Raw genomic sequence first — 55,000 nt, forward strand, 5'->3', positions numbered from 1 at the left:
CCTTGGCGCCGTTTTCGCAAAACTCGAACGGACGAGGCTCCGCTGGCTTGGCCCATGAGCAGGAAACGCACATATAGCCGTCCGGTTTGTTCTGCCGCAGCAGGGTGTTCCAGATACCGGACATCAGCAGCCCCTCGGCCCTCGCCCGACGGATCAACGACTTTAGGGAACCCCATCCGCCCGTGGGATGATCATATTTTGCGATTTTGACGTGGTCGGTGGTGGAGGGATTCATGGCTGTGCTCGCGAACGCTCTTAGGCCTGCAACAATTGCGAGGAGGGTAAGTTCCTTCGGAGAAATCGGGTCCTTGGCGCCGTGGTTCACGACTTGGTGATGCCGCGCAACGAAGCCGAAAGTTCAGCCCGCCTGTTCGCTAGCGGCCGACCGTTCCTTTTCAATCTTTTCCGGTTCCTTGTCGTCGATCTCCGTAACATCGTCACTCGCGGTGCTGGTCGCCCGGATGAGCTCATCCAACTTCGCCTGCAGGGCTTGCGTGTCGCGATGCTCCGCCCGCTGAATGAAGAGTGTCATCGCCCAAGTGACCAGAGTGGCAACGCCGTGCCAGTCGAACGTCTCACGCTCGAAGATGATCCAACTGACGGTGAAGGCGGCAAGGATCAAAAAGGCCGAGGGCCGCGAAGTGAAGACGCCGCCCAAGGTTAAGGCTTCTCGAAGCGCGTGTTTGACCATCACCCCGAACGTGAGCGGAACCCCCAGGTTCCTTTTTGGCGAACAAGAAGCTCAAGAAAAGCGCGCGGAACGAACCATTTGTGTTGGCGGTTGTTGGAGATCAAGCCGCTCACCTAAAACGGAGGTCACCATGGAACGCGACATATTGCTTTGGCTACTTGGAGTTCCAATCCGATCATCCTCCTGATCATGCTTTTCGCGCGACAGGAGGATTCGATGAGTTCCGCTATCTCGCCAATCGAGGTCACCGAAGAATCCTCGTCCACCGCCGTGAGACCTATCTCGCCCAACTGGGCGCTACACGAACGGGGCCTTTCCGAGACCGATGCCAAGGCGCATGTCGATGCCGTCATTGCAAAAGTCGAGGATGCAAAGACAAAGGCGAAGCAGGCGGCCGACAGTGCGAGGAAGCCGCAGCCGCTTTCGCCTTCCTCGGTGCCTTCCTCGCTCGTTAGCCCAAGAGCGCTTCATTACTCCGGCCCGGGCTCGTCTTGAGGCGAGTTTTTCTTTTCATCAGCGCCGACAACAACATTGGAGTCACTAGGAACCAGTGGAATTTGGCCGAGTTGGAACATTAAAGAACGGTTCGAACCATGTCTCGGGATCAAGATCAAAGCGACGGCCTTGCGAAACTGCTGAGAAAGCAGTTCGCCAACGAAAGAATGCGGCGGCACTTGCGCGGCCTGCCTCTTTTCAAAGTTGAAAGATGGCTTCCCGACGGACTCCGAGAAATTCTCGATCGTTTGGGAAAGAGCGGTGGAAACAATAAACGTCAGTGACGGAGACCTCGGCTCTGTTCACGGCGCCAGCCTGCGCTACCGCTCGCCTTGGGTCTTGCGAGCAGTTTCGGCCTCTTCAACGGTAATGGCGCAGACCAGCCGGCCAGCTTCGTCCCGAACACGCGCCAGCCAGCCCGACAGATCGCCTATGCCGGGTTGACGATCGAACAGGACATTGCGGAGCGGACGGCTTCCTCGCGCGCCGCCTCTCGCTTCGGCATTCTGGATGGAGGAACCAGGCGGCTGCCATCGCCGTCGCGGTACTCGAAATCATAACTTCCGCCTTCGTCCTCCGCAGCGCCCAATATGACCTGGTCGAAATTGCCGTTGCTTTCGGCGTCATAGGCGTTGGACGCTATATCGAAAGTAGCCGTCTGAACCAGGATGGCTTCGCACGCTCTAAGGCGGGTGCGTGATTGCCCCCTTGTAGCCATCTCAACGGTAACGCATTCGCCTCCCTCGCCACGGAAGTGCACAAGCTGTATCAAATCTCCGGTCTGGGAGGTGGCTTCCTCGAACTTCAGTTCGCGTTAGTTGCATTCGAGCCTCCCTGTGCCGACAACAACCCTGTCATAGTTTGACCGCCATTTCCCGGCTCCAAAGACGCAGCTTGCGGCACGATTCCAGAAAGCCGGCAATCGCCTTCGGATCGTCGAGAGCGATCATGCCTTCGTCGGCCTCGGGGCCGACGCCCGCTTTCTGCAACAAGGGCATGGCGCCGGCTGTGAAGGCTATGAATTTGCAATGCGCAAACGCGTCGGCAACGAAGTCGCGCGCGCCAGCCTCGCCGGTCAGGCGCTCGGCGCCATCTTCGGTCAGGACAAGGGCGACCGCATCGAACAGAACGGAGGGACCACCGTCGATCATGTGCCGGCCTTCAATCCAGCTGCCGTCGCCGGCTTCGACACCGCCGACCTTCGGAGCGATAACCTCCATGGTGGCGCCTTCCTTTTCGACGGCCGTTTGTAGGCGCTTGAGAAGCATCGCATCAGCTCCTGCGCTGACGAGCGCACCAACCTTGCGGCCTGCAAAACTCTTTGGCCCATTCTCGACGATGCTCAGCGCCGGCGACGGCTCCAGATCGTTTCTTGTGGCGACGGCAGCGTCAGCAGCCTTCGGCAATTCCTTGATCCCGAGCCTGTCCGCAACCGTCACCGCCAGCCCTTCGTCGATGTTGATGAGATGCGCGATCATTCGCTCGCGGATAGCCGGCGTCTCGACCTTGCTGAGTTCGAAAGTCAAAGCCATCGCGATATGGCGCTGCTCCGGCGGTGTCTGGCTGTTAAAGAACTGCCGCGCCTGGCTGTAGTGGTCGGCGAAGCTTTCGGCGCGCAGGCGGACCTTTTGACCCTCTTCCACCTCGGCGAAAGAGCGAAAACCACGCTCCGGCGATTCCCGCGGACCCTCGCCAAATGAGTTTGGCTGGTAGTTTACCCGTCCAGTCGGATTGCGGATCGCCATGTGCCCGTCCTGCTGGAAATGATGAAACGGACACTTAGGCGCGTTGATAGGAATGTGCGTGAAGTTGGGGCTGCCCAGCCGCTTCAGCTGCGTGTCGAGATAGGAGAAGTTACGGCCCTGCAGCAGCGGGTCGTTAGAGAAGTCGACGCCGGGCGGTACATTCTGCGTCATGAATGCCACCTGCTCGGTCTCGGCGAAGAAATTGTCGGGCATGCGATCGAGCACCAGCCGGCCGACCGGGATCGGTTCGAGCTCTTCCTCCGGAATTATCTTCGTCGGATCCAGCACATCGAAGGCGAAGCTGTCAGCGAAATCCTGGTCGAATAGCTGAACGCGCAGCTCCCATTCCGGGAAATTGCCGGATTGGATGGCCTGCCAAAGATCGCGGCGATGGAAGTCGGGGTCCGCCCCATTGATCTTCACCGCCTCGTTCCAGGCGACAGACTGCAGACCCAGTTTCGGCTTCCAGTGGAACTTGACGAATGTGGATTCGTCCTTGGCGTTCAGGAAGCGGAAGGTGTGAACGCCGAAACCCTCCATGAAACGGAAGGAGCGTGGTATCGCGCGGTCCGACATGACCCACATGATCATGTGCATCGACTCAGGCGTGAGTGAGATGAAGTCCCAGAAATTGTCGTGCGCGGACTGGGCCTGCGGGAAGGCCCGGTCGGGCTCCTCTTTGACGGCATGGATCATGTCGGGGAACTTGATCGCGTCCTGGATGAAGAAGACCGGGATATTGTTGCCGACGATGTCCCAGTTTCCCTCCTTCGTATAGAGTTTGACCGCGAAGCCACGGACGTCGCGCGCCAGATCGAATGAGCCCTTGGAGCCGGCGACCGTGGAAAAGCGGACGAAGGCCGGCGTCTTCTCGCCGGCGCGTTGGAAGATGTCGGCGCGAGTGTATTTGGCGAGCGACTCGTAGGTCTCAAAATACCCGTGTGCGCCATAGCCGCGCGCATACACGACGCGCTCGGGTATGCGCTCATGGTCGAAATGGAAGATCTTCTCGCGAAAGTGGAAGTCCTCAAGGACCGTCGGTCCACGCGGGCCGATCCTGAGTGAGTTCTGATCGTCCGAAACCGGACCGCCTTGGGCAGTGGTAAGGACATCATCGTCCCCACTGGCTCGCTGATGCAGTTCGCCGCCTTCGCCGCGTACCAATCTTTGGTCGTGGATAACGGCCTCATTTGTCACGCGGCGGGGCGACTTGGTCATCACTCAATCCTTCTTGCTCGAAAAGGGGTGGCTCGGTGCGCAAACGACATGCTTCGCGCCGCATTGCGTTCGGCTCCGGGAGCGGCGATCTCGGCGCGCGATCGGTCAGCCTTCACACGTCGGCTGGCGTCCCAGTTGCCCATCCGATTCCTGTTTTTTGAATCCCGCTTTCCTTCAATCCGGGAGCATGCCGTGCGTTCCGGCCGAAATATTTCGTGATCGGGACGGGGCTCCGAGGAATACGGAGGAGAGGGTGCGCCGCCCTACGCCATGAAGCGGCAGGGCCTTGGAACATTCTTATGCATCGGCAGTTCAGCGCTAAAGGAAACGCAAGATGAAATGCTTGGCAGGCCTCATCGCCGGATGCAGCGATAACGGCGTCGATAGCTCGAACATGAGTTCGGTGAGCAACCAACCCCGGATCAGAACCCTCAGGCCGACCAGGATCCGACCGCGAAATCGAGCACTGGCGGTGACCAGCAACGTGCACAGGCCCCCAAGCCCGCAGCGCCGAAGCAATAGGAAGATGTTATGGCCGACAGATCGATCGATCGTTCGAAATCGGATCGCCCACCCGAGCGCGACGCCGAAGCCCAGTCCGAGAAACGTCACAAGGGCGGCAAGAATGACGGTGTCGTAAGCGCCGATCCACGCGTCATCTCAAGGAAGAAGGATGGCGACGCGACGTTTCCGATCAATAAGGAAAAATGACGCGTCCGAGACGTCTGCGGGGTCTGTGCGATCTAAACGCCAGCAAAGCTTCTCCGTCAGGGAAAACAGCAATGCCCAATTTTCGGTTCGAGGTGGTCACTGGCGGTCGGTCCAACCTGATCGACGAAGAGCTTGCGAGCACCGACCTGGCCAGCCCCAAGGCTGTGGAATTGGCGAAGGCTGCAGCCAGCACTTCTCCAGATGCTGACCATTCGGAATCCCAGGTCAAAGTCTATGACGACGCCGGCTATCTGATCGCGACCGTCAATTTCTCCGATGTCTTGCGGGACAGTCCTCCAGAGGACCTGCCCACTGAGGAGCCGGGTGCGATGCGCTCCGGCTGAGTTTCGATCATCCCGCACCTGTAACAGGAAAAACCAATGCCCACTGCCTTTGCCCTCAATTGTTCGCTGAAAGCATCCGACGACAAGGAGAAGTCCTCCACACACAAGATTCTAGCCGATATGCTTTCCGCGCTCCAGGCCCATGGAGTGAAGGGTGAGACCGCGCGTGCCATGGATCACCACATAAAGCCGGGCGTGCTTTCGGATATGGGAAAGGGCGACGACTGGCCGAAGCTGCGCAAGAAGATTCTGGCCGCCGATATCTTTATCCTCGGCACGCCGATATGGCTGGGCCAGCCTTCCAGCGTCGCCAAACGTGTGATGGAACGGATGGATGCTTTTCTCGACGAGACGGACGACAAGGGCCGAATGCCGGCCGCCGGAAAAGTTGCCCTGGTCGCTATCGTCGGCAACGAGGACGGCGCCCATCATTGCCACGCTGAGTGCTATCAGGCGCTGAACGACGTCGGCTTCACGGTGCCAGCCAACGCCGGCGTCTATTGGGTGGGAGAGGCGATGGGGGACGTAAACTATGTTGATCTGCCCGATGCTCCCGACAAGGTCGCCAAGGCCATCGAGATGGCTGCTGCCAACGCGGTTCATCTGGCCGGACTGTTGGCAGGCAGCAATTATCCGGGTGTCAGCGAAGACTGAAGTGCATAGCGCATTCCTTCTAGGCCGGTAAGGAAACCAGCCGCTTGATTTTTTCTAGCTTGAGCAAAGTCAGCTTCCTCAGCGACTTCTCATAGCCGGCCTCACCGTGATCGATAACGAAAACCAGTGTCACAAAGTCGAGCATGAATTCGTCGATTGCAGTGGTTCGATCCTGCGACGTTCTAAAACGCGCAAGCAACGCTCGAGCGCGTTCGGCGCTATCGGCCTGCGCGGCACTGACCAACGCTTCGATTTCTTGGAAAAAGTTCAACTGTGCTCCCCCTGTCGCCGTGAACTAGCCACGAGGAATTCCGTTCCAAGTCAGTTCCGCAAAGACGATGGGCCAAGGTGCAAGCCGGCGCGCCTAGCTGCAATTGTTGCCTGCCGTTGTCGCGCGGGCGTCGCCGCGCGATCCAACGCAAAGGAAGGATTGGGTTGGATGAGGCACGCGGGCGTTTGGGAGGGGCTATCATGCAACGGCGCAGACGGCTGAACGATCCCACGATGCTTTCGCCCCAAACAGACGGCGGGAACGAGTATGTGGCAGGAACTTCACCTTCTTACCGGGTTGCCCTGACGGAAATTTGCGGCGAATGGCGCATCACCATTCGCGAAGACGGAAAGAGTGGTCGCAGTTTTGAGTCAGAGCAATATGCATTGAGCTTGCGGAAGGCCAGAAGACCCGGCTCAAGCATGACAGATGTCCGCATCTGACTGCGCTTATGTTGGACCGAGGTGGAGAATATCAAGCTCACCCGCAACTGATTGGTTCAGGAACCGACAGGCTCTCCTGATGTTGTAGCCGCAAGCGGCATTGCAGGAGACGCCACTCGATGACTCGTATTGAACAAGGCCGTTGCTTCTGCGGCAAGGTTTCAGCGGAATTTGCCGGAGAGCCATTCTGGATCTGCTTCGATCACGACGACGATTGCCGGCGGGCGATCGGCAGCCCGCTTACCGTCTGGATCGGATACCGGCCGGACGACGTGAAATGGACAGGCGCGGACCCCAAGACATTCTCCAAGACCAGAGGCGTGGTCCGATCGTTCTGCGAAGAATGTGGTACCTCTATCGGCTACGCCGATCAGGGCCTCGCGGACGAGTTCTATGTCTCGATCGGTTTCATGGATGCGCCTGAGAAGTTTGCGCCGCAGGCCCAGGCCTATTGGGAAATGCGGCTCCCCTTCATCGTCATGGACGACAGCTTGCCGCGCGTGAATGGCTATACCCGCCGACGCGACCCCTCACTTGGAAATCCGCGCGATCGTTCGTGAGGGCGCATATTAACTCACGCTATTGGGCCGACGTCGGGCAGGCTTGCGCGTCTCCCTCATCTTCAAGGCGTTAAGGAAAGCAACGGCGCCCATATCGCAACCGTGCTTGGACGGTCCATTGGAACTGATGACAATCTTGGCTTGCGCCAGCGTCAAACCATGTTTGTCCGCAAAGGTTTGCGGGTCGTAAGCGCCGTGCCACGTATCGATTGGTTTTGACATGCAGCCTCCCTGGTCGATTTGAACGCACCGAACCGTGATCGGTTGCAGCCGAAGCGCAGTTGTAAGTACCGCTCTTCAGGGAGCAAACCTGGTATGCGCTGTTCGTGCCTTTTGGCCTGAGCACCCGGTCACCTACGCGTTGTCGGTCGCCGCCATCATCGCCGGCGTAGTGCTGGTTCAGGGCTTTCGCGACACTGCGGCGATCCATGCCAAGTTCGACGAGATCGCCGTCGCCTTGAAGGAAACGCGCAACGAAGTCGTCGGGCTGGAGCACGAGGATCCTGACCGGATCAAGACGGCGGTCGACAGGATCGAGAAAGAAGCGGCCGCGGGCGCAACAAGATGCGAGAGGCGCCGTTCCTGATATGCCGGCAGTTGCCGGTTGCCGGGAGTCCCTCAACCTGGCAGAGAGCCCGTCTTGCCGAGGGGCGGGCTCTCACATGCCATTGCAGCCAATAACACCCGCTTCGCCGTCCGACAGGTTGATTTAGGATGGACCTGCAGGCGTAAACACCGCCCCAGCCGCTTCAAACGCATGGCGGATCGATAAGACCTTTTCCGCCCGCGTTTCCAGTGCGAGCACCGTCAAAGGATACCGGCCGTCGGAACAACAGGCCGGCGGCACTGTTTCCGTTGAACGACAACGGAGAAGAGCGATGCCTACCGAATATGAAAACGGCGCACGAAAGCCCGTAACCAAGGACCGGCCGGATCCGAACGACGCCTTCTCGCAGGAAGCAGCGGCCAACAAGAAGCCATCCGGCGGGATGGGCCTGACACGGCCGGTCGAAGAAGTTCAAGACCGGAAGCATCAGCGCGACGGACAGAACCAGCGGCAACCGACACCCAGCCCGTCGACCGAGAAGACGTCCGGCGCCGGGCCCGCCGTCTCGGAACACTCGAAAGACACCAAGGCGCCAAAAACGGGCCGCCAGCCTGGAGCTTATGTGAAGGAATAGCCGTGCCTGGCCTAGCCGACCTTTCGCCAGACGGGGTGACATGGTGAAGTTCGTCAAGGACAACGGCCTGCTGATCGCGGTGTTCTGCATTTTCCTGGGCTGCCTGATCGGGCAGTCGATCGCCGGCTATTTTGCCGACCAGCAGGATCGACTGATGCATGGCCTCTCCAGCCGGCCGTTCGTCTCTTTCCTCGGATCAGGCGAGTTCCTCGAAAGCGTCTTTGAGAACTGGGAAAGCGAGTTCCTGGAGAAATGGGCCTATGTCTTTCTGACCGCTTATCTGGTGCAACGGGGCTCAGCGGAATCGAAGGATCCAGACGCCGACTCGCCCGAGAACGACGATCCGAAATTGCATAGGCGCGATCCCAATGCACCTTGGCCGGTAAGGCGAGGCGGCGCGGTGCTTTGGGCATACTCTCATTCGCTTGGGTTCGTCCTCTTGCTGATTTTCGCGTTCACCTTCATGATCCACCTTTGGCAAAGCACGCGTCATGCGAACGAACAGGCGATACAGCATGGGCAGCCGGTGGAATCCCTATTAGCCCATCTCGCTTCCGGCCAATTCTGGTTCGAGAGTTTCCAGAACTGGCAGAGTGAATTCCTATCGACGGGCGTGCTGGTTTTGCTGGCCATATGGCTGCGGGAGCGCGGCTCGCCGGAAAGCAAGCGGGTCGCCGATCCCCACGACAAGACCGGCCATTGAGCGGAGCCGTTTCTAATCGGCGCCCGGCAAGACCGAGCTCAAAACCTGTCTGACCGTACTGTCGACGACTTTCGCCTCACTGGGGTCGCCCTTGGCCAGCGCGGTGGCGAAATTCTTGACCTGCTTAAGTGTGAAGTGCGGCGGCAGAGGCGGAACTTCCGGGTCGGTTTTGACCTCGAGGACGACCGGCACATCGGAGAACAGGGCGTCGTCCCAGGCCTGGCCGAGATCGGCGGACCGATCGACGAAAATACCCTTAAGACCAATGAGTTCCGCGAAGCGGTGATAAGGCACATCGGGAATGCGCTGCGAGGCTTCGAATTTCGGATCGCCTTCCATCACGCGCTGTTCCCAGGTGACCTGGTTGAGGTCTTCGTTGTTGTAGACACAAAATGACGAAACGAGGGTCGTCCCAGTTCTTCCAGTATTTCTGCACGGTAATCAGTTCCGCCATGTTGTTCATCTGCATGGCGCCGTCACCGACGAGGCCGACGACCGGGCGGTCGGGATGGGCGAACTTGGCCGCGATGGCGTAGGGAACCGCGGCGCCCATGGAGGCGAGGCCGCCGGACAGCGAGCACATCATGCCGCGCCGGATCTTGACGTCGCGAGCGTACCAGTTGGCGCAGGAACCGGAGTCGCTGGTGAGGATCACATCGTCCGGCAAGCGGGTTGAAAGCTCCCAAGCCACGAGCTGCGGGTTGACCGGACTGGCCTTGGCGTGGGCGCGCTTGCCGAGCAGCTTCCACCATTTCTCGACGTTTCGCTCGATATCGCCGCGCCAATCGCGCTTCCTTTTTTGCTTAAGGAGAGGCAGTAGCGCGTCGAGCGTTTCCGCTGCATCGCCGACAAGGGTGACATCCATGGGATATCGCAGCGACATCATTGCGGGGTCGATGTCGATCTCTATGCCGCGTGCCTGACCTTCCTTCGGCAGGAACTCAGAATAGGGAAAGCCCGATCCGATCATCAGCAGCGTGTCGCATTCCTGCATCAACTTCCATGACGGCTCGGTGCCAAGCAGGCCGATCGATCCTGTCACCCAAGGCAAGGCATCGGGCAGAGCTGCCTTGCCGAGAAGCGCCTTGGCGGCGCCGGCGCGCAACCGATCCGACACGGCAATGACCTCGTCGGTCGCCTCGAGCGCTCCCGCGCCCACGAGCATGGCAACGCGCTCGCCACTGTTCAGGATGTCGGCGGCGGCTTTCAGATCGTCCTGATGGGGAATGACCTTCGGTCGCCGGTAGCCGACGCCGGAATGCACCGTGCCATGGACACGCCCCGGTTCTTCGTAGGGCAATTCCTGAAGGTCGTTGGGCAGGATGAGCGCGGTGGCGGTCCTCTTTGCCAATGCAATCCTCACGGCTCGATCGACGAGGTGGCGGACCTGGGCGGGCACGGAAGCCTGATGGACGAATTCGCCGGCAACATCCTTGAACAGCGCCGCCAGGTCGACCTCCTGCTGGTAGTGGCCTCCGATCGCCGCGCGTGCCTGTTGGCCGACGATGGCGAGAACCGGCTGGTGGTCCATGCGCGCATCATAGAGACCGGTGACCAGATGGGTGGCTCCTGGCCCGGATGTGGCGATACAGACGCCAAGCTCGCCGCCGAACTTGGCGTAGGCGGATGCCATGAAAGCGGCCATTTCCTCATGCCGCGCCTGGATGAATTCGATCTTGTCCTTGGCCCGTCCCAGCGCTCCGAAGACGCCATTGATGCCGTCGCCGGGGTAGCCGAACATCCTGCGCACGCCCCAGCTGTGGAGCCGGGAAACCAGGAAATCTCCGACAGTTTTGGCCATGGTGGACCTCCGCGCGCAAAGGCAGAAGCGAGAGCCGCCTCCTGAGGCGGCTCCAATATTGTCAGATGCTTACTTGTTGAGACCGTTGGCCATGTCGAGGTGGTGCTGGAGATGCGGCAGCGTCGCCGCCGCCCACGCCTTGAGGTCCGCCTGCTCACCTCCATCGCCGTAGCGCTTGAAAAGATCGACGGCATCCTCGTGGGCATCGACCTGTATCGAGTGGTACCGCTTGGTGAAATCGGCGCCCTGCAACGCTTTGAGGTCTTTGAGCGTCGACTGCTGCTTGTCCGTCATCGCACCCGGCAGCGTTGCCTTGACCTTCCCGCCGGTTACCAGGCGGTTGAGGTCGGCCGTGGTCTTCTCATGATCGGTAACCATCTGTTGCGCGAAAGCCTTCGTCGCGTCGTCGGAGCGTTCGAGCGCGAGCTTGCTCGATTCGATTTCGAACATGTCGCTGGTCGCCGCTTCCGTGACGAAATCCTGCGTGGAGGGTGCAACGCCCAGCACCGAATTGACCCCGGTCTTTTCCGTCGTGGATGGAGCAGGCGCGTCGGTTTGAGCGAACGCCGAAGTGGCGAGAAGGGCAGCCGCGAGGGCTAAAGGCAAGCGTACCATGAATGTCTCCTGTGATGCTAGCTCAACCGGGCATCACAGGCTTTGTTCCTCCTCGAAACGAATAACCTAATCGAGATGTCTATATCTCGTCGAAACGGGTGCCTTCCTTGGAAGGATCGCGCGACAGCACCCGTTCCTCCTCATCGTCGGGCAGGGCTTCGTCGCTCTCCTGATCGGGATTATCGTCATCCTCCTCGGGTAAGGCACCCTCGGTCTCGCGCAGATCAGGGCCGTTCTCAGTCACCGCACTGTCGGGAAGCACTTCACTGCCCTCGAAGGAATCCCAGTCCTGTTGCTCGATGGTGGGGGCTTCGGCTTCATCCTGCTTTTCGGATCGCTTGCTGCGGGGGTCCATGGCGTTCTCCAATGCTGAGAGCTTCCGTTGACCAATCCCCCGCAAGACCGTTGGTTCCACTGACGCATTGTTCGGCAGGCTTGCATCTGCACTGGAGCAAGGGAACGCCAAAGCCGGGTTCTGACTTATCGTGCGAAACCGGGAACGTTCATGCCTCGCAAGCTCGATCTTAGGAGCGGCACGCCTGTCTGGTCTGCCTATCGCCCACCTTCTGTGCCGGTGGATCGCCTGATGCGCGACGTGAAAACCGACGTGCTTATCGTCGGTATGGGCATCAGCGGCGCAATGATGGCCGAGGCGCTGACCCGCGACGGCCGTTCCGTCATTTGCATCGACAGACGCGGGCCGCTGAGGGGATCAACCGCCGCGACGACGGCACTCGTCCAGTTCGAGATAGATCAGCCGCTGACAAGACTGTCCAGGATGATGGGAAACAGTGCCGCTCGCGAGGCCTGGCGACGCTCCCGGCTCGCGGTCATAAACCTGCGCGGCCGCATTGGCGAACTCGGCATCCATTGCCAGTGCGTGTCCACGCCATCGCTCTATCTCGCGGGCGACAGGCTCGGCGCCTCGGACCTGCGCCAGGAAGCCGAGGCACGGCGGCAGGCAGGCATCGCGGCGTCCTTTATGCCCCGCAATGAGCTGCGCAGCGCGTTCGGTATCGATCGCGCTGCGGCCATTCTCAGTCACGACAATCTCGCGCTCGATCCGAGAAAGCTCACCTCTGGTTTGCTGCTTCACGCACTGGAGCGGAAGGCCCGCTTTTACGCGCCCGCTGAAGCAACGACCCTGGAGGACAATCGCCTGGGCGTGACAGTTGGGACGCGGCAGGGCCCGAGCATCAAAGCGAGGCATCTGGTCCTGACTACGGGCTACGAACTCCTCGATGTCGTGCCGGCGACAGACCATCGCGTAATTTCCACATGGGCGATCGCGACCAGGCCGCAGCCCAACAAGATATGGCCGCAGGCCGCCATGATCTGGGAGGCCTCCGATCCCTATCTCTATCTGCGTGCCACCTCTGACGGGCGCGTGGTCTGCGGGGGTGAGGATGAGGATTTCACCGACGAGGAAAGGCGCGATGCGTTGACGCCGGAAAAGACCGAGCGCTTGGAGAAGAAGCTTGCGCGGATTTTTCCGATGCTCGACACGACAGCGTTTTTTGCCTGGAGCGGCACGTTTGGCGCCACCGGCACCGGCCTTCCCATTATTGGCAGCGTGCCCGGTCATCCGCGTATTCATGCGGTAATGGGCTATGGCGGGAACGGGATCACATTTTCACAGATTGCTTCCGAGATCGTTTCCGCTTCCATTGCCGGCGCACAGGACGCGGACGCAGATCTCTTCGCCTTCAAAACGTGAGCTCGGGCACCATCGCGCGAGCGGATTGAAAACTATTCGATCTGCTCGAACGTACACTGGCGCGGCGCTTTATCCGGCCGCCAGCGCAAGAGCTTGGTCCCGTGCCGGAAGCGATCGCCGGTGACGTGGTCGAAACGGACTTCGACGACCAGTTCCGGCCGAACCGGCTCCCACTCTCCGCTGCGCTCGGTGCTCCAGCAGCTCGGACCGCCCGGCGCCTTGCCGGTGAAGCCGGGTCCGCCGCGCAACTTCTCGAGTCTCTCGGTGAGAGCAGCCCGCTCGTCATTGGCGATGGTCGAGGTGAAGCCGACATGATCGAGCTGCCCGCCGTCATTGTAGAGGCCAAGAAGCAGCGACCCGACTTGCTGCCTGCCATTAAGATAGCGAAAGCCGCCGATCACGCAGTCGGCCGTGCGCAGCCGTTTGACCTTGATCATCGCGCGTTCGCCGGGTCGATACGGCTCGTCGAGCGGCTTGGCGACGACACCGTCCGTCGAACCATGGCCCGAGCCTCGCAGCCATTGCTCGGCAATCGCAATATCGGTGGTCGACGGCGATAGCCGCAGCGCCCTGCCAGCGTGGCCGGACAAGAATTCCTCCAATGCCCGGCGCCGGCCCGCCAAGGGCGCCTCGAGGAGGATCCTGCCGCCCGGCGCGACGAGCATGTCGAAAAGGATCAGCCGCGCTGGCGTCTCGATGCTCAACTTGCGAATGCGGCTTTCCGCGGGATGAAGCCGCATCTGTAGCGCGTCGAAGGAAGCGCGACCGTCGATCTCGATCACGATTTCGCCGTCGACGACGAAATTCCTGAGGTTGAGGCTTTGAACCACGGCAACCAGCTCCGGGAAGTAACGACCAAGCGGCTTGCCGGATTTCGCTCGAAGATCAACGTCGACCTTGCCCTTGAAGCCAAGGCAGCGGAACCCATCCCATTTCGGCTCATACTGCCAAGGCCCGTTCTCCTTCGGCAACACTTCCGCAGTTCGCGCTTCCATCGGCGGCGTATCCAGGGGCAAGGGAAAACTGTTCGCGCGCGCCGCTACCATCGCTCTTCCGTATCGCGATCTGGCAAGTCGATGCCGCAGCAGACCCAACTGAGCCGCTGCGAGGATCCGTAGTTGTATTGCGGCTCGAGATCCGCAGGATCGTCGAAGCTTCCGACATGCAGCGCGATCTCGTTGACGGCGGCGTCATATGCCAGCGCAAGCGGAGAGCCGCATGTCTGACAGAAGCCGCGTTTGGCGAGAGGGGATGACCGCCGGAAGCAAGGCTCCTCGCTCAGCCAAGACACGTCGGCAGAAGGCAGCCACGCGAGCACCGCGAAGGCGCTGCCCGTCGCACGGCGGCACATATCGCAATGACAGTAATGCACGCGTGGGTCGCCGGTCACACGATAGCGGATCTTGCCGCAGAGGCATCCGCCTGAACGTTCGCCAGTCGCCGGGGTGGTGAGAGTCTGTGTTGCATTCATCCAGCTTGAACGCGCTTCGCGGACTGTGGTTTCCGTCGGGAACAGCCGACAAAGCTGGGCGTTGTCCAACATTCCGAGGATCAGGCCTTGAGTCCCAATCACCGCTGCTGCTCGTTGTCCTATGCGCTCTTCCGTTTCATCCCGCTTCACTCGGGCAGAGTTGGGCGGGCATTCTGATGTCGGCTCCGGGCTTGACCTATGGGCCGCTTGGCGATCGCTGCGCGCATCTTTGCGTCGACATGCAAAACCTGTTCGCGCCACCGTCGGAATGGGCAACCCCCTGGATCACCCGGGTCGCTCCGAAAATCACCGGGCTGGTCGAAAGAAAGACCGAGCAAACCATCTTTACCCGCTTCATTCCTGCGATGAGGGCGGGCCAGGGCGCCGGCACCTGGAGGCGTTATTACGGGCGCTGGGCCTCGATGACGATCGAGGCCGTGGGTCAGGAGATGGTGGATCTCCTGCCTGAGCTGCGGGCATTTTGTCCGCCGGCGCAAGTGATCGACAAGCATGTCTATTCGCCTTGGCCGGAAGGCAGGCTGCAGAGCAAGCTCGCCGCCCGCCGGATCGACACGTTGGTGATCACCGGCGGCGAAACCGATGTCTGCGTGCTCGCCACTGTCCTCGGCGCGATCGACATCGGCTACCGAGTCGTGCTGGTGACAGATGCACTTTGCAGCTCGTCAGACGCCACCCATGACGCGCTGATGACCGTCTACCATCAACGGTTTGCCCAGCAGGTCGAGACGGTCGAGATGGAGGTCGTTCTCTCGGCCTGGAATTGAGAGAGGCGCCGCTACGTATCGAGGTCGATCAGCGCAATGCCAAGCTCGGACCGCTTCCTGCGGCGCAGGTGGCCGGGCGATTCCAGCACCGTGACTTCCAGCGTGGGCTGCACGAAACCTTCAAGCAGATGCCCGCCGCGCGTCGACCCGTCGCCGAGACCAAGCACGGCATGCACGTGAAGACTGGATTTGCCACTGTCGTCGACAGCGATGTCGCCGATCGCACTCAGGACCTCACATTGTTCCGGGACAGGGATTCTCCGGTAGGATTTCGACTGGACATCAAACCAACCCACCACCGCCTTCTCGAACGCCCCGATCGCAGTCAGCGACGCCGCGGTAATGCCCTGCTCGGTCGCAAAGGTGGTCAGACGGGCGAAAGCTTCTTCGCCCGGTTCTAGCACGACCACAAAGGTCTTTTGTCCTGACGTTTCCGCCACCAGCTTCGATTTCATGATCAACACCACTTCAACTGTCTCGATCCCAAACTCGAAATCGGGCTCGTGTGTTCCGTGTTTGATGCCGAGGCCGTTGAGCACCTTTTTGTGAGTGTCGGCGGTTTCGCGGCTCAATTGGGAACAATGCTTCGGCTCGGTGGTTAGCGCGAATGACCAGCCAGCGACGGAGCGAGCCATGTCCTACCCTTCAGCCTCCCATGCTACCGGTCTCAACCGACGAAATTTCATGACAGGTACGGTGTCTGCCGCCGCAGCCGTGCCTCTGCTGGCCTCATCGGCGAAAACCGAAGTAGTCAGACCGTCTGGCGCGCGACTAAGGGAGCCGATTGTCACAACACTTCGGATCAACAAGCAACGTCACGAGCTTTCGCTCGATCCCAGAACAAGCCTGCTTGACGCCCTGCGCGACCATGCCGGGCTCACCGGCACGAAAAAGGGCTGCGACCATGGCCAGTGTGGCGCCTGCACGGTGCTGGTCGACGGTAAGCGAGTGCTCTCTTGCCTGAGCTTCGCCGTAATGAACAACGGCAAGGAGGTGACAACCATCGAGGGGCTGGCGTCGAGCGACGGCGCTCTGCATCCAATGCAGCAGGCCTTCGTCGATCATGACGCATTCCAGTGCGGCTACTGCACGCCGGGCCAGATCATGTCGGCAATCGGCTGCGTCAACGAGGGCCATGCGCAATCCGAAGACGACATCCGCGAATATATGAGCGGCAACATCTGCCGCTGTGCCGCCTATCCCAACATTGTCGCCGCCGTCTTGCAGGCACGCGACGAGATGAAGGGAGCCTGATATGCGCCCCTTTGTCTATGAACAGCCAACCGACATCTCCGCGGCGGTCGCTGCAGCGTCCCGCTTTACGACTCGCGATGACCAGCCGACACAAGCGAACGCGCAGTTCATCGCCGGCGGTACCAATCTGGCCGACTATATGAAGCTCGGAGTCGCTGAACCGAACCGTTTGCTCGACCTTAACCACCTCAAGGAGCAAGAGCTCAGGGAGATCCGGGTAACGGAAGACGGCATCCGGTTCGGCGCTCTAGTGCGCATGGGCGAAGCCGCCGATCATGGCGAGGTCAAGCGGCGCTATCCGGTCATTGCCGACAGCTTGCGGCTGGCCGCGAGCGGACAGATCCGCAACATGGCAAGCCTTGCCGGCAACGTCCTGCAGCGCACACGATGCGAATATTTCCGCGAGACGTCTTGGGCCTGCAACAAGCGGGTGCCCGGCTCGGGCTGCGCGGCGATTGAAGGTTTCAACCGGCAGCATGCCGTGCTGGGCGCTGGCGAGGCATGTATCGCTACCTACCACGGTGATTTTGCGCAGGCGCTTATCGCGCTCGATGCCGTTGTTCGCGCAGAAGGCTCGCGTGGCACGCGAAAGATCCCGCTGGCCAAGCTGCACCGGCAGCCCGGCGATACGCCCCATATCGAGACCGATCTCGCCGCAGACGAGATCATCACCGCGATCGACGTGCCCGCCATTCCGTGGGCGCGGCGTTCCCTCTACTTGAAGATCCGCGACCGGGAATCCTATGCCTTTGCGTTGGCCTCCGCTGCCGTCGCACTTGATCTCGATGGCGACAGCGTTCGCGAAGCGCGGATCGCGCTGGGCGGCGTCGCCACGGTGCCTTGGCGAGCCAGCAAGGCCGAGGACGCACTGCAAGGAAACAAGCTCGACGAGGCGGCGGCGGGGGCAGCGGCCGACGCCGCCTTCGCCGATGCTCAACCGCGCCAGCACAACGCATTCAAGATCGAGTTGGGCAAGCGAACGTTGGTACGCGCTCTACTCGAAACCCGCGACATGAAGGTGTGACCATGGACGCTACCGCTCCAAGACCCAAGGACAATCAGGGCGAACCGCTGCCGCGTGTCGATGGACGGCTGAAAGTCACTGGCCAGGCCCATTACCCGGCCGATCTGCCGACCGCCAACATTGCCTATGGCGCGTTGGCCACAAGCAGCATCGCGAAGGGGAAGGTGACGAAGCTTCATCTCGACGATGCCCGCGCCGTGCCGGGGCTGCTCGATATCGTGACCTACGGCGATATGGACAAGGTCGAGAGGCCCAAATTCGGCAATTCCGGCGCGACGTCTGTGGGACCTTTGCATGACCGGACCATTTTCCATGATGGGCAAATTATCGCGCTCGCCGTTGCCGAGACATTCGAGGCGGCCGAAGAGGCGGCGCAACTGATCCGCGCCGAGTATGAAGACGAGAAGCCGACCGCGACCTTCGACTCCCCGGGTACGACGACTATTCCCGCCGCCGGCAAGAGTCCTCTGTTCAAGGAAGACGTGAAGGCCGGCGATTTCGACGCCGCCTATGCCCACGCCGCGGTCAAGATCGATCAGCGCTATTCGACACCCACTCAGCATCACAACCCGATCGAGCTGTTCTCGACCACAGCGTTGTGGCAAGGCGACCAGCTTGTCGTGCACGAGCCATCGCAGAACGTGACCGGCTGGAAGGTGGAGCTTGCCCGGCAGTTGAAGATGGACCCCGCGAAGGTTCGCATCGTCAGCCCATTCATCGGCGGCGCTTTCGGGTCGAAGGGGCCGATGACGCCGCGCACGGCAATCGTCGCGGTGGCCGCAAAGCGCCTTGGCCGTCCGGTGCGCTGCGTGACCAGCCGCATGCAGGCCTTCGGCACCCAGACCTATCGGGCTGAAACCAGACATCGCATTCGGATCGGCGCCGGCAAGGACGGCCGCATCACCGCCTTCGCGCATGAGGGCTGGGAAGTGACGTCGCGTCCGGATCCCTATGTCGTCGGCGGCACATCGGCGACCGGTCGCATGTATGATTATGGCTCCGTTCTAACTCACGTGTCGCTGGTGCAGACGGACCGCAACACGCCGGGGTACATGCGTTCGCCGCCCGAGACGCCCTATGTCTACGCGCTGGAAAACGCCATGGACGAGATGGCCGTGGCGCTTGGCATGGATCCAGTCGAGTTCCGCCGCATCAACGAGCCCAAGGTGGAGCCGATCGGCAAGAAGCCGTTCTCCAGCCGCTCGCTGATCCAATGCTACGACCAGGCAGCGGAGGCCTTCGGATGGGCCAAGCGCAATCCGAAGATCGGCGCGATGCGCGAAGGCGACTGGTTGGTCGGCATGGGTTGCGCAACGGCGATTTACCCAACGGCCGTCGCGCCATGCGCGGCGCGGGTGCGCCTTACCGTCGACGGCGATGTGCGGCTGCAATGCGGTTCGCACGAGATCGGCACCGGCGTGCGCACCGTGGCCGCTCAGATGGCTTCCGAGCGGCTCGGCGTCAGCATCGCACAGATCAGCGTCGAAATGGGCGATAGCAGCCTGCCTCCCGCGCCTGTCTCAGGCGGCTCGATTTCCACGGCAAGCGTCTGTTCGGCGGTGCTGAAGGCCTGCGATGCTATCCGCACCAAGCTTTACGAAGCGGCGACCGCGGAAGGCGCCCCGCTGGCCGGATCGCATAACGAGGAATTTGAGCTTACTGACGGAAAGATCGTGGCCAAGAGCGGTGCCTTCGCGAAGGTCGAGGACGTCTTTAAGGCCATGCAGGTTGGCGCGATCGAGGAATATGCCGAGTTCGCGCCCAAGGGCGCGACGCCGGAGGCACTGAAGAAGCTCTATGCCGGGATGCCGGAATTCCACGGTGGCGAGCAGGACAAGGATTCGGTGAAATATGCCTTCGGCGCCGAGTTCGTCGAAGTTCGCATCAACCGCTACACCAGGGAAATCCGCGTGCCGCGCATTGTCGGCGCATTCGCGGCCGGTCGCATCATGAACACGCGCACGGCGCGAAGCCAGTTGATGGGCGGCATGATCTGGGGCATCGGCCAGGCGCTGCACGAAGCGACCGAAGTCGACCGGCGCTACGCCCGCTATGTGAATCGCGACCTGCAGGACTATCTTGTGCCCGTCAACGCCGACATCAAGGACCTGCAGGTGATCCTGGTTCCGGAGGTCGACCATGCGGTCAACCCGGCCGGCGTCAAAGGCCTCGGCGAACTCGGCAATGTCGGCACGGCCGCCGCCGTCGCCAGTGCGGTCTACCACGCCACCGGCAAGCGCATCCGCGATCTGCCGATCAGAATTGAGCAGTTGCTTACCTGAGCAGGCCCCACGGCGAACACGCATAGATATCTCCTTGACAGGAGAGGCCCATGTTTCACATCGGCATGTGGATGCTGCCCATTGCGGGCATACCTCTGATCCTCCTTCTAATCTGGATGTATTTCCTTGCCAGGCGCCGAAGCCGACGGCTGGCGGAGCGGAGGGGTCGGCCGACACAGCTGACGGAGCGGCGGCGGCGCACTGACTTGGAAAGCTGAGACACGGAAAGCTAAAGGCCGGTTGCCTGACCCTTCAACCCGCCGGTAACGCGTAGGCGATGACTTCATCGCCGACCTTGGTCTCCATGAAATGATGGCCGCCGGGCGCGATGACGATGTATTGCCTGCCATCGACCTCATAGGTCATCGGCGTCGTCTGGCCACCTGCGGGAAGATCGGCTTGCCAGACCTGTCTGCCGGTCTTGATGTCGATCGCGCGCAACTTGTCGTCGGTAGTCGCGGCAATGAAGATCAGGCCGCCGGCCGTCACCAGGGGGCCGCCGTTGTTCGGGGTTCCGATGGTAAGCGGCAGCATGGAGGGAATGCCGAATGGTCCGTTATTGTCGGCGCTGCCGAACGGCTCGTCCCACAGCGTCTTGCCGGTCTTGAGGTCGATGGCGCGGATGTGGCCGTAAGGCGGCTTCGAGCACAGCAGCCCTGTGGGCAGGCGCCAACCGGCATTGACGGCGATGGCGTATGGCGATCCGGCCTGAGGGTCGCCGATGTCCTTGGCTTTCTTCGAACTGCCGCCCTTGTCGATCGGCCTGAAGCCCATCTGGTCCGCCTTCTCGCGCGGAATGAGCTGATTGAAATTAGGCATGTCGTTGTAATTGGCGATCAACACGCCGCTGTCGGTATCGACAGCGACGCTGCCCCAGTCAGAGCCGCCATTGTAGCCGGGATATTCGATGAAGGGCCGGTCGACCGTCGGCGGGGTGTACTCGCCCTGATAGGAGGCGCGATGGAACTGGATGCGGCAGTAAAGCTGGTCCAGCGGGCTCATGCCCCACATGTCTTTCTCGGTCAGCACCGGTTGGTCGAGATGCGCGTAGCCTGAATAGGGCTGCGTCTTGGAGAGCTTGTCCGGTTCGACGCCGCCGGAAGGCACATTGCGCTCCTCGACCGGGAAGAGCGGCTTGCCGGTCTTACGGTCGAGCACGTATATCTGGCCCTGCTTGCTGGGCACGATGATGGCGGCGATCTTGCCGGTCACCGTCGGGAAATCGACGAGCGTCGGCTGTGAGCCGAGGTCGTAGTCCCAAAGGTCGTGATGCACCGTCTGGAAATGCCAGACCGGCTTGCCCGTGGTGACATCGACGGCGACGATCGATGAGTTGAACTCGTTTTCGAAATCCTTGCGGTCGACACCGTAATAATCGACGGCGGCGTTGCCGAGCGGCAGGTAGACATAACCGAGCTGCGAATCGGCTGCGGCGACGGTCCACATGTTTGGGGTGCCACGCGTGTAGGTGTCGCCGGCAGGCGGCGCGCCGGTGCGGTCGGGATGTCCCATGTCCCATGCCCAGGCGAGCTTGCCGGTGGTGGCGTCATAGCCGCGGACGACGCCCGAAGGCGCGTTCTCTGCCTGACCGTCCTTGACCTGCGCGCCGACCACGGCAATCCCGCGCACGATCGTCGGCGGCGCGGTGACAGAATACCAACCGGGTACCGTCTCGCCGATGCCTTGCGTGAGGTCGACGACGCCCTGCTGGCCGAAGTCCGTACAGGGTTTGCCGGTCTTGGCATCGATGGCGATCAGGCGCGCGTCCAGTGTTCCGATGAGAATCCTTGTCGCGCAGGCTTGATCCGCCTTGGCGCCCGGCACGGCGAAATAGGCAACACCGCGACAGCTCGCGCCATAGGGTATGGCGTCGTCGGGGACCTTCGGGTCGTAACGCCATTCTTCCTTGCCGCTGCGGGCATCGGCGGAAATGACGATGTCCTTGGCCGAGCAGGCATAGAGATGGCCGCCGATCTCGAGCGGCGTGTTTTCGGGCGAGTAGAGGTCCTTGGTCGCTTCGTTCGGCATGTCGCCGGTGTGGAAGGACCAGGCGCGGGTAAGCTTGGAAACGTTGGCTGCGGTGATCTGGTTGAGCGGAGAGTAGCGTGTCCCCAATTCCGATCCGCCATAGACCGGCCAGTCATTGCCGGCCTGGTGGGTCGCGGTGTCCTGCGAGGCTGGCGCTCCGTTCGGCGCGGGCTGCACGGCAGGCGCCGGCGGTTGCGCCGGTGACTGCGCCAAGGCATCGATGTGCAGGAAGCCGAACGCGCCCAGCGCAATGACCGGCAGCAGCAGGCTTGTCACATAGGCGGCGTTCCTGCGGGCTCGGCTGCCGATGTCGCGGAAGGCCGGAACGGCAAGTAGGACGAAGATGAGGATGATCGTGGGAGCCAAGACGCGCGGCATCAGCGCCCAGCTGTCGAGACCGACCTCCCAATAGGCCCAGGCAAGCGTTGCGAGCCATGTCAGGACGTAAAGCCAGACACCGGCCATATTTCCTGCGAGCAGCAGAATGCCCGCGAGCAGCAATGCGATGCCGGCGGGCAGATAATACCAGGAGCCGCCGAGCGCGATGAGCCAGGCGCCACCGCAACCGATCAGCAGGCCGAGAACGGCCAATAGGATGCCAACCAGCGCTCTCCACCAGTAGGCGACACCGCGATGGCGCAGAGGACGATGGGGGTTGTTTGCGGCGGCGTCGGTCATGGCATTTTCCAGCGTGAAACAGATCGTGATATCTGGCGAACGCATGCAGCCGGCTGTGGTTGCGGATTAAATTCGGGACACGCCGTCGCTGCCGGTCACCATTCTGTGATCCTTTCGCGGCTTCGGAACCTTCGTGGCGAAAGCACCGTTAGGTGTCGTCAACTCTGAGTTTGCCTTCAGCAGAATCGGCGAGGGGATGCCGCAGATCTTCTCGAAAAACGCCAATGGCGTTGCGCGCTTTGTCATCTGGGGAAGCTGTGCCGTTCTGCTGATCGCCGCCGCGATCGGGACAATTCTTCCCCGTTCGGACCTGGTAACGGGAGTAGGTGAGCCATTGGCGCAGCCGGTGCCGTTCAGTCACAAGCACCATGTCGGCCAACTCGGCATCGACTGCCGCTATTGCCATAACGGCGTCGAAACCTCGTCGTCAGCGGGTCTGCCGGCGACCGAGGTCTGCATGACCTGTCATTCGCAGCTTTTCACCAACGCGGCGATGTTGGCGCCGGTACGCACAAGCCTTGCCAGCGGCAAGCCGATCGAATGGCAGCGCGTCAACAGCGTGCCCGATTTCGCTTTCTTCAATCACGCCATCCACATCAACAAGGGCGTCGCTTGCGAAACCTGCCATGGCGAGGTCGACCGGATGCCGCTGACGATGCGGGCGCATACGCTGAGCATGGAATGGTGCCTCGGCTGTCATCGCAATCCCGGTCCCAATCTGCGTCCGCCGCGGGACGTGTTCCTGACGCACTGGCAGCCACCTGAGGACATCGCCGAGATCAGGCGACAGCTGATCGGCATGCTCGACATCCATCCCGAGACGATGACGGATTGCTATGTCTGCCATCGCTGACGACAGGCATGGTCCCGCCATCGACATTGCGGCTCTTCGTAAGCGGCTGACGAGCGGCCGCGACATGTGGCGCAGCCTCGACGAGATTGCCGGCACCGTGGAATTCCGGCGCTTCGTCGAAGCCGAATTTCCGGCGATTGCCGAACGTCTGCCGGCAAGGCCAAACCGGCGCACGCTGCTGAAGCTGATGGGCGCTTCGCTGTCGCTTGCCGGGCTGGCCGCCTGCAGCAGGGCGGAAAGCATTGTGCCCTATGTGCGCCAGCCGGAAATGCTGACCCCCGGCAAACCCGCCCATTACGCGACCGCACTGTCCAGTGACGGCTTCGGCATCGGCGCGATCGTCGAAAGCCATGAAGGGCGGCCGACCAAGGTGGAGGGCAATCCCGACCATCCGGCGTCGCGCGGCGCAACCGACGCTGTGATGCAAGCGGCAGTGCTGACGCTGTTCGACCCTGATCGCTCGCGCACCCCGCTCAAGGATGGACAGCCGGCATCCTATGGCGATTTCCTCAGGGACATGGCGGCGCTCGTCTCGCGATGGGCGGCATCGCAAGGGCAGGGCGGAGCGCTGCTGGTTGAAGCGACTACCTCGCCGACTCTTGCGGCGCAGATCGATGCGCTGCGGGCGCGCCATCCAAAACTAAAAATCTACCGCCACGACCCGCTTGCAACTCCGGCGGCGGGGGAGGCGGCGCATGCCCTGTTCGGATCGGCGCTGACACCGGTCTACCGCTTCGATCGTGCCGGAACGATCGTCAGCCTGGATGGCGATTTTCTCGGCGAAGGCCCTGGGCGGCTGGCCTATGCGCGCGACTTCGCCGCGCGCCGACGTGTGCGCAGCCCGAACGACCGGATGAGCCGGCTCTATGCGGTGGAATCGACGCCGACGATCACCGGCGCGGCGGCCGACCATCGCCTTGCGGTCAGGCCGAGCGAGATCGAAGCTGTGGCCGCCGGCCTTCATGCAATGTTGGAAAACCAGGCCGGTGCTTCTGCACCGCCAATCGACCAGACCTGGATGACTGCGCTGGTCGGTGATCTGAAGGCCGCCGGCCGCAGCGCGCTGGTCGTGCCGGGTGCGCATCAGAGCGCGTTCGTTCACGCTGCCGCGTTTGCCGCCAATGCTAGCCTTGGTGCGCTCGGCAATACGGTGGAGCTTATCGAGGCGCCGGATGCGCTGCAGGTCGATGGTGATCTGGAGGCGATGTGCGAAGCGATCGGCCACGGGGCGATAGCCACGGTCGTCGTGCTGGGCGCAAACCCGTTGCACACCGCGCCGGCGGGCCTCGATATGCTCAAGGCGTTCTCCGGCCTGAAGCTGATTGTCCATCACGGGCTCTACCGCGGCGAGACGGCATTCCTGGCGCATTGGCACGTGCCGGCGGCGCATGAACTCGAGAGCTGGAGCGACATCCGAGCCTATGACGGCACGGCCTCGCTGGTGCAGCCGCTGATCAGGCCGCTTTACGATGGCAAGACCGTACATGAACTGCTTGCTTTGCTTGGCGGCCAGTTCGAGACCGATCCGCTGTCGCTTGTCCGGCAGCATTGGGCAGAGCTCGATGATGACGCGTGGAGAAAGGCTCTGGGCGACGGCGTCATAGCGAACAGTGCCGCCAGGCCGGTGTCCGTCACAGTGCCGCCGGACCTGGCCGGGCTGAAGCCGGCGGCAGACGCAGGGAGCGGCATCGATATCCGCTTCGTCGCTGATCCCTGGCTGCGTGATGGGCGTTTCGCCAACGCTTCATGGCTGCAGGAGCTGCCGCGACCGCTGACCAAGATCGTGTGGGGCAATGCTGCGCTCATATCGCCCGCCACTGCCGAGCGACTGAAGATCGAAAACGGCGATGTCATCAATGTCGCCTCAAATGGCGCGGACGTCGATGCGCCGGCCTGGATCGCGCCCGGCCATCCGGACGAAACGATAACGCTTTCCTTTGGCTTCGGGCGAAAGGTCGGTTCCGTTGCCGCGCTGTCGGAAGGCTACGACGCCTTCCATTTGCGCCGTGGTTCGGAGTGGATCGCGAGCGGTGCGGCCGTCGCGCGCCGCAAGAACAGCATGCGCGTCATCACCACACAGCTTCACCAGGCGATGGAAGGCCGCGCTATCGTGCGCCATGCCGCGCTCGACGCATTCCGGCAGAATCCAGATTTCGTGCGCAAGGATGCGCCGCCGACCCCAACGGAATCGCTTTATCCCGAATGGTGCTACGACCAGGAAGCCTGGGCGATGGCGATCGACCTATCCGCCTGCATCGGCTGCATGGCCTGCGTTTCGGCCTGCCAGGCCGAGAACAACATTGCGCCGGTCGGGCCGGAGGAATGCGAGCGCGGCCACGAGATGCACTGGCTGCGGATCGACCGCTACTATGCCGGGCCGGTCGATGCGCCTGAGACCTTTTTCCAGCCGGTGCCTTGCATGCATTGCGAGAAGGCGCCTTGCGAAGTGGTGTGCCCGGTCAACGCCACCGTGCATACGCATGACGGGTTGAACGCGCAGGTCTACAACCGCTGCATCGGCACGCGCTATTGCTCGCAGAACTGCCCCTACAAGGTGCGGCGCTTCAACTTCCTCGACCACCAGTCGTTCGACAAGGACGAAGCTGGGCCGGAGCAGGGCGTGCACAATCCGAACGTCAGCGTGCGCTCGCGCGGCGTGATGGAGAAATGCACCTACTGCGTCCAGCGCATCAGCGCCAAGCGCATCCAGGCGCAGATCGAAAATCGCGACATCGCCGATGGCGAAGTGGTCACCGCCTGCCAACAGGCCTGCCCAACCCAGGCCATCACGTTCGGTGATCGCAACAGGAAAGAGGCAAAGGTCGTTCGGGAGAAAAGCGCGCCGCAGAACTACGCGCTGCTGGAGGAGCTGAACACACGGCCGCGCACCTCCTATCTCGGCAAAATCTCCAATCCGAACGGCAGGCTTGCCAGACCAAGCGAGGCGACCGATGGCTGAAGCCGGCGCGAACAGCTCGGCTGTCCTGCGCGGCCGTCACGACTTTCCCGAGATCAGTGGGCGCATCGGCTCGATCGTGCTCAACGGCCGCCTGCCGCGTCATTTCTGGACGGCGTTCTTCCTTTGCTTCCTGCTCGTCCTGCTGCTGCTCTACTCGATCACTTACCTGATCGCCGTCGGTGTCGGCGCCTATGGTATCGACATTCCGGTGGCCTGGGGCACGATGATCTCCAACTTCGTCTGGTGGATCGGCATCGGCCATGCCGGTACGTTGATCTCGGCTGTGCTCCTGCTGTTACGCCAGCCATGGCGCGCCTCGATCAACCGCTTCGCCGAAGCCATGACGCTGTTCGCCGTCGCCATGGCGGGATTGTTTCCGATCCTGCATCTCGGCCGGCCGTGGTTCTTCTACTGGCTGCTGCCGCTGCCCAATGTGCATATGCACTGGCCGCAATGGCGCAGCCCGCTCGTCTGGGATTTCGCGGCGATCGCGACCTATGCGACCGTCTCGCTGCTCTTCTGGTATATGGGTCTGCTGCCGGATCTGGCGGTGCTGCGCGACCGGGCAAGGTCGAGGCCGGCGCAGCTCTTCTACGGCATATTGGCGCTTGGCTGGCGCGGCTCGGCCTATCATTGGTCGCGCTATCAGGTCGCCTATTTCCTGCTAGCCGCCCTGGCCACGCCGCTGGTCGTTTCGGTCCACTCGATCGTCTCGCTCGACTTCACCTTCGCCATCACGCCAGGCTACCACTCGACGATCTTCCCGCCCTATTTCGTCGCCGGCGCGCTGCTCTCCGGCTTCGCCATGGTGCTCACCATTGCCATTCCGCTGCGCTGGGCCTTTTCCGTCGAGGACCTGATCACGGTCAGGCATATGGACAATGCCGCCAAGCTGATGATCGCCGCCGGCATGGTCGTCGCCTATGGCTATGTCTCCGAAGCATTCTTCGCGTGGTATTCGGGCGAGCCCTACGAACGCGCCATGATGGCGCAGCGCGCGCTAGGTCCCTATGCGCCGCTGTTCTGGACGATGCTCGGCCTGAATTGCGGTGTGCTGCAACTGCTTTGGTTCAGACGCATCCGGCGCAACATGCCGCTGCTGTTTGCGATCGCCGTCGCCATCAATGTCGGCATGTGGATCGAACGCTACATCATCGTCGTGACGGGGCCGAGCCGCGACTACCTGCCGTCAGCATGGGGCGAGCAGTCGCTGACCTGGCTCGATTTCGGTATCCTGTTCGGCTCGATCGGCACTTTCTTCGCGCTGGTCTTCCTGTTCATCCGCATCCTGCCGGCGATCACCATCTTCGAGGTCGAGGAACTGGCCGAGGAGGAGGGCAAGCTCAGATGAGCCTCTACGGTCTCGTGGCGGTGTTTGCCGATCCCGAAGCGCTTGTCGAGGCAGCCCGCGGCATGCGCGGGCGCGGCTACCGGCGCATGGATGCGTTCTCGCCGTTTCCGCTGAAGGAACTGGATGAGATACTGGAAATCCGCGCCACGCGCCTGCCTTGGGCCGTGCTCGCCGGCGGGATCGCCGGTGCCGCTCTTGTCTATGCGCTGATCTGGTACTCCGTCGAGGTCGATTATCCCATCAATGTCGGCGGCCGGCCGCTGCATTCCTGGCCGCCTTTCGTGGTCATCGCCTTCGAGGCCGGCATCCTCGGCGCCGCCTTTGCCGGCTTTCTGGGTGTGCTGGCGGCCAATGGGCTGCCCCGCTACCATCATCCGGTTTTCAACGCCAAGAGCTTCAGCTACGCGCGCGGCGGCAAGTTCTATCTTCTGATCGAAGCGGCCGATCCGAAATATCGCAAGGGCGTGACCAGGGGCCAACTGACGCGGCTCGGCGCCGAGACGGTCGAGGAGGTCGAAGCGTGAGCCGTCTCGGCCTAACGCTTCTGCTCGGTGCGCTAGCGGTCGCCGGCTGCCGGCAGGACATGGAGGACCAGCCGCGCTACGATCCGTTGGAGGCGAGCAACCAATTCGCCGACGGCATGTCGGCACGCACGCCGGTGACTGGTACTGTCACCCGCAACAGCGATCTTTCCCCGGTCCCGGATAAAATCCCCTATCCGATCACGATCGATCTGCTGCAGCGCGGCCAGCAGCGTTTCGATATTTTCTGCTCGCCTTGCCATGGCCGCGCCGGCGACGGCCACGGCATGATCGTCCAGCGCGGCTTTCCGGCGCCGCCGAGCTACCATCAGGATGCGCTGCGCAAAGCCTCGGACCGGCACTTCTACGACGTCATCACCAACGGCTATGGCGCCATGTATTCCTATGCGGCGCGGGTGCCGCCACAGGACCGCTGGGCGATCGTCGCCTATATCCGCGCGCTGCAATATTCGCGAGCCGCCCCAGTCGCCGAACTTCCGCAAAGCCTGCGCGCGCGGCTTGAAGCGGAGGCTTCGCCGTGAGCCGCGTTGAGCAGCGTTTTTTGGCGGTCGGCATCGCGGGACTTGTTCTTTGCGTTCTTGGCGCATCGCTCGATGCCAAAGCGATGCTGGGCGCCTGGGTCGCGGCAGCTATCTTCGCGATCAGCCTGCCGCTCGGCGCGCTGACCATATTGATGGTGCACGGGCTGACCGGCGGACGCTGGGGCGAGGCGGTCCGCCAGCCTTTGCGGGTCATGATCGCGATGCTGCCATTTGCGCTCATCTTGCTCCTGCCGGTGCTGATGAGACTCGACCTTATCTTCCCATGGGCCGGCGCGGATTCCGCGATGCTTTCTGAGAAGGTTCGAGAGAAGCTTGCTTATCTCAACGTGCCGTTCTTCCTGCTGCGCTTCGCTGTCTGCGCGGCGATCTGGCTCGTTCTCACATGGGTGATGCTCGGCTCGACTTCAGAGGATTCCGAGAAAGCTGGCAACGGGAGGAAATATGCTCTTGGCCTGATCCTCCACGCGCTTGCCGTCAGCGTCTTTGCCATCGACTGGATGCTTTCGATCGAGCCGGAATTCACCTCGACCATCTATGCGCTTTGTGAGGCCTCCGCCGAAGTCGTCGGAGCTTTCGCCCTGGCGATCCTTGTGCTGGCCGCAAGACGGGCAGTGGAGGTCATACCCGGTGGTGAGGAAGATGTCGCGCTTAGCGAGGACCTTGCCAACATGCAGGTGGGCTTCCTGCTGACCTGGATCTACCTCGTCTTCATGCAGTGGGTTGTCGTCTGGGGCGGCGACCTGCCCGATGAGATCGGGTGGTACATCATTCGCGCGACGGGGGGCTGGCGGTATCTGCTGTGGCTGCTGATTGCCTTGCAGGCGGCTGCGTTCACAGGCTCGCTCGGCCGACGGCTCAAGCGCAGCCATGACGGCCTGGTCTGGCTGACGGTGGCAGCTCTTGCAGGCCATTTCGCAGATGTGTTCTGGCGTATACGGCCACCGCTCTTTTCCGGCGGTCTGCTAGCGCTCTGGCATGATGCGGTCGCCTGGATGGGACTGGGTGGGCTGTGGCTTGCGCTGTTCCTCTTCCTGCTCCGCCGGCCAGACAGGATCGTCTGGTGGAGGCGGGAGGTCGCCCATGGCTAAGGCGCACCGCCATCCCGAGACGCGCGATGTCCAGCCGCGGGTACTGCTCGCTTTCGGTGGCGGGCTGCTGCTGTTCATCGCCTTGGCCGCGATCGGCATGAAGCTCGCCTTCAACACCACGCCGACATGGCTGCCGGTTCCGACGGAAACCAGTCCGGAAAGCCCCGATCTGCAGACCGCGCCAAGGCAGGACCTGGCAAGTCTTCGCGCCGAGGAGGATCGCCAGCTCAAAATGCTTGGCTGGGTCGACCGCAATGCCGGCATCGCCCGTATTCCGATCGACGACGCCATGTGGGCAATTGTCAGCAACGGTTTGCCGGATTGGTCGCAGCAGCGATCCGCGACGACTGGAGCCGATGACTGCGCCCTGGTCACAGCGGCCGTTCCCCGCGCTCCGCAGGCCCAGAATTGCCGACGGCAAAGCGGGGCAGGGCGATGAGAAGCTTGTTAGCCGCCCTTTGTCTATTCGTTGCCGGCGCGGCCCCTGCCGCCGAGCGACCGACATTCGATCCAAAGCTCGGCGCACAGCTGACGCTGGACCGCGAACTGATCGACGCCAGCGGCCGGAAGCTGACGCTGGGCGAAACGCTGGGCGGCCGTCCGGCGCTTGTCATCTTCGGCTACGACAAATGCCCGAACCTGTGCGGCGTCACCCAGCAGGCCGTTGCCTCCGACTTGAACAAGACATCGCTTCGGCCGGCAGACTACCGCGCGCTGTTCATCTCGATCGATCCCGAGGAGACCCCGGCCGACGCGGCCACGGCGCAAGATGACATCGCTTCCGCCGCCGGTCCGGCAGGCCTGCCCGCCTGGCGTTTCCTGACCGGCAGCGACGGCGCAGGCGCAGTGCTCGCGAACGAAGCCGGCATCACTTTCGACCGGCGCAAGGGCATCGATCAGTTCGTCCATCCGATCGCGGTCATAGCACTTACGCCGTCGGGCCGAATTTCACAGGTGCTGCCGGCGCTGACCTTCACGCCGCGCGATCTCAAGCTCGCGCTGGTCGAAGCGTCGGAGAACAGGCTCGGATCGAGCGCCGATCACATCTTCCTGCTCTGCGCCGGCTTCGACAGTTCGAAAGGCCAATACACGCCAACGATCTGGGCGGCGCTGAAAGTCGCGAGCCTGGCAACGCTGCTTGGCCTCGGCGCAACCGTTCTCTGGCAGAGCTGGGGGAGGGAAAGGTGAGCTTCGGCATTCCCTTCTTCCCCCAGGAGGCTTCCTCGGAAGCCGGCCAGGTCGATGCGCTGTTTTACACTTTGCTTGCTTTTTCCGTCGTTCTCGGACTGGCGCTGACCGGACTGGTCGTCGGCTACGCGGTGAAATACCGCGTCGGCTCAAAGGCGCATCGAACAGGCAAGCGTTCCCGCAGCCTGCCGCTGGAAATGAGCTGGACCGTCGCCAGTCTGATCGTCGCTTTCATCTTCTTCGGCTGGGGCGCGACGCTATTCGTTCGCCGCGACCATCCGCCGGCGGACGCGCTCGAGATCACCGGACTCGGCAAGCAATGGATGTGGGAGTTCAGGCAGCCGGGCGGCCAGCGCGAGATCAACGAATTGCATGTTCCCGTCGGCAAACCTGTCGTGGTGTCGCTCGCCTCACAGGACGTCATCCACTCCTTCTACGTGCCGGCGTTCCGTATCAAGCAGGATGCGGTGCCGGGCCGCACGACGCATATCTGGTTCATCGCCACCGAGCCAGGCCGCTACCACCTGTTCTGCGCCCAATATTGCGGCACGCAGCATTCCGAAATGGGCGGCTGGGTGACCGTGATGGCGCCCGAGCAATATGCCGCCTGGCTGAACAGCCAGGGCGAAGGCGAGACGCTTGCCGCGAGCGGCGAGAAACTGTTTCGCGCGCTGGGCTGCTCGGGCTGCCATGGCGCGAGCAGCAAGGTGCGGGCGCCGTCGCTTGACGGCATCTTCGGCCGGCCGGTGGCGCTCGACAACCAGCAGACGGTGATCGCCGACGAGCGTTATCTGCGCGACTCCATCCTCAATCCGAAGAAGGAAATCGCGGCGGGCTATGAACCGGTCATGCCGAGCTTCGACGGCTTGATCGACGAAGGCGAACTTCAGATGCTGCTCGCTTATCTGAAGTCGCTTTCGCGTCAACCAACGGCTGGAGCCAAGCCATGACCAACGCGGCGATGCAGGGCACGTATTTGGGGGAGGGGAGCGGGCCTCGCGCTTGGCTGCTGACCACCGACCACAAGCGCGTTGCATGGCTCTACCTGATCTCGCTGACTGCCTTCTTCTTCCTCGGCGGCGCCATGGCGGTGCTGATGCGCGTCGAGCTGGCGACACCGGCGGGCGACCTCGTCTCCGACGATGTTTACAACCGGCTGTTCTCGCTGCACGGCATCATCATGGTCTGGTTCTTCCTGGTGCCGTCGATCCCGGCGACACTGGGCAATTTCCTTTTGCCGCTGATGATCGGCGCGCGCGACCTCGCGTTCCCGCGGCTGAACCTCGCCAGCTGGTATGTCTTCATCTTCGGCAGCTTGTTCGCGCTGTTTGCGGTGGTGGCCGGCGGCGTCGACACCGGCTGGACCTTCTACACGCCGCTGTCGACGCTCTATGCCAATGGCTGGGTCTCGACCGCGGCCTTCGGCGTCTTCATCGTCGGCTTCTCGACGATCATGACGGGCATCAACTTCATCGTCAGCGTGCACACGCTGCGCGCGCCGGGGCTCACCTGGTTTCGCCTGCCGATCTTCGTCTGGACGCTCTACGCCACCAGCCTGGTCATGGTGCTGGCAACCCCGGTGCTGGCCGCCTCGCTGATCCTGATCGTGCTGGAGCGCGTCTTCGGCATCGGCATCTTCAATCCCGATCTCGGCGGTGATCCGCTGCTCTTCCAGCATCTCTTCTGGTTCTACTCGCATCCAGCCGTCTACATCATGATCCTGCCCGGCATGGGCGTGGTGTCGGAAGTTCTGCCCTGTTTCAGCCGCCGGCCGCTGTTCGGTTACAAGGCGGTGGCGATCTCGTCGATGGCGATCGCGGTCTTCGGCTTCCTGGTGTGGGGACACCACATGTTCGTCAGCGGGCAGTCGGCCTATGCCGGCGTGGTGTTCTCGTTCCTGTCCTTCTGCGTCGCGATCCCGTCGGCGATCAAAGTCTTCAACTGGAGCCTGACGCTGCGCAAGGGCGAGATCAGCTTCGAGACGCCGATGCTCTATGCGTTGTTTTTCCTGGGGCTGTTCACCTTCGGTGGATTGGCCGGGCTCTTCCTTGCGGCGCTGGCGGTCGATGTCCATGTCCACGACACCTATTTTGTCATCGCGCATTTCCACTACATCATGGTCGGCGGCATGGTGACGGCATACATGGCCGGCCTGCATTTCTGGTGGCCCAAGCTCACCGGCCGCATGTATTCGGAAACGGCGGGACGCATCGCGGCGACCGTCACCTTCATCGGCTTCAATCTGACCTTCTTCCCGCAATACGTGCTGGGATTCGACGGCATGCCGCGGCGCTACCATACCTATCCGCCGGAGTTCCAGTTCTGGAACGTGTTGTCCTCGGCTGGCGCCGTGGTGCTGGCGATCGGCTATTTGATGCCGTTGTTCTATCTCGGCTGGTCGCTGTTTCGCGGCGCCCGCGCGCCCGACAACCCGTGGAGCGCCACTGGGCTCGAGTGGCAGACGAGCTCGCCGCCGCCGCCGCATAATTTCGAAACCATGCCGGTCGTGACCAAGCCGGCCTACGCCTATGACATGAAGGGGCTCGAGCATGAGCGCTTCAGCCCGCACCGGGAGTCGGCGCAATGACCGGCACCGAAAGCATCGCTTTTGATACCCCTCAACGTGAACGGCGCGCCGACACTTTTGCCATGTGGGTGTTCATCGGCTCCGAGGCGATGCTGTTCGGCGCGATCTTCCTCGTCTTCCTCGTCGCCCATATCGATTTCGGCCCTGCCTTCGCGGCTGCCTCGAAACACCTTTCGCTGCCGCTCGGCACCTTCAACACGGCCATTCTGATCACCAGCAGCTTTACAATGGCGCTGGCCCATATGCTTGCGCTTCAGAGACGCTGGCGCGCAACAATCTGGGCGCTGGTCGCGACGGTGACGCTAGGCGCGTGCTTCCTGATCGTGAAAGGGATCGAATATGGCAAGGAGATTCACGAAGGACTGGCGCCGCTCCTTGGCCTGCCGTTCCGCTATGCCGGGCCGGATCCGGTCCACGCCGAATTCTTCTTCGGCCTCTATTTCGCAATGACCTCGCTGCATGCCCTGCACCTGATCGGCGGCATCGTCGTCATCGCCGGTATGGTCGCGCTCTGGCCGACGTCCAGCCCTGCCAACCGCCAGCGCCGGGTCGTAGCCGTCGGCCTCTACTGGCACTTCGTCGACATCATCTGGGTGTTCATGTTCCCTGTTCTTTACCTGATCAACCGATGAGCGAACTTCGCAAACTCACCTTTGGCTATCTCGGGCTGCTCGCGCTTCTGGCGCTGACGGTCGCCTCGTCCTTAATTAATCTCGGCGGCTTCAACGTCGCGCTCAACCTGACGATCGCTGCAGCGAAAGCGGCCCTGATTGCCCTGCTGTTCATGCATCTGACCGGGACGTTGCCTCGGCTTGCTGTCGCGGCCGCCGGGCTTTGGCTGATCATCCTATTCGGGTTGACGGTGATCGGCCGATAGCCGGAGCCGATTTCTAATCGGCGTATCGAATGCGAACGTCGGCTTCCAAGGCAAACGCTCACAAAGCCGCCAGTTTCGCCCCATTGCGGCCATGCTGGAACATGGGGTGGAGTGATAGACATGGCGTTACCGAGCGTTATCCGACGCTGGCATCATCGGGACGGATTTTCGATCCGGGAGATTGCACGGCGCACGGGATTGTCGCGGAACCCGATTCGCGAATACCTGCGATCCGACGAGTTGAGCCTCCGCTGCTGCAGGTCGCTCCGGACGGTCGACCATCTCGTCATCGGTCTTTGCGAACCTTTTCCGGCCGTGAGCCGGCACGAACAGCGGCATGACAGGCGTCATCAAGCTCACCATTGGGCCGTGGCCTTGACCGTCACATGTCCATCGGATGCCCGCACCTCCATTTCCATCTCGTCCTTTCCATGAGCCGTTCCGCTCAGAAGCAAGGTCTGCGGGCCGATCGCGGGACGCATGCCGCGAAAGGAGAAACGGCGTGGCGCTTGCCCGGCAATGACCGCGGCGAAGTTCATGAGCAACGTCGCCTGAAGCGGCCCGTGGATGACAAGTCCTGGGTAATGCTCGACATTTGTGGCGTAGGGCGCGTCGTAGTGGATGCGATGCCCGTTGAATGTCAGCGCGGAGTACCGAAAAAGCAGAACCGGATCGACGTTGACGATCCGTTCATGCGATGCGGGCGACCTTGGATCCGGCAGCGTCGGGGGCGCCATGCCAACTTCCGCAGGGCGATAGACAATGATCTGGTCTTCCTCGACGACAGGGCCGGCGGCATTGGAGATTTCGTGATGGACAGTAACGAAGGTAAGCCGGCCGGTGCGCCCTTGTTTTTCCTCGACGACGCCTAGCGTCGAGCGGCGGCGGATCGTGTCGCCGCTGCGGATCGGCGCCAGAAGACGGATGTCGCTGCCCGCCCACATGCGGCGCGGAAGCGGCACCGGCGGCAGGAACCCGCCCTTGGCGGCATGTCCGTCCGGGCCCAGTTCACTTGCGTCGGCAATGTCGGGCGTCAGGCACCAGTGCAGGCCGGGCGGGGCCTCGTCGCGGCGCGCCGCGTGAGGGCCAAGCGTTGCTTCGAAGCTGGCGACAAGGCGAGGGGTCACGATGTCCTCGACCTCGCGGGTGCGCCCGACCCATTTCTGCAGCGCCCAGCTCGAATCCAGGCTCATATGACTGACTCCTCAGGCTGCGAATTCGGACCGGATACGGTCGGTGTCGGCGCTAAGAGCAGGGACCGTGGGGGTTTTGCCGAGGCCTTCGGGGCGGCCTGCGGGCATCGGGACGGTGATCCGTTTGCCGTCCGGCAACTCGACCTCCATCCGGCGCAAAGCCCTGTGGCGCGAAAGGTCGCGCATCTCGCTGACCCGGCCCCAGGCGATCCGGGCCTCGTCAAGGCGTCGAATGGCTTCCTCACGGTCGATCGCCGCGAAAAGCGGTTCGATCTCGGCATCCAGCGCGGTACGATTGGCCACCCGCCAGGCATTGGTGGCGAAGCGTTCGTCGGCAAATAGATCCTGCCTCCGCAGCACCACCTCGCAGAAGCGCTTCCATTCGCTGTTCTGCTGGATAGAGACCACCACGGCGCCATTGCGGCAGGCATAGGGTCGGTAGGGATAGATCGAGGCATGCGCCAGCCCGTAGCGGCTGGTCTCGCGTCCGGCATATTCGTTATGCAGCAGCGGCACCGCCATCCAGTCGGCCATGCCATCAAACATGGCGATCTCGACGATGCGGCCGCGGCCTGTCTTGCCGCGCGCCAGCAGCGCCTCAAGTATCGCCGCATGCGCGTTCATTCCTGTCGCGATGTCGGCGGCCGACACGCCGACCTTGCAAGGCGTCTCGGCAGTGCCGGTCACCGCGCAGATGCCGCTTTCCGCCTGCACCAGCATGTCGTAGGCGCGCATCGACGCGTAGGGTGTGTCCTGCCCGTAGCCGACGATGTTGACGGCGATCAGCCGGGGAAACTTCCGTGCAATCACATCGCAGGATAGACCGAGCCTGTCGATCGCGCCCGGTGCGAGGTTCTGCACGAGGACATCCGCCCGGGCGACCATCCGGTGCAACAAAGCGAGGTCTTCCCCAGCCTTGAGGTCGAGCGCCACGCTCTGCTTGCCGCGGTTCAGCCAGACAAAATAGGCCGACATACCTTCGACGGTGGAATCGTAGTGGCGCGCGGTCTCGCCTTCGGGGCGTTCGATCTTCACGACGCGGGCACCCGCATCGGCGAGGCGGACCGTGCACAAGGGAGCGGCGACCGCCTGCTCGATCGAAACGACGAACAGGCCCTCGAGCGGGCGGGCGGCGTCAGACATTGCGCTGCACTCCAGAGCGGGCGAGCACCCCGGGCTTGAGCCGCTCGTTCTTGCCGTAATCTTCAGCCGGGTGGAAGAACAGGCGCGGCGTTTCGCCGATGTCCTCGAGCCTTTTGCGATAGGCCTCCAGATAGGCCTTGCGGCCGTCGTCGCCGACGCGGCCAGGCATGTAGGCGACGAAAGGCGGCAGCACATCGAAGCCGGCATAGCGAAGCAGGCCGTTGTGGATCGGCCACAACACCGTGAGGATGTCGCCGTCGATACCGTCGGGCGCATAGGTGTCGGCCGAGGTGCCCGTAGTGGCGGCCAACATGGCGAGCTTCCCCTTGAACATGCCGGTGTCGTATTTGCGGCCCGGCAAATAGGCAAAGCCACGCGCGAAGACCCGGTCGGCCCAGCCCTTGAGCATCGCTGGCATCCCGAACCACCAGACGGGAAACTGAAAGATCACGAAGTCCGCCCGTTTCAGCTTTTCGACCTCGACATTGATGTCACCCGCCAGCCGACCCGTCTCATAGGCGGCGGTCTGCTCGCGCTGCAGGCTGAAGAAATCCGGATCGTTGCGCTCGCCGGTCACGTCGCCTGGCCCGGCAACCGGTCTGAAGTCCATCGCATAAAGGTCGCTGAGCACCACACTGTGGCCGGCCCGCGTCAGGGTCTCGAAGGCGAGATCCTTCATGGCGCCGCTGAAGGACTTCGGTTCCGGATGTGCATAGACGATGAGGACGTTCACAGCGATCACTCCTAGTAAGAACGCGGCAGCCCGAGGACGTGCTCGGACAGGAACGACAGGATGAGGTTGGTGGAGATCGGCGCCACCTGATAGAGACGCGTCTCGCGGAACTTGCGCTCGACGTCGTATTCCTCGGCGAAACCGAAGCCGCCATGCGTCTGGATGCAGACATTGGCGGCCTCGTTGGAGGCATCCGCCGCCAGCATCTTGGCCATATTCGCCTCGGCGCCGGGGTTCTTGCCGGCCTCGTAAAGGGCCAGCGCCTCGCGCACCATAAGTTCTGCCGCGCGCATGTTGGCGTAGGCTCTGGCGATGGGAAACTGGATGCCCTGGTTCTGGCCGATCGCGCGGCCGAACACATGCCGTTCCTTGGCATAGGCGCTTGCCTTGTCGATGAACCATTTGGCATCGCCGACGCATTCGGAAGCGATCAGGATTCGCTCGGCATTCATGCCGGACAGGATGTAACGGAATCCCTTGCCCTCTTCGCCGATCAGGTTTTCGGCCGGCACGCGCAAGTCGTCGAAGAAGACCTCGGTGGTGGCATGGTTCATCATCGTGCGGATCGGCCGGATGGTTAGGCCGTTGCCAAGCGCCTGGCCCATGTCGACGATCAAGACTGAAAGCCCGTCGGTCTTCTTCATACCATCGGTCAGCGGCGCGGTGCGTGCCAGAAGCAGCATCAGATCGGAATGTTCGGCTCGGCTGGTCCAGATCTTCTGGCCCTTGACCACGAAATGGTCGCCGTCGAGCCGGGCGGTGGTCTTCAGCGCGCCGGTGTCGGTGCCACTGGTCGGTTCCGTGACGCCGAATGCCTGCAGGCGCAGTTCCCCGGTGGCGATCTTCGGCAAATAGCGCTGCTTCTGCGCTGCCGAGCCGTGGCGAAGCAGCGTGCCCATCGTGTACATCTGCGCATGGCAGGCGCCGCCGTTGCAGCCGGCGCGCTGGACCTCCTCCAGCACGGCAGCGGCGGCCGAAAGCGGCAGGCCGGAGCCGCCATACTCCTCGGGGATCAGGATCGAGAGCCAGCCCGCTTCCGTCAGCGCTTCGACGAATTCGCGGGGGTAGGCCATATCCCTGTCGAGGGCGCGCCAATACTCGCCGGGAAAGCGCGCGCTGAGCTTTGCGACAGCTTCCCGAATGTCCTGATAGTGTTCCATGAATTGCGGGGCCTTTCGTCTCGCTCAGACGTCCAGTATCACGCCGGCACATCTCGACAGCAACGCAAGGCAGGTGTGATCAGCTATGCCGAAATTAAAACCCTTACGGCGCCGAACCGAGAAGCTGGCCGACCCACACGGCCCGCTCGACAAGATCCCGAGCTGTATCCTCTATCGCCTGGCCGGCAAAGCGCGCCAGCCGCGAGGCCGGCCGGTCGGCCGGATAGGCAAGAATGAGGCGGCGCACGGGCACGGGATCGATCAACGGCGCGGCCGTGAGCAGGCCGGCGGCGACATCGGCATGGATGGGCGCGAGCGGCAGGATCGTCCAGCCATGGCCGTTGCGCACCAGGTCCTTCAGCACCGAATAGGTATCCGCCTCGACGCCGACATCGAGCGTGATGCCGGTCTCGACGGCGCAGCGTTCGACGATGATGCGCAGCCCGTGCTTCACGCTCGGCAGCAACAGTCTTTTCCCGGCAAGCGAGGTGAACGGCATGGCGCGCACGGTCGAGAAGCCGGCGGCGGGCGGGCCGATCAGAAAGAGGTTTTCCAGCAGCAGCGGGCGCGTGCGAAGCGATCTCGCCATGCGCGGATCGTAGAGCACCGCGACGTCTATTTCGCCCCGATGCAGCCAATCGAGCAAATAGCCGGTATAGGCGCTGACAAGCCTGAGCTTCGCCTTGGGATGGGCTTTGCCGAAAGCCGCCGCCAGCGGCAGCGAGATGATGTCGGCCACCGTGGGCGGCAAACCGATGGCAACCTCGCCCGTGAGCGGCGCATCGGCGGGCGTGGCGGTCGCGCGGATCTCGTCGATCTCGGCGAGGACGCGCACGGCGTGAGCCAGCACCTCCTTGCCCTGTTCGGACAGGACCATGCCGCGCCCATGACGCAGGAACAGGGCAAAGCCCAGCTCCTCCTCCAGCATGCGTACCTGGCGGCTCAGCGCCGGCTGCGCGATGTGCAGCCGGTCGGCGGCCTTGCTGAGGCTGCCGAGCTCGGCGACATGGATCAGGGTGCGCAGCTGCGATAGCTCCATAAGCTATCGAATATCATTATATCTGATCACAAGAAATAGACGAAGATTGGATCGGAGAGCTGAAGTAGTCTTGTGTCAAATCCAACCTCGGGGGTCCAAGGTGACGGCGAGCAGCCTACAAGCGAAACACCCGGAGGCGGTTGCCTCTGCGGCTCTTCCGGCGGCATCTGAAACGCAGTGGCCGGATCAGGTCTATGACACGCTCAAGGCCGCCGGCATAAACCAGATGTCCTATGTGCCGGATGCCGGCCATACCACATTGATCCGCCGCTTCAGCGCCGATCCCGAGGTCGTCACCAACGTGCTGACGACGGAGGAGGAGGGCATAGCCATCGCCGCCGGCTCCTGGCTCGGCGGCAAGCGCAGCGTCGTGCTGATGCAATCCTCCGGCGTCGGCAATTGCATCAACATGCTGTCGCTGCCGGTGCAGGCGCGCTTTCCCTTGCTTGTCCTGGTGACGATGCGCGGCGAGTGGGCCGAGTTCAATCCATGGCAGGTGCCAATGGGGCAGGCGACCGAGGCGTCACTGAGAACAATCGGCCTCAGAGTGCTGCGGGCAGAGACCGGCCCCGACCTGGTGGACACCGTGGCGCAGGCGGCCGCGATGGCCTTCGATGCCGACCAGCAGATCGCCGTGCTCATCGGACAGCGCCTGCTTGGCAAGAAGAAGTGGTGAACGACATGACATTGCCGACGATGGATCGCCGAGCGGCGGTGAAGAGGCTGCTCGACGCGCGCGACGGCGCCCTGGTGGTGACCGGGCTCGGCTCGCCGAGCTATGACGCGCATGCCGCCGGCGACCGGGACGACAATTACTACCTCTGGGGCGCAATGGGCGGCGCGGCACTGGTCGGCCTCGGGCTTGCCCAGGCGCAACCGCAGAGGCGGGTGATGGTCATCACCGGAGACGGCGAGCAGTTGATGGCCTTTGGATCGTTGGCGACGATTTCGGTGGCGCGTCCGAGAAATCTCGACCTGATCATTCTGGACAACCAGCATTTCGGCGAGACCGGCATGCAATCCAGCCATACCGGCCGCGGCATCGGCTTCGACAAGGTCGCCGCCGCCTGCGGTTTCGCGGAGGTGGCCGAACTGCGTTCGTTGGAGGAGGTCGACGCGCTCTGCGAAAAGCTGCGCCGCCCTGCGGAGGGCCCTCGCTTGTTCGTGCTGAAGATCGCCGCCGAGAACTTGCCGCGCTCGCTGCCGCCGCGCGACGCCGTCGCGGTCAAGAACCGCTTTCGCGCCCATCTGGGCTTTGCCACCTGTTGAGGGCCGATATGCCACTGGTCAGCTTCCAGAACACGGTCGGCGGTCGGCTGCAATCGAGCGCCGACACGTTCGAGAGCTATGATCCCTTCACCGGCAGGCCGTGGGCACTGATCCCGCGCGGCGGCAAGGCCGAAGTGGATGCAGCCGTGGCCTCCGCCAAGTCGGCTTTCCGGTCGAAGGACTGGGCCGGCATCACGCCGACCGCGCGCGGCAAGCTCCTGGTGCGGGTGTCAGAGCTGATCGCCGAGAACGCTGAGCGCATCGCCGCGATCGAGACCCGCGACAATGGCAAGCTGATCACCGAGATGACGGCGCAGCTGCGCTACATCCCCGAATGGTACCGCTATTTCGGTGGCCTCGCCGACAAGATCGAAGGGTCGGTGTTGCCGATCGACAAGGCCGGCATGTTCGCCTTCACCCGGCACGAGCCGCTCGGCGTCATCGCCGCGATCGTGCCATGGAATTCGCCGCTGCTGCTGCTGACCTGGAAGCTTGCGCCGCTGCTTGCGGCGGGCAACACCGTAGTCATCAAGCCCTCGGAACACGCCTCGGCCTCGACGCTCGAGTTCGTAAAGCTGTTCGCGCTGGCCGGCTTTCCGCCGGGTGTCGTCAACACCGTCACCGGCATGCCGCAGGAGGTCGGCGTGCCGCTGGTCTCCCATCCCGACGTTGCCAAGATCGCCTTCACGGGTGGCGAGCCGGGCGGGCTCGCTGTCTATCGCGCAGCCGCGGAGGGGTTGAAGACGGTGACGCTGGAGCTCGGCGGCAAGTCAGCCAACATCGTCTTCGGCGACGCCAACCTGGAAAGCGCTGTCAACGGCGCGATCTCCGGCATTTTCGCGGCCAGCGGCCAGACCTGCATCGCGGGCTCACGACTGCTCGTCCAGCGCAAGATACACGACCGGTTCGTGGAGGAGGTGACCACGCTTGCCGCCAGCGCAAGAATGGGCAACCCGGCGCTGCCCGAGACGCAGGTCGGGCCCATCACCACGCAGTCCCAGCGTGAGAAGGTGCTTTCCTATCTCGGGATCGCGCGGCGCGAGGGTGCGTTGTGCGTGCTGGGCGGCGGAAAGCCTGCGTCGGACCGATTGGCGGAGGGCTGGTTCGTCGAACCCACCATCTTTACCGGCGTGAACAACTCAATGCGCATCGCGCGCGAAGAAGTGTTCGGGCCAATCCTTTCGGTCATTCCTTTCGACGACGAGGAAGAGGCATTCGCCATTGCCAACGACAGTCCGTACGGGCTGGCGGCGGGGCTGTGGACGAGCGACATGGGCAGGGCGCTGCGAGGCGCGGCGGCGATGGAAGCGGGCATGGTCTGGATCAATTCATACCGTGCGATCTCCTATATGGCGCCCTTCGGCGGCTACAAGAGAAGCGGTATAGGCCGCGAGAGCGGGCAGGGGGCGATCGATGCCTATCTTCAGACCAAGACGGTATGGATAGATACGGCCGGCAAGACCGCCAATCCCTTCGTGATCCGCTAAGATAGACAAGGGCCCCAAGGCAACGGCCCGCTCAGAATGACGAAGGAACCGCATATGAGACAAGCAGGAAAGGTGGCGGTCGTCACCGGAGCGGCACGCGGCATCGGGCGCGCATGCGCCGAGCGCTTCCTGGCTGAAGGTGCGAAGGTCGTGCTCGGCGATATCGACGCCAGCGAGCTGAAGAGATGCGCCGCCGAGATCGGTACTCCCGAGACCGTGCTTGCGCTGGTCACGGATGTCAGCAGGAAGGACCAGCTCGACGCGCTGGTCGCGGCGGCGGTCGCCAAGTTTGGCCGTGTCGACATCATGGTCAACAATGCCGGCATCGCTCCGGTTCAGGATTTTCTCGACATCAGCGAGGCCGACTACGACCGGGTTCTCGCCGTCAATTTGAAGGGGGCGTTCATGGGCACGCAGGCGGCCGCGCGCCAGATGATCGCGCAGGGGCAGGGCGGCGTCATCATAAATATGTCCTCGATCAATTCCGGGCTCGCCAATCCCCGGGTCGCGACCTACGCGATCTCGAAGGGCGGCATGAACCAGGTAACCGGCACCGCCGCCGTCGCCTTCGCGCCCTACGGCATCCGCGTGGTCGGTGTCGGCCCGGGCACGATCGCCACGGAGATGGTGATGGACGGCACCTTCATCGATTCCGAGGAAATGCGCCGCGCGATCCTTTCGCGCACGCCGCTTGGACGTCTGGGCACGGCGGCTGAAATCGCCTCCGTGGTCGCTTTCCTCGCCAGCGACGACGCGTCCTACATCACCGGCGAGACCATCTACCCCGATGGCGGGCGCCGCGTGCTCAACTACACCGTCCCGGTCAAGGAGTAGGGAAATGGGCATCTTCGACAAGCTGCATCACATCTGCATCGTCGTGCATGATATCGACAAGGCGCAGGCCTACTACGACTCCATCGGTATCGGTCCATGGGAAGCCTATCCGCCGCTGGTCGAATATGAGGAACTGCAGGTCCCGAGCCCCAAGGGCTTCATGGCCATGCAGTACCGGATTTGCAATTTGCCGAACGTCCAGTTGCAACTCTGCCAGCCAAGTCACGACGCTTCACCGCAGCGGATCCAGCTGGATACGAAAGGCGAGGGCGTCTTCCACATCGGCTTCGAGGTCCGTGACGCGGATGCCGCCGAAAGCAAGGCTGAAGGCGATGGCCTTTCCGTGCTGATGCGCGGGCGCCGGGAAAATCGGACCGGCTTCACCTATTACGACACCGCCGACAAGGCCGGTGTGATCCTGCTGACCCGGGCGACGAATTTGCCCGGCAAATAATGTGCCCGGGGAAGGATTTGCGGAGAATATCCGGCGGGGGACGGCTGCTCCGTCAACTGCCCCGCAATTCCTGAAGTCGATCGACCAGGAATTTGCCGCTGGTGATGATATGCATTTCCAGCAGGCTGACGGCGCGCAGCGTGTCCTTGGCCTCGCACAACTCGATGAGTTGCCAGTGGTCGCGGTCGGATTGCACCTGGATCTCGGTCAGCGTCACCATCATGCGCGTATAGCGTTCCAGCTGCTGGTAGATGCGCCCGACGAGTTCGATCGTCGCCTTGCGGCCGGACGGCGCGTAAAGGGTTGCGTGGAAGTTCCAGTTCAGCTGGTTGGAATATTCGCCGGTCTTGCCCTGCTCCTGGTGCTGTCTGGCACGGTCCCGCGCCAAAGCGAGGTCGGCCTCGCTCATTCTCGGGATGGCAAGGGCGAGCAGCCAGGTCTCGATCCTGGCCCGCAATTCATAAAGCTCGAGGATTTCGTCGAGCGAAATCGAGGAAACCACTGCTCCCTTGTGGGAGACGAGCGTGACGAACCCTTCCGAATGAAGCTGATGCAGCGCCTCGCGCACGGGTATCCGGCTGACGCCGAATTCGGTCGCCAGGTGCTCCTGCCGCAACTGGGCATTCGCCTCGTATTCGCCGACCAAGATCTTCTGCCTGATGGCGTCGGCGACCTGGGTCGATATGGTTTTCTTCTGTACGAGCATGATCAGCCTAGGGCGACGGCGCCTTTGTTCGCGTGCGGCGCTTTTTTGATTGAAGAAACGGACGCATAGCACTGCGCATAGGTTGTTGTCACTCCGAAGGCCCGTCGCCCTCAGTAGACATGTTCCTCGATCGGTTGGTTGTCGGCGATACGCTCGTAGCGGAAGGCCGAGAGGTCGATTGAACGGTATTCGCCATAGGCAATGAGGTCGCTCACGCCGGAACCGGTTGCCGCGGCGTGCATCATGCCGTGGCCGCTGAAGCCGGTGGCCAGCACGAAGTTCGAGATCTCCGGATGGAGCCCGATGATGCCGCTGTGGTCAAAGGTGTTGTACTCATAGAGGCCTGCCCAGGCACGTAGCATGCGCAATTGTTCGAAGCCGGGCACGCGATGCGCCAGCGCCGGCCAGATCAGCTCCTCGAACAGATCGTAATCGACCTCCAGCCCGAAATCGTCCGGATCGTTCTCGCGCACGGGTGGAATGCCGCACAGAAAGAGCTGACCCTCCGGCCGCAGCCAGAAGCCGCTGACGTCGAAGACGAAGGGGCAGTTGTCGATCCGCGCCGGGCTTTCGAAGACGAAGACGCATCGCTTGCTGGGCACGACCGGGAGATCCGTGCCGGCCATCCGTGCAATGCCCGCGCTCCACGGACCGGCTGCGTTGATGACCGTGCCGGCGGAAATCCGTTCGCCATTGTCCAGCACCACGTCGTCGACCTTGCTTCGGGAAGCCATGGTCAGTCCGGTCACGGTCGCGGCACGATAGTCGACCTTCTGGGTGCGTGCCTTGCGGCGAAAAGCCTGCATCAGGCCAGGTCCGTCGAACCAGCCTTCGCAGCCGCGGCCGAATGAGCCGAGCGCCAGGTCTTCCGTATTGAGCCAAGGGAAGCGCCGCGCCAGATCGACCTGCTCGATCAGCTCGATATCGACACCCATGTCGCGCTGAACGCGGTTCTTGGCACGCTGCGCCTCGGCCCGCTCCGGCGTCACCAGCACAAGATAGCCAGGCTCGTGAAGTCCGATGTCGGCCGGCTCGTCACCGACCGCAAGTCGAGTGCCCACCTCACGCAGAAAGTCGAGGCTGAACTTCGACATGGCGATATTCGGCTGGGTGCCGAACTGCTGGCGTATGGCGCTGGTCGACAACGAAGAAGAAGAGGCGGTGTAATAGGGGTCCCGCTCGATAACGGCGATGGTGCCATCGAAATCCGGATTGGCGGAGAGGAAATAGGCGATCGAGCTGCCGACGACGCCTCCGCCGACGATCACCACATCGTAATTTACGCTCATTCCGGTCGCGTTCCCTTGTCTCAAATGTCGTGGCTGTGGCAAAGATTGGATACTTTTCTCCGCCAACAAGCCCTTTAACGGCACTCATAGCCCAGCCTAATGGCGAGAAAAAGGGGTTTGACGAGAAAATAAGAATACATTATCCAATTTTTACACATCCGCTGCCAGCTGGATCGTGCAGCATCCCAGGAGTGTTCAGTGGGCCTCATCGCTCCCCGTCTTGACGTCATCAAGCCAAGTCCGAGCATGGCGGTTACGGCTCGAGCGATCGACATGCGCGCGGCCGGCATCGACGTCATCAGCCTGAGCGCCGGTGAGCCGGATTTTCCGACACCCTCGCATGTCGTCGAGGCGGCCTACGCGGCGATGCGCAGGGGAGAGACCCGCTATACGGCGGTGGATGGAACGGCGGCGCTGAAGAAAGCGGTGGCCGACAAGTTCAGGCGCGAGAACGGCCTCGACTACAGGCCGTCGGAGATTACCGTCGCCGGCGGTGCAAAGCAGATCATCTACAACGCCCTGCTGGCAACGCTGGCGCCGGGCGACGAGGTGATCGTTCCCGCCCCTCACTGGGTTTCCTACACCGACATCGTGCTTCTGGGCGAAGGCAAGCCCGTGGTCGTTCCCTGCGGCGAGGAGCTTGGCTTCAAGCTCACACCGCCCGCTTTACGGGCAGCCATCACCGGGCGCACGAAATGGCTGCTCGTGAACACCCCGTCCAACCCGACGGGCGCAGTCTATAGCCGTGACGAACTTGCTGCCTTGGCGGCAGTGCTGCTCGACCATCCGCATGTTCATGTGCTGACCGACGACATCTACGAGCACATCCTGTTCGATGGGCGTCCCTTCCATACGATCGCCGGCGTCGAGCCGCGGCTGAAGGAGCGTACGCTGACGGTCAATGGCGTGTCGAAAGCCTATGCCATGACAGGCTGGCGGATCGGCTATGCCGGCGGGCCGGAACCACTGATCCGCGCCATGGCGACCGTGCAGAGTCAGAGCACGTCAAACCCGTCATCCATCTCGCAGGCCGCGACCATAGCCGCGCTGGACGGCCCCCAGGATTTCCTGCGCCCACGCGCGCTCGAGTTCCAGGCCCGACGCGATCGCGCACTGGAACTGCTGCGGGCAATCCCTGGCCTTTCCTGCGAGACACCTGAAGGGGCCTTTTATCTCTATCCCAACTGCTCGGCGCTGATCGGCCGCCGGCGTCCGGACGGCTCCATTGTCGGCAGCGATGACGATCTTTCGCTTTACCTGCTCGATCAGGCGCGGGTCGCGGTGGTGCAAGGCTCGGCCTACGGCCTGTCGCCGCATTTCCGCATCTCCATAGCCACGTCGATGGACCTGATCGAGAAGGCGATCGGGCGTATCGCCGAGGCGGTCGAAGCCATGCGGTAGCGCGGCATGGATATGAACCTCGTCCGAGAACTTATCGATGTGGTCTCGCGCTCACCCATTGGCGAGTTGCAGATCGAGCGCGACGGATTTCGCGTCCGCATCACCAAGCAAGCGTCGCCACCCGCATTGCCGTCCGGGTCTTTGGTGCAACCCGCGCCGGCTTTTGGCGCGCCCGCTGCTTCGGGCGCCAGCCCCGCCGCCGCGACCATTCCGCGGCATTCGATCCGCGCGCCGCTGACGGGCGTGTTCTATCGCTCCGCCGGCGAGGGGGAGCCGCCGCTCGTCTCGGCGGGCGACGTGGTCGCGGAGGGGCAAAAGATCGGTGTCCTCGAAGCCATGAAGACATTCAACGTCGTGGAAGCCGATCGCGCCGGCAGGATCGTCGAGGTCGCATTTGAAGACCATGCCGCCGTGCAGTCCGGCGACGTGCTGTTCGTCCTGGAAGAGGCGGGTTGAGCGCCATGTTCGATACCGTCCTTATCGCCAACCGGGGTGAAATCGCGCTGCGCATCCTGCGCGCCTGCCGCGATCTCGGACTGAAGACGGTAGCGGTCTATTCGGAGGCCGATGCGAGCCTTCGCCACATGGCGCTGGCTGACAAGGCGATCTGCATCGGGCCGGCGGCTTCGGCCGATAGTTATCTCAATATCGCGGAGATCATCACAGCCGCGCAACTCACCGGCGCGGGCGCGGTGCATCCCGGCTACGGCTTCCTGTCGGAGAACGCGGCCTTCGCCGAGGCAATTGAAAATGCCGGTCTTGTCTTCATCGGGCCGTCCGCGGCCGCGATCCGCACCATGGGCGACAAGGTGGCGGCCAAGCAGGCGATGATCACCGCCGGCGTGCCCTGCGTTCCGGGCTCGGAAGGCGCGTTGCCGCAGGACGAGCAAATGGTGCGGGTGATCGCCGAAACCATAGGTTATCCGGTCATCGTCAAGGCGGCCGGTGGTGGCGGCGGGCGCGGCATGCGCATCGTGCGCGAGCAAGGCGCGTTGATGGAAGCCGTGGCGCTGGCGCGAGAGGAAGCCGGACGAGCCTTCGGCAACCCGCAGGTCTATCTGGAAAAATTCCTCGAACATCCGCGCCATGTCGAGATCCAGATTCTGGCCGACCGGCATGGCGCGGCTGTATGGCTTGGCGAGCGGGACTGTTCCATGCAGCGCCGCCACCAGAAGATCATCGAGGAAGCGCCGGCGCCCGGCATCGCTCGCGAGGCGATCGCGGGGATCGGCGATCTTTGCGCCCGCGCCTGCCTTGAGATCGGCTATACGGGGGCGGGCACGTTCGAGTTCCTCTACGAGGACCGGCGCTTTCATTTCATCGAGATGAACACCCGCGTGCAGGTGGAGCATCCCGTCACCGAACTCATCACCGGCATCGACATCGTTCGCGAGCAGATCCGGATCGCCCAGGGCGAGCGTCTGTCCTTCAAGCAGGAAGACATCCGCATCCAGGGCCACGCCGTCGAATGCCGCATCAACGCCGAGGACCCCTACAGCTTCCGGCCGCATCCGGGACGGGTCGAGCGCTGGACGCCGCCGGGCGGCCCGGGGATACGGGTCGAGTCGCATCTCTACTCCGGTTACACCGTGCCGCCCCACTACGATTCCCTGGTGGCCAAGCTGCTCGCGCATGGCGCGACGCGCGCCGACGCGATCCGCAGGATGAAGGGGGCGATGGCCGAGATGGAGGCGGTCGGCATCGCCACCAACGCGCCGCTGCACGGCATATTGATGGAGGAGCCAGGTTTTGCGGCCGGAGGTTTCGACATCCACCACCTGGAACGCTTGATCGAAGGCGGCCTGCTCGACGGACGAGCGCAGCGATGACGGCCGACGAGATCGAGAGACTTGCCGCATGGTGTGCGGCCGCGGGTGTCAGTGAGATCGAACTGGCGGAAGCCGGCTTTTCGCTTTGTCTGCGTATCCAGTCAGCCGGTCCCGGGTCCCGCGCGGCGGCGAGCGAGGGGCCGAAGGCCGAGGTGGTCACGACGACTGTTCGCGCGCCGGGCGTTGGAGTGTTCCGTCTCGTTCATCCGACGACAGGCCATCCGGTCATCGAACGCGGCCAGACGGTCCGGAAGGGCGAGACCGTCGGTGTCCTGCAGATCGGCGCATGCCTTAAGGCCGTGGTTTCGCCGGCGGACGGCAAGCTGGGGGTTGGCTTGGCCGAGGACGGCGCGGTCGTCGGCTACGGCACACCGCTCTACGAGTTGCTGTGACATGAATTCTGAGGAAGTCGCCATGACGGGCAGCGGACTTGAAGTCGATATCAATTCGGACATGGGCGAAGGCTTTGGCGCTTACAGGCTGGGCGACGACGCGGCGATCCTCGATATCGTGAGCTCGGCCAATGTCGCCTGCGGTTTCCACGCCGGCGATCCGGAGATCATGGCGGCCACCTTTTCCATGGCGCGGGCGAAGGGCGTTGCCGTCGGCGCGCATCCAAGCTTCGCCGATCTGTGGGGGTTCGGACGGCGCACCATTCCGCATTCGGCGGACGAGATCGAAAGGCTGGTCGCATACCAGATCGGCGCGGCGCAGGCGCTTTCGGTCTATGCCGGTCACCCGATCCGTTATGTGAAGGCGCATGGCGCGCTGGGCAATCTGACCCAGACCGATCGCGCGGTCGCTGAAGCCGTCACGCGCGCCGTCAAGGCCGTCGATCCCACCCTGATCTGCCTGGCGATCGCGCTCGGCTTCCAGGACAGGATCGCGCGCGAGGCGGGCCTGACCGTGAAGTCGGAGATCTTCGCCGATCGCGCCTATACGCAGGAGGGGTTTCTTGTCTCGCGCAAGCTGGAAGGGGCCGTCATCCACGATGCGGGGAAGGCAGCGGAGCGAGTCGTGCGCATGGTCAGGCAGGGCGCCATTGAGACGACTTCCGGGCAGGCGCTGAAAACACCGATCGACTCGATCTGCGTCCATAGCGATACCCCGGCGGCGGTTGCCATCGCCGCCCGCGTGCGGGCGGGGCTGGAACAGAGCGGTGTACGGATCAAGGCCTTCGCTGCAACGCCCTGAGGGTAGGCTGCGTCCGGGCTCACGGCTCACAGCGCCCGCGCCGGGCGTTTCAGACGGCGTCGAGTCCCCGTTCGAGGAAGCGGTCGAGCTGCTCCACCTCCTGGGGCGCGAGGCTGATGCCGTCCCGTTTCGACTTCTCACGGGCGAGGAACCGCCTCTGCGAAGGCAGGCGCGCGCCCTGGCCGAGGATCGCCTCGAACAACGCTTCTGCCCGGGAGAAAGGACTTCCGGGGCGGCCAGCGGCGAAAGCTTCCGGCGACAGGGCGATGACCAATTCGCCATGCTTCGGATAGAGCGTCGTCGTGCCAAGCAGATCGAGGGCCTCGCGGCTCGTCAGGTCGCCGAGCATGGCACCGGCGAGCAGCTCGATCATGGTGCCGATGGCCGAGCCCTTATGCCCGCCGAAGGAAAGCATCGCGCCGGCAAGCGCCGCTTCGGGGTCGGTCGTCGGCCTGCCGTCCGAATCGATCGCCCAGCCTTCCGGCAATTGTTTCCCGGCACGACGATGGAGCTCGATTTCGCCGCGCGCCGCGACTGAAGTCGCAAAGTCGAAGACATAAGGCGGATGCCCCTGGCGCGGCCAGCCGAAGGCGAAGGGATTGGTGCCAAGCAGGGGTCTTGAGCCTCCCGTCGGCGCGACCGTCGCGTAGCTTGGACACATGGCGAGGCCGGCAAGACCGGCTCCGGCCAGTGCCTCGACCTCGACCCAGAGGGCCGAAAAATGAACCGCGTTGTTGATCGCCAGCGCCGCGATGCCGGTTGCGCGCGCCCGCTCGACCAGTACCGGCAGGCCCAGCTCGAAGGCGGGATTGGCGAAGCCGCCTCTCGCGTCCACTTTCACGATCGCCGGCGCGTCCGGCGGCAGCAATTCAGGCTCCGCCTTAGGCTCGGCCTTTCCGGCCTTGACGGTGCGCAACGCGCCTTCGATGCGATAGATGCCGTGCGACTTGCAGGCGTCGCGCTCCCCGGCGACGATGGCGCGCGTGATGGCGCCGGCCTGGGCAGGGTTAAGTCCGGCCTTGCTGAAAATCGCCTCGACGCGCTCGTGCAGGGCTTCGATGGTGAGGGCTGTTTTGCTGCTCATTCTGGCCTTCGGGATTTGCCTGCGGAGCATGCGCCGGCAGGTCAGGAAAATTTCAGCTCGCTCGCGAAGGCTATCAGATCCTGCGCGAGCAGGCCGGGTTGCTCGAAGGCTGCAAAATGCCCGCCGCATGGCATTGTTGTCCACCGGCGCACATTACAAAAAACCCGTTCGACCCAGCTTCTTGGCGGCATCAGCAATTCCTTTGGAAACAGCGCTACCGCGAGTGGAACCTCGATCTTCGCGCCATGCGGGAATGACAACGGCCGAGCGCGAGTCTCCCAATAGAGACGCATGGAGGAGGCAACGGTTCGCGTGAACCAGTAGAGCGAGATGTTGGCGAGGACTTCGTCGCGAGAAAATGCGGCATTGTCCAGATTGCCGTCGCAGTCGCTCCAGTCGCGGAACTTTTCGATCATCCATGCCGCCAGTCCCACGGGCGAATCGGTGAGCCCGTAGGCAAGGGTCTGGGGGCGCGTTCCCTGAATGTGGCTGTAGGCGCCGTGAAGATCCGTCCACCGGGCTTTCTCGCCCAGGAAGATGCGTTCTTCGGCAGTGAGGTCGCCGCCTGGACCAGGGTCATGCGAGGGCGAGTACGAGCCGGGAATGAAATTCAGATGCACGCCGGCGAGATTGCCGGGATGGGCGTGGGCCAGGATCGTCGATACGCTGGCGCCGAGGTCACCGCCCTGCGCCAGATAGCGCTCATAACCCAGGCGACTCATCAGTTCCGCCCAGAGATCGGCGACGGCAAACAGGTTGAGGCCCGCCTTGGTTGGCCGGCTCGAAAAGCCGTATCCGGGGATCGAAGGGATCACGACGTTAAATGCATCCTGCTCTCTCCCGCCATTGGCAAGCGGATCGGACAGGAGCGGCAAAATCCTGATGAATTCGCAAAAGCTGCCCGGCCAGCCATGAGTGAGAATGATCGCTCTGGCGGTTGGAACTGCGGCGCGAACATGGATGAAATGAATGGTCTGGCCGCCGATTTCCGTCTGGTAGTGAGGAAGCTTGTTCCAGGCGTCTTCCTGTCTGCGCCAGTCGAAGTCCGAGCGCCAGTGCTCGAGCAGTCGCCGCAACTCCTCACGCTCGGTTCCCTGGGTCCAGCCGATACCCTCCAGTTGGTCCGGCTCGCGCCAGCTTGCGATGCGTCGCGTCAGGTCGTCGATTTCGGCGTGGGCGATCCGGATCGTGAAGGGGTGGATATCCATGGACATGTTCGCTCGGCGCTATGGGTTTGAAGCGAAAATCGCTGTCGGTGCGGCCTTTTGGTCGCAACCGGCCGTCACGCCGGTCGAGGGCAGCCGGGCCTGATGTTTCGTGCGCCCGCAAGCGCGTCAAGCTGCTGCCTGGCAATACGTAGTGCTTGGGTCGCCGCTTCGATCGATACTGGCACAAAACGCAAGCGCGCGCCGACCGCCGCTTGCGCGAGCCGCCACAGATCAGCTTCGATCACGGTTGCGATCTTCGGGTAGCCGCCGCAGGTGTTGGCATCGGCAAGCTGGATGATCGGCTGGCCGGACGGCGGCACCTGAATGGTGCCTGGCACGATGCCATGCGAGAGCAATTCCAGGGGCGAGATGAGCGAGAGCGTTTCTCCGGACAGGCGATAGCCCATGCGGTTGGCGTCGCTGGTGATGCTCCATTCACTGCTGGTGAAGGCCGCCTGCGCCTGCGCCGTGAAAGCCCCGAACTCGGCGGCGGGCAGCACCCTCAGTTCGATCGCAGAGTCGGTAGCGTTGCCGGTGATTTGCCGCTCCTCCAGCGCCACGCCAACGCCTGCTGGGGGAAGCGGGCACACCGCGCTGTTGAGCAGGAGCCGGTCGCCGCGCGCAAGGCCGCGCCCGGCAAGCCCGCCGAAACCGCCTTTCACATCCGTCGCGCGCGAGCCCATGACGGATGGCAGGTCGAGCCCGCCGGCGAAGGCGATATAAGAACGAGCGCCTGCGCGAGGCGCTTCCATCAGAAGCGTCTGGCCCGCGCGGATAGTGGTTGCCCACCAGGGCGGATACCGCCGATCATCGATACTGATCGGGCAGTCGGCTCCGGTGATGGCCAACGCGGTGTCGACATGTGCCTTGAGCCGGAAGGGATAGAGTGCAATCTCCAGCCCCGCGGCCGATCGGTCATTGCCCAGCATGAAATTGGCGATCGCCAGCGCCTGGCTGTCCATGGCGCCGCCATGGCTGATCCCGAGCGCCAGATAGCCTGGGCGGCCGAGGTCCTGGACAGTGTTCGGAAGACCGGTGGACAGGATTTCGATCATTGCTCTATGCCCGCAATCTCGAATTGGACCTTGTCTCCGGGCCTCAGCAGCACCGGCGATTGCGCCTGAATATCGAAGAGCCTCACGTCGGTGCGGCCGATAATGTGCCACCCCGACGGCGCGGTCATCGGCATGATGCCTGCCTGCGCGCCGCCGATGATGACGGCGCCTTCGGCCACTTTCAGGCGAGGGTTTTTGCGCCGTGGCCAGTCGAGCCGCGGGTCGAGACCGGACAAGTAAGGAAAGCCCGGCATGGCCCCGATAGCGGCTACGGAATAGGTCGCGGCCGCGTGACGATTGACTGTCTCTTCCAGCGACAATGCGCAATGCGCGGCCCAGCCAGCGAGGTCTTCGCCGCGCGAGCCGCCGTAATGCACGGGAATCCTGCGCAAGGTGCCGGCGGCCGCTTGTGGATGGGTGCCGGCCCAAAGTGATTGCAGTTGTTCGCCGACACTCGATGCATCCGTGACGAGCGGGTCGAACAGCACCAGCAGGTTGTTCATGCCGGGGACCGTCTCGCGCACGCCGTCGAGGGCTCGTGCAGCTTCCGCCACAGCCCAAACCAACTCTTGAGTGGCGTCGTCGAACCTTGCCTGCGCGCCATCGAGAAGCAGCGCGCCTGATCCCGCAAGGCTGATGCGCGGCGCTGGCCCAATGGTCATGAGCGTCAGTCCTTCACCGGCACGGTGTAGTTCAGGATCAGGCGACCGCCATCTGGATAAATAGTCTGACCCACGATGTAGGAGGCATCGTCGCTGGCCAGGAAGGAAGCGACGCTGGCGACCTCCGACGGCTCGCCGCAGCGCCCGCTCGGCGTTCGCGACAGGATGGTCTGCCGCTGCGCCTCGCTGGCCATGACCGAGCTCCTGACCATGTCGGTCAGGATCGTTCCCGGTCCGATGGCGTTGACGCGGATGTTGTGCGGGATGAGCCCGACCGCCATAACCGCCGTCAGCTGCTTGATGCCGCCCTTTGACACCGCGTAGGCGACGGAATTGGGAATGGCCAGGATGGCGTTGATCGACGACATGTTGATGATCGAGCCGCCGCGCCTCTGAGCGATCATGGCTCGTGCCGCGGCCTGACCGAGGAGGAACGGCGCCTTGAGATTGACGCGCTGAACCCAATCGAAGGCTTCCTCGGGAAAGTCGACGAAATCATCGAGGTGGATCACACCGGCATTGTTGATCAAGACGTCGACGCCGCCAAAGGCGTTGGTGGCCTCGGCGATGATGCCGGCGGCCATGTCCGCCGTGCATGCGGA

General features: G+C 62.9%; 59 protein-coding genes and 1 pseudogene (2 of these 60 cut by a window edge). 36 read left to right on the forward strand and 24 right to left on the reverse strand.

Annotated elements, in window-relative coordinates; genetic code table 11:
• Both FJ957_RS02980 and FJ957_RS02985 read right to left on the reverse strand, forming a co-directional pair.
• Positions 1–235: the 5' portion of an FdhF/YdeP family oxidoreductase gene (locus tag FJ957_RS02980; protein WP_140828342.1), read on the reverse strand. Its footprint begins 2,072 nt before the window's first position; the window shows 235 of its 2,307 coding nt (coding positions 1–235); its start codon is at positions 233–235; its stop codon lies off the left edge, out of view.
• A gap of 123 nt (positions 236–358) precedes the next feature.
• On the reverse strand, positions 359–658 hold the full coding sequence (locus FJ957_RS02985) for a low affinity iron permease family protein (protein WP_348642535.1): 300 nt from the start codon (positions 656–658) through the stop codon (positions 359–361).
• A gap of 249 nt (positions 659–907) precedes the next feature.
• On the opposite strand from FJ957_RS02985, the gene FJ957_RS31745 reads away from it, so the two are divergent.
• Positions 908–1,186, forward strand: a complete 279-nt coding sequence (locus FJ957_RS31745; RefSeq protein WP_181180511.1) for a hypothetical protein — start codon at positions 908–910, stop codon at positions 1,184–1,186.
• An 854-nt stretch (positions 1,187–2,040) separates the two neighbouring features.
• Here the strand turns inward: FJ957_RS31745 and FJ957_RS02990 are convergent.
• Positions 2,041–4,149 carry a catalase gene (locus tag FJ957_RS02990; protein ID WP_140829506.1) on the reverse strand — a complete coding sequence of 703 codons (2,109 nt, stop codon included), beginning with the start codon at positions 4,147–4,149 and terminating at the stop codon, positions 2,041–2,043.
• A 531-nt stretch (positions 4,150–4,680) separates the two neighbouring features.
• Between FJ957_RS02990 and FJ957_RS02995 the strand changes: the two genes are divergently transcribed.
• The 3 genes from FJ957_RS02995 (at position 4,681) to FJ957_RS03005 (ending at position 5,858) form a co-directional block, all read left to right on the forward strand.
• Positions 4,681–4,860: a hypothetical protein gene (locus FJ957_RS02995; protein WP_140828352.1), complete on the forward strand. Its 180-nt coding sequence runs from the start codon at positions 4,681–4,683 to the stop codon at positions 4,858–4,860.
• Between the two features lie 71 nt (positions 4,861–4,931).
• The gene (locus tag FJ957_RS03000) at positions 4,932–5,204 is read left to right on the forward strand and encodes a hypothetical protein (RefSeq protein ID WP_140828355.1); all 273 of its coding nucleotides are present in this window, start codon (positions 4,932–4,934) and stop codon (positions 5,202–5,204) included.
• Between the two features lie 36 nt (positions 5,205–5,240).
• The gene (locus tag FJ957_RS03005; protein ID WP_140828358.1) at positions 5,241–5,858 is read left to right on the forward strand and encodes an NAD(P)H-dependent oxidoreductase; all 618 of its coding nucleotides are present in this window, start codon (positions 5,241–5,243) and stop codon (positions 5,856–5,858) included.
• A 19-nt stretch (positions 5,859–5,877) separates the two neighbouring features.
• Here FJ957_RS03005 and FJ957_RS03010 read toward each other — a convergent pair whose 3' ends face one another.
• On the reverse strand, positions 5,878–6,129 hold the full coding sequence (locus FJ957_RS03010) for a hypothetical protein (RefSeq protein ID WP_140828360.1): 252 nt from the start codon (positions 6,127–6,129) through the stop codon (positions 5,878–5,880).
• A 200-nt stretch (positions 6,130–6,329) separates the two neighbouring features.
• On the opposite strand from FJ957_RS03010, the gene FJ957_RS03015 reads away from it, so the two are divergent.
• Both FJ957_RS03015 and FJ957_RS03020 read left to right on the forward strand, forming a co-directional pair.
• Positions 6,330–6,572 carry a hypothetical protein gene (locus tag FJ957_RS03015; protein ID WP_140828362.1) on the forward strand — a complete coding sequence of 81 codons (243 nt, stop codon included), beginning with the start codon at positions 6,330–6,332 and terminating at the stop codon, positions 6,570–6,572.
• Between the two features lie 119 nt (positions 6,573–6,691).
• Complete coding sequence (locus FJ957_RS03020) at positions 6,692–7,132, forward strand: GFA family protein (protein WP_140828364.1); 441 nt, start codon at positions 6,692–6,694, stop codon at positions 7,130–7,132.
• 9 nt (positions 7,133–7,141) lie between these two features.
• On the opposite strand, the gene FJ957_RS03025 is transcribed toward FJ957_RS03020, so the two are convergent.
• On the reverse strand, positions 7,142–7,354 hold the full coding sequence (locus FJ957_RS03025; protein WP_140828366.1) for a hypothetical protein: 213 nt from the start codon (positions 7,352–7,354) through the stop codon (positions 7,142–7,144).
• Positions 7,355–7,442: 88 nt separating this feature from the next.
• On the opposite strand from FJ957_RS03025, the gene FJ957_RS03030 reads away from it, so the two are divergent.
• The 3 genes from FJ957_RS03030 (at position 7,443) to FJ957_RS03040 (ending at position 9,016) form a co-directional block, all read left to right on the forward strand.
• A complete protein-coding gene (locus FJ957_RS03030) occupies positions 7,443–7,718 on the forward strand; it encodes a hypothetical protein (protein ID WP_140829510.1) in 276 nt (91 codons plus the stop codon).
• Between the two features lie 292 nt (positions 7,719–8,010).
• Positions 8,011–8,313, forward strand: a complete 303-nt coding sequence (locus FJ957_RS03035; RefSeq protein WP_140828368.1) for a hypothetical protein — start codon at positions 8,011–8,013, stop codon at positions 8,311–8,313.
• Between the two features lie 40 nt (positions 8,314–8,353).
• A complete protein-coding gene (locus FJ957_RS03040) occupies positions 8,354–9,016 on the forward strand; it encodes a DUF6766 family protein (RefSeq protein ID WP_140828369.1) in 663 nt (220 codons plus the stop codon).
• Between the two features lie 12 nt (positions 9,017–9,028).
• Here the strand turns inward: FJ957_RS03040 and FJ957_RS03045 are convergent.
• The 3 genes and pseudogenes from FJ957_RS03045 to FJ957_RS03055 form a co-directional block, all read right to left on the reverse strand.
• Positions 9,029–10,817: pseudogene (locus tag FJ957_RS03045) on the reverse strand (thiamine pyrophosphate-requiring protein).
• 69 nt (positions 10,818–10,886) lie between these two features.
• Positions 10,887–11,432: a DUF4142 domain-containing protein gene (locus FJ957_RS03050; protein WP_140828371.1), complete on the reverse strand. Its 546-nt coding sequence runs from the start codon at positions 11,430–11,432 to the stop codon at positions 10,887–10,889.
• A gap of 79 nt (positions 11,433–11,511) precedes the next feature.
• Positions 11,512–11,787, reverse strand: a complete 276-nt coding sequence (locus FJ957_RS03055; RefSeq protein WP_140828373.1) for a hypothetical protein — start codon at positions 11,785–11,787, stop codon at positions 11,512–11,514.
• Between the two features lie 150 nt (positions 11,788–11,937).
• Between FJ957_RS03055 and FJ957_RS03060 the strand changes: the two genes are divergently transcribed.
• Positions 11,938–13,149, forward strand: a complete 1,212-nt coding sequence (locus tag FJ957_RS03060) for an FAD-binding oxidoreductase (RefSeq protein ID WP_140828375.1) — start codon at positions 11,938–11,940, stop codon at positions 13,147–13,149.
• A 32-nt stretch (positions 13,150–13,181) separates the two neighbouring features.
• Here the strand turns inward: FJ957_RS03060 and FJ957_RS03065 are convergent, their stop codons facing one another.
• Both FJ957_RS03065 and FJ957_RS03070 read right to left on the reverse strand, forming a co-directional pair.
• Positions 13,182–14,195, reverse strand: a complete 1,014-nt coding sequence (locus FJ957_RS03065) for an ATP-dependent DNA ligase (protein ID WP_140828377.1) — start codon at positions 14,193–14,195, stop codon at positions 13,182–13,184.
• Positions 14,189–14,692: a GFA family protein gene (locus FJ957_RS03070; protein WP_140828378.1), complete on the reverse strand. Its 504-nt coding sequence runs from the start codon at positions 14,690–14,692 to the stop codon at positions 14,189–14,191. The genes FJ957_RS03065 and FJ957_RS03070 overlap by 7 nt, the downstream gene beginning before the upstream one ends.
• 104 nt (positions 14,693–14,796) lie before the next feature.
• Here FJ957_RS03070 and FJ957_RS03075 point away from each other — a divergent pair, with 104 nt between their 5' ends.
• On the forward strand, positions 14,797–15,405 hold the full coding sequence (locus FJ957_RS03075; RefSeq protein WP_140828380.1) for an isochorismatase family cysteine hydrolase: 609 nt from the start codon (positions 14,797–14,799) through the stop codon (positions 15,403–15,405).
• Between the two features lie 11 nt (positions 15,406–15,416).
• Here the strand turns inward: FJ957_RS03075 and FJ957_RS03080 are convergent, their stop codons facing one another.
• Positions 15,417–15,860 (reverse strand): PPC domain-containing DNA-binding protein, encoded by a 444-nt coding sequence (locus FJ957_RS03080; protein ID WP_140829513.1) that lies wholly within the window; start codon positions 15,858–15,860, stop codon positions 15,417–15,419.
• Between the two features lie 229 nt (positions 15,861–16,089).
• Here FJ957_RS03080 and FJ957_RS03085 point away from each other — a divergent pair, with 229 nt between their 5' ends.
• The 3 genes from FJ957_RS03085 to FJ957_RS03095 are packed head-to-tail and all read left to right on the forward strand — an operon-like array spanning position 16,090 to position 19,965.
• On the forward strand, positions 16,090–16,659 hold the full coding sequence (locus FJ957_RS03085; protein ID WP_181180484.1) for a (2Fe-2S)-binding protein: 570 nt from the start codon (positions 16,090–16,092) through the stop codon (positions 16,657–16,659).
• Position 16,660: 1 nt separating this feature from the next.
• Positions 16,661–17,683: a xanthine dehydrogenase family protein subunit M gene (locus FJ957_RS03090; RefSeq protein WP_140828397.1), complete on the forward strand. Its 1,023-nt coding sequence runs from the start codon at positions 16,661–16,663 to the stop codon at positions 17,681–17,683.
• A 2-nt stretch (positions 17,684–17,685) separates the two neighbouring features.
• Positions 17,686–19,965, forward strand: coding sequence for a xanthine dehydrogenase family protein molybdopterin-binding subunit (locus tag FJ957_RS03095; protein ID WP_140828401.1), 2,280 nt, complete (start codon positions 17,686–17,688; stop codon positions 19,963–19,965).
• A gap of 252 nt (positions 19,966–20,217) precedes the next feature.
• Here FJ957_RS03095 and FJ957_RS03100 read toward each other — a convergent pair whose 3' ends face one another.
• Positions 20,218–22,671 carry a membrane-bound PQQ-dependent dehydrogenase, glucose/quinate/shikimate family gene (locus FJ957_RS03100; RefSeq protein ID WP_140828403.1) on the reverse strand — a complete coding sequence of 818 codons (2,454 nt, stop codon included), beginning with the start codon at positions 22,669–22,671 and terminating at the stop codon, positions 20,218–20,220.
• 196 nt (positions 22,672–22,867) lie between these two features.
• Between FJ957_RS03100 and FJ957_RS03105 the strand changes: the two genes are divergently transcribed.
• From FJ957_RS03105 to FJ957_RS03160, 12 genes are read left to right on the forward strand one after another with little or no spacing between them, the layout of a single operon-like run.
• Entirely contained in the window at positions 22,868–23,524 is a 657-nt protein-coding gene (locus tag FJ957_RS03105; protein WP_246685757.1) for a cytochrome c3 family protein, read from the forward strand.
• The gene (locus FJ957_RS03110) at positions 23,508–26,483 is read left to right on the forward strand and encodes a TAT-variant-translocated molybdopterin oxidoreductase (RefSeq protein ID WP_140828407.1); all 2,976 of its coding nucleotides are present in this window, start codon (positions 23,508–23,510) and stop codon (positions 26,481–26,483) included. The genes FJ957_RS03105 and FJ957_RS03110 overlap by 17 nt, the downstream gene beginning before the upstream one ends.
• Positions 26,476–27,834 carry an NrfD/PsrC family molybdoenzyme membrane anchor subunit gene (gene nrfD, locus FJ957_RS03115; RefSeq protein ID WP_140828409.1) on the forward strand — a complete coding sequence of 453 codons (1,359 nt, stop codon included), beginning with the start codon at positions 26,476–26,478 and terminating at the stop codon, positions 27,832–27,834. Before FJ957_RS03110 ends, nrfD begins: the two co-directional genes overlap by 8 nt.
• Entirely contained in the window at positions 27,831–28,358 is a 528-nt protein-coding gene (locus FJ957_RS03120; protein ID WP_140828411.1) for a DUF3341 domain-containing protein, read from the forward strand. The genes nrfD and FJ957_RS03120 overlap by 4 nt, the downstream gene beginning before the upstream one ends.
• A complete protein-coding gene (locus FJ957_RS03125) occupies positions 28,355–28,897 on the forward strand; it encodes a cytochrome c (RefSeq protein ID WP_140828413.1) in 543 nt (180 codons plus the stop codon). The genes FJ957_RS03120 and FJ957_RS03125 overlap by 4 nt, the downstream gene beginning before the upstream one ends.
• Positions 28,894–30,006, forward strand: a complete 1,113-nt coding sequence (locus FJ957_RS03130) for a hypothetical protein (RefSeq protein WP_140828414.1) — start codon at positions 28,894–28,896, stop codon at positions 30,004–30,006. The genes FJ957_RS03125 and FJ957_RS03130 overlap by 4 nt, the downstream gene beginning before the upstream one ends.
• Positions 29,999–30,445, forward strand: coding sequence for a hypothetical protein (locus FJ957_RS03135; protein ID WP_140652667.1), 447 nt, complete (start codon positions 29,999–30,001; stop codon positions 30,443–30,445). Before FJ957_RS03130 ends, FJ957_RS03135 begins: the two co-directional genes overlap by 8 nt.
• On the forward strand, positions 30,442–31,194 hold the full coding sequence (locus FJ957_RS03140) for an SCO family protein (protein WP_140828416.1): 753 nt from the start codon (positions 30,442–30,444) through the stop codon (positions 31,192–31,194). The genes FJ957_RS03135 and FJ957_RS03140 overlap by 4 nt, the downstream gene beginning before the upstream one ends.
• The gene (coxB, locus tag FJ957_RS03145) at positions 31,191–32,144 is read left to right on the forward strand and encodes a cytochrome c oxidase subunit II (RefSeq protein ID WP_140828418.1); all 954 of its coding nucleotides are present in this window, start codon (positions 31,191–31,193) and stop codon (positions 32,142–32,144) included. The genes FJ957_RS03140 and coxB overlap by 4 nt, the downstream gene beginning before the upstream one ends.
• A complete protein-coding gene (gene ctaD / locus FJ957_RS03150) occupies positions 32,141–33,781 on the forward strand; it encodes a cytochrome c oxidase subunit I (protein WP_140828420.1) in 1,641 nt (546 codons plus the stop codon). Before coxB ends, ctaD begins: the two co-directional genes overlap by 4 nt.
• Complete coding sequence (locus FJ957_RS03155) at positions 33,778–34,413, forward strand: cytochrome c oxidase subunit 3 (protein ID WP_140828421.1); 636 nt, start codon at positions 33,778–33,780, stop codon at positions 34,411–34,413. Before ctaD ends, FJ957_RS03155 begins: the two co-directional genes overlap by 4 nt.
• Positions 34,410–34,658 (forward strand): cytochrome C oxidase subunit IV family protein, encoded by a 249-nt coding sequence (locus FJ957_RS03160; RefSeq protein WP_140828423.1) that lies wholly within the window; start codon positions 34,410–34,412, stop codon positions 34,656–34,658. Before FJ957_RS03155 ends, FJ957_RS03160 begins: the two co-directional genes overlap by 4 nt.
• A 356-nt stretch (positions 34,659–35,014) precedes the next feature.
• Here FJ957_RS03160 and FJ957_RS03170 read toward each other — a convergent pair whose 3' ends face one another.
• From FJ957_RS03170 to FJ957_RS03190, 5 genes are all read right to left on the reverse strand, one after another.
• Positions 35,015–35,851, reverse strand: coding sequence for a MaoC family dehydratase N-terminal domain-containing protein (locus FJ957_RS03170; protein ID WP_140828427.1), 837 nt, complete (start codon positions 35,849–35,851; stop codon positions 35,015–35,017).
• A 12-nt stretch (positions 35,852–35,863) separates the two neighbouring features.
• Positions 35,864–36,994, reverse strand: coding sequence for a CaiB/BaiF CoA-transferase family protein (locus tag FJ957_RS03175; protein WP_140828429.1), 1,131 nt, complete (start codon positions 36,992–36,994; stop codon positions 35,864–35,866).
• Positions 36,987–37,727: an NAD(P)H-dependent oxidoreductase gene (locus FJ957_RS03180; RefSeq protein ID WP_140828431.1), complete on the reverse strand. Its 741-nt coding sequence runs from the start codon at positions 37,725–37,727 to the stop codon at positions 36,987–36,989. The genes FJ957_RS03175 and FJ957_RS03180 overlap by 8 nt, the downstream gene beginning before the upstream one ends.
• 11 nt (positions 37,728–37,738) lie before the next feature.
• On the reverse strand, positions 37,739–38,887 hold the full coding sequence (locus FJ957_RS03185) for an acyl-CoA dehydrogenase family protein (RefSeq protein ID WP_140828433.1): 1,149 nt from the start codon (positions 38,885–38,887) through the stop codon (positions 37,739–37,741).
• Between the two features lie 103 nt (positions 38,888–38,990).
• Positions 38,991–39,926 carry a LysR substrate-binding domain-containing protein gene (locus FJ957_RS03190; RefSeq protein ID WP_140828435.1) on the reverse strand — a complete coding sequence of 312 codons (936 nt, stop codon included), beginning with the start codon at positions 39,924–39,926 and terminating at the stop codon, positions 38,991–38,993.
• Positions 39,927–40,026: 100 nt separating this feature from the next.
• Here FJ957_RS03190 and FJ957_RS03195 point away from each other — a divergent pair, with 100 nt between their 5' ends.
• From FJ957_RS03195 to FJ957_RS03215, 5 genes are read left to right on the forward strand one after another with little or no spacing between them, the layout of a single operon-like run.
• Entirely contained in the window at positions 40,027–40,602 is a 576-nt protein-coding gene (locus FJ957_RS03195; RefSeq protein ID WP_140828437.1) for a thiamine pyrophosphate-binding protein, read from the forward strand.
• A 5-nt stretch (positions 40,603–40,607) separates the two neighbouring features.
• Positions 40,608–41,195 carry a thiamine pyrophosphate-dependent enzyme gene (locus FJ957_RS03200; RefSeq protein ID WP_140828439.1) on the forward strand — a complete coding sequence of 196 codons (588 nt, stop codon included), beginning with the start codon at positions 40,608–40,610 and terminating at the stop codon, positions 41,193–41,195.
• 8 nt (positions 41,196–41,203) lie between these two features.
• Positions 41,204–42,682, forward strand: coding sequence for an aldehyde dehydrogenase (locus FJ957_RS03205; RefSeq protein WP_140828440.1), 1,479 nt, complete (start codon positions 41,204–41,206; stop codon positions 42,680–42,682).
• 54 nt (positions 42,683–42,736) lie between these two features.
• Complete coding sequence (locus FJ957_RS03210; RefSeq protein ID WP_140828442.1) at positions 42,737–43,516, forward strand: SDR family oxidoreductase; 780 nt, start codon at positions 42,737–42,739, stop codon at positions 43,514–43,516.
• 4 nt (positions 43,517–43,520) lie between these two features.
• Complete coding sequence (locus FJ957_RS03215) at positions 43,521–43,970, forward strand: VOC family protein (protein WP_140828446.1); 450 nt, start codon at positions 43,521–43,523, stop codon at positions 43,968–43,970.
• A 52-nt stretch (positions 43,971–44,022) separates the two neighbouring features.
• Here FJ957_RS03215 and FJ957_RS03220 read toward each other — a convergent pair whose 3' ends face one another.
• Both FJ957_RS03220 and FJ957_RS03225 read right to left on the reverse strand, forming a co-directional pair.
• A complete protein-coding gene (locus tag FJ957_RS03220; protein WP_140677668.1) occupies positions 44,023–44,676 on the reverse strand; it encodes a GntR family transcriptional regulator in 654 nt (217 codons plus the stop codon).
• A gap of 110 nt (positions 44,677–44,786) precedes the next feature.
• Positions 44,787–45,965 carry an FAD-binding oxidoreductase gene (locus FJ957_RS03225; RefSeq protein ID WP_140828450.1) on the reverse strand — a complete coding sequence of 393 codons (1,179 nt, stop codon included), beginning with the start codon at positions 45,963–45,965 and terminating at the stop codon, positions 44,787–44,789.
• Positions 45,966–46,163: 198 nt separating this feature from the next.
• Between FJ957_RS03225 and FJ957_RS03230 the strand changes: the two genes are divergently transcribed.
• Genes FJ957_RS03230 through FJ957_RS03250 form a run of 5 tightly spaced genes read left to right on the forward strand, consistent with a single transcriptional unit; the run spans position 46,164 to position 50,389 of the window.
• Positions 46,164–47,366 carry a pyridoxal phosphate-dependent aminotransferase gene (locus FJ957_RS03230; protein WP_140828454.1) on the forward strand — a complete coding sequence of 401 codons (1,203 nt, stop codon included), beginning with the start codon at positions 46,164–46,166 and terminating at the stop codon, positions 47,364–47,366.
• 6 nt (positions 47,367–47,372) lie between these two features.
• Positions 47,373–47,822: a biotin/lipoyl-containing protein gene (locus FJ957_RS03235; RefSeq protein WP_140828458.1), complete on the forward strand. Its 450-nt coding sequence runs from the start codon at positions 47,373–47,375 to the stop codon at positions 47,820–47,822.
• A 5-nt stretch (positions 47,823–47,827) separates the two neighbouring features.
• Entirely contained in the window at positions 47,828–49,195 is a 1,368-nt protein-coding gene (accC, locus tag FJ957_RS03240; RefSeq protein WP_140828461.1) for an acetyl-CoA carboxylase biotin carboxylase subunit, read from the forward strand.
• Positions 49,192–49,587 (forward strand): biotin attachment protein, encoded by a 396-nt coding sequence (locus FJ957_RS03245; RefSeq protein ID WP_140828463.1) that lies wholly within the window; start codon positions 49,192–49,194, stop codon positions 49,585–49,587. Before accC ends, FJ957_RS03245 begins: the two co-directional genes overlap by 4 nt.
• A gap of 22 nt (positions 49,588–49,609) precedes the next feature.
• A complete protein-coding gene (locus FJ957_RS03250; protein WP_140828465.1) occupies positions 49,610–50,389 on the forward strand; it encodes a 5-oxoprolinase subunit PxpA in 780 nt (259 codons plus the stop codon).
• A 49-nt stretch (positions 50,390–50,438) separates the two neighbouring features.
• Here the strand turns inward: FJ957_RS03250 and FJ957_RS03255 are convergent, their stop codons facing one another.
• From FJ957_RS03255 to FJ957_RS03275, 5 genes are all read right to left on the reverse strand, one after another.
• Positions 50,439–51,473 carry an Ldh family oxidoreductase gene (locus FJ957_RS03255; RefSeq protein WP_140828467.1) on the reverse strand — a complete coding sequence of 345 codons (1,035 nt, stop codon included), beginning with the start codon at positions 51,471–51,473 and terminating at the stop codon, positions 50,439–50,441.
• Between the two features lie 41 nt (positions 51,474–51,514).
• Entirely contained in the window at positions 51,515–52,687 is a 1,173-nt protein-coding gene (locus FJ957_RS03260; protein ID WP_246685758.1) for an epoxide hydrolase family protein, read from the reverse strand.
• A gap of 68 nt (positions 52,688–52,755) precedes the next feature.
• Positions 52,756–53,736 (reverse strand): biotin-dependent carboxyltransferase family protein, encoded by a 981-nt coding sequence (locus FJ957_RS03265; protein ID WP_140828468.1) that lies wholly within the window; start codon positions 53,734–53,736, stop codon positions 52,756–52,758.
• Complete coding sequence (gene pxpB / locus FJ957_RS03270; protein WP_140828470.1) at positions 53,733–54,398, reverse strand: 5-oxoprolinase subunit PxpB; 666 nt, start codon at positions 54,396–54,398, stop codon at positions 53,733–53,735. The genes FJ957_RS03265 and pxpB overlap by 4 nt, the downstream gene beginning before the upstream one ends.
• Positions 54,399–54,403: 5 nt before the next feature.
• Positions 54,404–55,000: the 3' portion of an SDR family oxidoreductase gene (locus tag FJ957_RS03275; RefSeq protein ID WP_181180485.1), read on the reverse strand. 180 nt of this gene lie beyond the right edge of the window; only the last 597 of its 777 coding nucleotides appear in the window; its start codon lies off the right edge, out of view; its stop codon occupies positions 54,404–54,406.

This window comes from Mesorhizobium sp. B2-4-6, assembly GCF_006442775.1.
GTDB lineage: Bacteria > Pseudomonadota > Alphaproteobacteria > Rhizobiales > Rhizobiaceae > Mesorhizobium.

Bases quoted from the DNA above. Each gene is read 5' to 3' on its own strand.
- FJ957_RS31745 (WP_181180511.1), top strand. From the start codon at position 908: ATGAGTTCCGCTATCTCGCCAATCGAGGTCACCGAAGAATCCTCGTCC.
- FJ957_RS02990 (WP_140829506.1), bottom strand. From the start codon at position 4,149: ATGACCAAGTCGCCCCGCCGCGTGACAAATGAGGCCGTTATCCACGAC.
- FJ957_RS02995 (WP_140828352.1), top strand. From the start codon at position 4,681: ATGGCCGACAGATCGATCGATCGTTCGAAATCGGATCGCCCACCCGAG.
- FJ957_RS03000 (WP_140828355.1), top strand. From the start codon at position 4,932: ATGCCCAATTTTCGGTTCGAGGTGGTCACTGGCGGTCGGTCCAACCTG.
- FJ957_RS03005 (WP_140828358.1), top strand. From the start codon at position 5,241: ATGCCCACTGCCTTTGCCCTCAATTGTTCGCTGAAAGCATCCGACGAC.
- FJ957_RS03015 (WP_140828362.1), top strand. From the start codon at position 6,330: ATGCAACGGCGCAGACGGCTGAACGATCCCACGATGCTTTCGCCCCAA.
- FJ957_RS03020 (WP_140828364.1), top strand. From the start codon at position 6,692: ATGACTCGTATTGAACAAGGCCGTTGCTTCTGCGGCAAGGTTTCAGCG.
- FJ957_RS03025 (WP_140828366.1), bottom strand. From the start codon at position 7,354: ATGTCAAAACCAATCGATACGTGGCACGGCGCTTACGACCCGCAAACC.
- FJ957_RS03035 (WP_140828368.1), top strand. From the start codon at position 8,011: ATGCCTACCGAATATGAAAACGGCGCACGAAAGCCCGTAACCAAGGAC.
- FJ957_RS03040 (WP_140828369.1), top strand. From the start codon at position 8,354: ATGGTGAAGTTCGTCAAGGACAACGGCCTGCTGATCGCGGTGTTCTGC.
- FJ957_RS03050 (WP_140828371.1), bottom strand. From the start codon at position 11,432: ATGGTACGCTTGCCTTTAGCCCTCGCGGCTGCCCTTCTCGCCACTTCG.
- FJ957_RS03055 (WP_140828373.1), bottom strand. From the start codon at position 11,787: ATGGACCCCCGCAGCAAGCGATCCGAAAAGCAGGATGAAGCCGAAGCC.
- FJ957_RS03060 (WP_140828375.1), top strand. From the start codon at position 11,938: ATGCCTCGCAAGCTCGATCTTAGGAGCGGCACGCCTGTCTGGTCTGCC.
- FJ957_RS03065 (WP_140828377.1), bottom strand. From the start codon at position 14,195: ATGGTAGCGGCGCGCGCGAACAGTTTTCCCTTGCCCCTGGATACGCCG.
- FJ957_RS03070 (WP_140828378.1), bottom strand. From the start codon at position 14,692: ATGTTGGACAACGCCCAGCTTTGTCGGCTGTTCCCGACGGAAACCACA.
- FJ957_RS03075 (WP_140828380.1), top strand. From the start codon at position 14,797: ATGTCGGCTCCGGGCTTGACCTATGGGCCGCTTGGCGATCGCTGCGCG.
- FJ957_RS03080 (WP_140829513.1), bottom strand. From the start codon at position 15,860: ATGAAATCGAAGCTGGTGGCGGAAACGTCAGGACAAAAGACCTTTGTG.
- FJ957_RS03085 (WP_181180484.1), top strand. From the start codon at position 16,090: ATGACAGGTACGGTGTCTGCCGCCGCAGCCGTGCCTCTGCTGGCCTCA.
- FJ957_RS03090 (WP_140828397.1), top strand. From the start codon at position 16,661: ATGCGCCCCTTTGTCTATGAACAGCCAACCGACATCTCCGCGGCGGTC.
- FJ957_RS03095 (WP_140828401.1), top strand. From the start codon at position 17,686: ATGGACGCTACCGCTCCAAGACCCAAGGACAATCAGGGCGAACCGCTG.
- FJ957_RS03100 (WP_140828403.1), bottom strand. From the start codon at position 22,671: ATGACCGACGCCGCCGCAAACAACCCCCATCGTCCTCTGCGCCATCGC.
- FJ957_RS03105 (WP_246685757.1), top strand. From the start codon at position 22,868: ATGCCGCAGATCTTCTCGAAAAACGCCAATGGCGTTGCGCGCTTTGTC.
- FJ957_RS03110 (WP_140828407.1), top strand. From the start codon at position 23,508: ATGTCTGCCATCGCTGACGACAGGCATGGTCCCGCCATCGACATTGCG.
- nrfD (WP_140828409.1), top strand. From the start codon at position 26,476: ATGGCTGAAGCCGGCGCGAACAGCTCGGCTGTCCTGCGCGGCCGTCAC.
- FJ957_RS03120 (WP_140828411.1), top strand. From the start codon at position 27,831: ATGAGCCTCTACGGTCTCGTGGCGGTGTTTGCCGATCCCGAAGCGCTT.
- FJ957_RS03135 (WP_140652667.1), top strand. From the start codon at position 29,999: ATGGCTAAGGCGCACCGCCATCCCGAGACGCGCGATGTCCAGCCGCGG.
- FJ957_RS03140 (WP_140828416.1), top strand. From the start codon at position 30,442: ATGAGAAGCTTGTTAGCCGCCCTTTGTCTATTCGTTGCCGGCGCGGCC.
- ctaD (WP_140828420.1), top strand. From the start codon at position 32,141: ATGACCAACGCGGCGATGCAGGGCACGTATTTGGGGGAGGGGAGCGGG.
- FJ957_RS03155 (WP_140828421.1), top strand. From the start codon at position 33,778: ATGACCGGCACCGAAAGCATCGCTTTTGATACCCCTCAACGTGAACGG.
- FJ957_RS03160 (WP_140828423.1), top strand. From the start codon at position 34,410: ATGAGCGAACTTCGCAAACTCACCTTTGGCTATCTCGGGCTGCTCGCG.
- FJ957_RS03170 (WP_140828427.1), bottom strand. From the start codon at position 35,851: ATGAGCCTGGATTCGAGCTGGGCGCTGCAGAAATGGGTCGGGCGCACC.
- FJ957_RS03175 (WP_140828429.1), bottom strand. From the start codon at position 36,994: ATGTCTGACGCCGCCCGCCCGCTCGAGGGCCTGTTCGTCGTTTCGATC.
- FJ957_RS03185 (WP_140828433.1), bottom strand. From the start codon at position 38,887: ATGGAACACTATCAGGACATTCGGGAAGCTGTCGCAAAGCTCAGCGCG.
- FJ957_RS03190 (WP_140828435.1), bottom strand. From the start codon at position 39,926: ATGGAGCTATCGCAGCTGCGCACCCTGATCCATGTCGCCGAGCTCGGC.
- FJ957_RS03200 (WP_140828439.1), top strand. From the start codon at position 40,608: ATGACATTGCCGACGATGGATCGCCGAGCGGCGGTGAAGAGGCTGCTC.
- FJ957_RS03205 (WP_140828440.1), top strand. From the start codon at position 41,204: ATGCCACTGGTCAGCTTCCAGAACACGGTCGGCGGTCGGCTGCAATCG.
- FJ957_RS03210 (WP_140828442.1), top strand. From the start codon at position 42,737: ATGAGACAAGCAGGAAAGGTGGCGGTCGTCACCGGAGCGGCACGCGGC.
- FJ957_RS03215 (WP_140828446.1), top strand. From the start codon at position 43,521: ATGGGCATCTTCGACAAGCTGCATCACATCTGCATCGTCGTGCATGAT.
- FJ957_RS03220 (WP_140677668.1), bottom strand. From the start codon at position 44,676: ATGCTCGTACAGAAGAAAACCATATCGACCCAGGTCGCCGACGCCATC.
- FJ957_RS03225 (WP_140828450.1), bottom strand. From the start codon at position 45,965: ATGAGCGTAAATTACGATGTGGTGATCGTCGGCGGAGGCGTCGTCGGC.
- FJ957_RS03235 (WP_140828458.1), top strand. From the start codon at position 47,373: ATGGATATGAACCTCGTCCGAGAACTTATCGATGTGGTCTCGCGCTCA.
- accC (WP_140828461.1), top strand. From the start codon at position 47,828: ATGTTCGATACCGTCCTTATCGCCAACCGGGGTGAAATCGCGCTGCGC.
- FJ957_RS03245 (WP_140828463.1), top strand. From the start codon at position 49,192: ATGACGGCCGACGAGATCGAGAGACTTGCCGCATGGTGTGCGGCCGCG.
- FJ957_RS03250 (WP_140828465.1), top strand. From the start codon at position 49,610: ATGACGGGCAGCGGACTTGAAGTCGATATCAATTCGGACATGGGCGAA.
- FJ957_RS03255 (WP_140828467.1), bottom strand. From the start codon at position 51,473: ATGAGCAGCAAAACAGCCCTCACCATCGAAGCCCTGCACGAGCGCGTC.
- FJ957_RS03260 (WP_246685758.1), bottom strand. From the start codon at position 52,687: ATGTCCATGGATATCCACCCCTTCACGATCCGGATCGCCCACGCCGAA.
- FJ957_RS03265 (WP_140828468.1), bottom strand. From the start codon at position 53,736: ATGATCGAAATCCTGTCCACCGGTCTTCCGAACACTGTCCAGGACCTC.
- pxpB (WP_140828470.1), bottom strand. From the start codon at position 54,398: ATGACCATTGGGCCAGCGCCGCGCATCAGCCTTGCGGGATCAGGCGCG.